The organism is Lysobacter gummosus, from assembly GCF_001442805.1.
In the GTDB taxonomy this organism is placed as follows: Bacteria; Pseudomonadota; Gammaproteobacteria; order Xanthomonadales; family Xanthomonadaceae; genus Lysobacter; species Lysobacter gummosus.
In genome coordinates this window covers 5,670,927-5,728,597 of sequence record NZ_CP011131.1, presented here as the reverse complement: position 1 = coordinate 5,728,597, position 57,671 = coordinate 5,670,927, and the positions used below count along the sequence as shown (strand labels likewise).

The 57,671-nt window shown below is 68.4% G+C and carries 43 protein-coding genes (1 of these 43 only partly in view); 23 read left to right on the top strand and 20 right to left on the bottom strand.

What is annotated here, in order from left to right:
• Together LG3211_RS23215 and LG3211_RS23210 are read left to right on the top strand one after the other, a co-directional pair.
• Nucleotides 1-293: the 3' end of an ABC transporter permease gene (locus LG3211_RS23215; RefSeq protein ID WP_057944918.1), read on the top strand. Its footprint begins 568 nt before the window's first position; the window shows 293 of its 861 coding nt (coding positions 569-861); the start codon falls outside the window, past its left edge; it ends in the stop codon at nt 291-293.
• Nucleotides 290-1,867 carry a dipeptide ABC transporter ATP-binding protein gene (locus tag LG3211_RS23210; RefSeq protein WP_057944917.1) on the top strand — a complete coding sequence of 526 codons (1,578 nt, stop codon included), beginning with the start codon at nt 290-292 and terminating at the stop codon, nt 1,865-1,867. The genes LG3211_RS23215 and LG3211_RS23210 overlap by 4 nt, the downstream gene beginning before the upstream one ends.
• 88 nt (nt 1,868-1,955) lie before the next feature.
• Here LG3211_RS23210 and LG3211_RS23205 read toward each other — a convergent pair whose 3' ends face one another.
• The 3 genes from LG3211_RS23205 to LG3211_RS23195 all read right to left on the bottom strand — a co-directional run bounded on the left by LG3211_RS23205 (nt 1,956) and on the right by LG3211_RS23195 (nt 4,509).
• Nucleotides 1,956-2,204 (bottom strand): hypothetical protein, encoded by a 249-nt coding sequence (locus tag LG3211_RS23205; protein WP_057944916.1) that lies wholly within the window; start codon nt 2,202-2,204, stop codon nt 1,956-1,958.
• Between the two features lie 228 nt (nt 2,205-2,432).
• The gene (locus LG3211_RS23200; protein WP_057944915.1) at nt 2,433-4,094 is read right to left on the bottom strand and encodes a PA domain-containing protein; all 1,662 of its coding nucleotides are present in this window, start codon (nt 4,092-4,094) and stop codon (nt 2,433-2,435) included.
• Nucleotides 4,087-4,509, bottom strand: a complete 423-nt coding sequence (locus LG3211_RS23195; RefSeq protein WP_425479923.1) for a post-PEP-CTERM-1 domain-containing protein — start codon at nt 4,507-4,509, stop codon at nt 4,087-4,089. Before LG3211_RS23195 ends, LG3211_RS23200 begins: the two co-directional genes overlap by 8 nt.
• Nucleotides 4,510-4,889: 380 nt before the next feature.
• On the opposite strand from LG3211_RS23195, the gene LG3211_RS23190 reads away from it, so the two are divergent.
• Entirely contained in the window at nt 4,890-9,248 is a 4,359-nt protein-coding gene (locus LG3211_RS23190) for a beta strand repeat-containing protein (protein ID WP_057944914.1), read from the top strand.
• Between the two features lie 173 nt (nt 9,249-9,421).
• Here the strand turns inward: LG3211_RS23190 and LG3211_RS23185 are convergent, their stop codons facing one another.
• Together LG3211_RS23185 and LG3211_RS23180 are read right to left on the bottom strand one after the other, a co-directional pair.
• On the bottom strand, nt 9,422-10,420 hold the full coding sequence (locus LG3211_RS23185; protein ID WP_057944913.1) for a chorismate transformation FkbO/Hyg5 family protein: 999 nt from the start codon (nt 10,418-10,420) through the stop codon (nt 9,422-9,424).
• A gap of 14 nt (nt 10,421-10,434) precedes the next feature.
• The gene (locus tag LG3211_RS23180; RefSeq protein WP_057944912.1) at nt 10,435-11,745 is read right to left on the bottom strand and encodes an NAD(P)/FAD-dependent oxidoreductase; all 1,311 of its coding nucleotides are present in this window, start codon (nt 11,743-11,745) and stop codon (nt 10,435-10,437) included.
• A gap of 300 nt (nt 11,746-12,045) precedes the next feature.
• Here LG3211_RS23180 and LG3211_RS23175 point away from each other — a divergent pair, with 300 nt between their 5' ends.
• The 11 genes from LG3211_RS23175 (at nt 12,046) to LG3211_RS23125 (ending at nt 21,100) form a co-directional block, all read left to right on the top strand.
• Complete coding sequence (locus tag LG3211_RS23175) at nt 12,046-12,315, top strand: phosphopantetheine-binding protein (protein ID WP_057944911.1); 270 nt, start codon at nt 12,046-12,048, stop codon at nt 12,313-12,315.
• 90 nt (nt 12,316-12,405) lie between these two features.
• Complete coding sequence (locus tag LG3211_RS23170) at nt 12,406-13,113, top strand: COG4648 family protein (protein ID WP_057944910.1); 708 nt, start codon at nt 12,406-12,408, stop codon at nt 13,111-13,113.
• A 165-nt stretch (nt 13,114-13,278) separates the two neighbouring features.
• Nucleotides 13,279-13,599: a 3-hydroxyacyl-ACP dehydratase FabZ family protein gene (locus LG3211_RS23165; protein ID WP_057945694.1), complete on the top strand. Its 321-nt coding sequence runs from the start codon at nt 13,279-13,281 to the stop codon at nt 13,597-13,599.
• On the top strand, nt 13,596-14,570 hold the full coding sequence (locus tag LG3211_RS23160; protein WP_057944909.1) for a lysophospholipid acyltransferase family protein: 975 nt from the start codon (nt 13,596-13,598) through the stop codon (nt 14,568-14,570). The genes LG3211_RS23165 and LG3211_RS23160 overlap by 4 nt, the downstream gene beginning before the upstream one ends.
• On the top strand, nt 14,488-15,213 hold the full coding sequence (locus LG3211_RS23155; RefSeq protein WP_057944908.1) for a LolA-related protein: 726 nt from the start codon (nt 14,488-14,490) through the stop codon (nt 15,211-15,213). Before LG3211_RS23160 ends, LG3211_RS23155 begins: the two co-directional genes overlap by 83 nt.
• Nucleotides 15,213-17,564 carry an MMPL family transporter gene (locus tag LG3211_RS23150; RefSeq protein ID WP_057945693.1) on the top strand — a complete coding sequence of 784 codons (2,352 nt, stop codon included), beginning with the start codon at nt 15,213-15,215 and terminating at the stop codon, nt 17,562-17,564. Before LG3211_RS23155 ends, LG3211_RS23150 begins: the two co-directional genes overlap by 1 nt.
• Nucleotides 17,551-17,982, top strand: a complete 432-nt coding sequence (locus LG3211_RS23145; protein WP_057944907.1) for a hotdog family protein — start codon at nt 17,551-17,553, stop codon at nt 17,980-17,982. The genes LG3211_RS23150 and LG3211_RS23145 overlap by 14 nt, the downstream gene beginning before the upstream one ends.
• 82 nt (nt 17,983-18,064) lie before the next feature.
• Nucleotides 18,065-18,571, top strand: coding sequence for a hypothetical protein (locus tag LG3211_RS23140; RefSeq protein ID WP_148649116.1), 507 nt, complete (start codon nt 18,065-18,067; stop codon nt 18,569-18,571).
• A 259-nt stretch (nt 18,572-18,830) separates the two neighbouring features.
• Nucleotides 18,831-19,571 (top strand): 3-oxoacyl-ACP reductase FabG, encoded by a 741-nt coding sequence (gene fabG, locus LG3211_RS23135; RefSeq protein WP_057944905.1) that lies wholly within the window; start codon nt 18,831-18,833, stop codon nt 19,569-19,571.
• Nucleotides 19,572-19,757: 186 nt separating this feature from the next.
• On the top strand, nt 19,758-20,375 hold the full coding sequence (locus tag LG3211_RS23130) for a hypothetical protein (RefSeq protein ID WP_057944904.1): 618 nt from the start codon (nt 19,758-19,760) through the stop codon (nt 20,373-20,375).
• A 236-nt stretch (nt 20,376-20,611) separates the two neighbouring features.
• Nucleotides 20,612-21,100, top strand: coding sequence for a DUF4156 domain-containing protein (locus LG3211_RS23125; RefSeq protein ID WP_148649115.1), 489 nt, complete (start codon nt 20,612-20,614; stop codon nt 21,098-21,100).
• Between the two features lie 439 nt (nt 21,101-21,539).
• Here the strand turns inward: LG3211_RS23125 and LG3211_RS23120 are convergent, their stop codons facing one another.
• Genes LG3211_RS23120 through LG3211_RS23110 form a run of 3 tightly spaced genes read right to left on the bottom strand, consistent with a single transcriptional unit; the run spans nt 21,540 to nt 24,440 of the window.
• Nucleotides 21,540-22,373, bottom strand: a complete 834-nt coding sequence (locus LG3211_RS23120) for a glycosyltransferase family 2 protein (RefSeq protein ID WP_057945692.1) — start codon at nt 22,371-22,373, stop codon at nt 21,540-21,542.
• A 52-nt stretch (nt 22,374-22,425) separates the two neighbouring features.
• A complete protein-coding gene (locus tag LG3211_RS23115) occupies nt 22,426-23,208 on the bottom strand; it encodes a beta-ketoacyl synthase chain length factor (protein ID WP_057945691.1) in 783 nt (260 codons plus the stop codon).
• Nucleotides 23,209-23,234: 26 nt separating this feature from the next.
• Nucleotides 23,235-24,440 carry a beta-ketoacyl-[acyl-carrier-protein] synthase family protein gene (locus LG3211_RS23110; protein WP_057944902.1) on the bottom strand — a complete coding sequence of 402 codons (1,206 nt, stop codon included), beginning with the start codon at nt 24,438-24,440 and terminating at the stop codon, nt 23,235-23,237.
• A gap of 243 nt (nt 24,441-24,683) precedes the next feature.
• Here LG3211_RS23110 and LG3211_RS23105 point away from each other — a divergent pair, with 243 nt between their 5' ends.
• From LG3211_RS23105 to LG3211_RS23095, 3 genes are all read left to right on the top strand, one after another.
• Nucleotides 24,684-25,100: a hypothetical protein gene (locus LG3211_RS23105; RefSeq protein ID WP_057944901.1), complete on the top strand. Its 417-nt coding sequence runs from the start codon at nt 24,684-24,686 to the stop codon at nt 25,098-25,100.
• A gap of 177 nt (nt 25,101-25,277) precedes the next feature.
• On the top strand, nt 25,278-25,961 hold the full coding sequence (locus LG3211_RS23100; RefSeq protein ID WP_057944900.1) for a YdcF family protein: 684 nt from the start codon (nt 25,278-25,280) through the stop codon (nt 25,959-25,961).
• Between the two features lie 114 nt (nt 25,962-26,075).
• Nucleotides 26,076-27,047 (top strand): heparin lyase I family protein, encoded by a 972-nt coding sequence (locus tag LG3211_RS23095; RefSeq protein ID WP_187313086.1) that lies wholly within the window; start codon nt 26,076-26,078, stop codon nt 27,045-27,047.
• A 271-nt stretch (nt 27,048-27,318) separates the two neighbouring features.
• Here the strand turns inward: LG3211_RS23095 and LG3211_RS23090 are convergent, their stop codons facing one another.
• The 3 genes from LG3211_RS23090 to LG3211_RS23080 form a co-directional block, all read right to left on the bottom strand.
• Nucleotides 27,319-28,029, bottom strand: coding sequence for a helix-turn-helix domain-containing protein (locus tag LG3211_RS23090; RefSeq protein WP_083512780.1), 711 nt, complete (start codon nt 28,027-28,029; stop codon nt 27,319-27,321).
• Nucleotides 28,030-28,165: 136 nt separating this feature from the next.
• A complete protein-coding gene (locus LG3211_RS23085; RefSeq protein WP_057944898.1) occupies nt 28,166-29,479 on the bottom strand; it encodes a hypothetical protein in 1,314 nt (437 codons plus the stop codon).
• Nucleotides 29,480-29,503: 24 nt separating this feature from the next.
• Nucleotides 29,504-30,004 carry a hypothetical protein gene (locus LG3211_RS23080; protein ID WP_057944897.1) on the bottom strand — a complete coding sequence of 167 codons (501 nt, stop codon included), beginning with the start codon at nt 30,002-30,004 and terminating at the stop codon, nt 29,504-29,506.
• A gap of 49 nt (nt 30,005-30,053) precedes the next feature.
• On the opposite strand from LG3211_RS23080, the gene LG3211_RS23075 reads away from it, so the two are divergent.
• Nucleotides 30,054-32,105 (top strand): serine hydrolase domain-containing protein, encoded by a 2,052-nt coding sequence (locus LG3211_RS23075; RefSeq protein WP_148649114.1) that lies wholly within the window; start codon nt 30,054-30,056, stop codon nt 32,103-32,105.
• Nucleotides 32,106-32,205: 100 nt separating this feature from the next.
• Complete coding sequence (locus LG3211_RS23070; RefSeq protein ID WP_057944895.1) at nt 32,206-38,244, top strand: alpha-2-macroglobulin family protein; 6,039 nt, start codon at nt 32,206-32,208, stop codon at nt 38,242-38,244.
• Between the two features lie 89 nt (nt 38,245-38,333).
• Here LG3211_RS23070 and LG3211_RS23065 read toward each other — a convergent pair whose 3' ends face one another.
• The 4 genes from LG3211_RS23065 to LG3211_RS23050 form a co-directional block, all read right to left on the bottom strand.
• Nucleotides 38,334-40,199, bottom strand: a complete 1,866-nt coding sequence (locus LG3211_RS23065) for a DUF885 domain-containing protein (RefSeq protein WP_057944894.1) — start codon at nt 40,197-40,199, stop codon at nt 38,334-38,336.
• Nucleotides 40,200-40,302: 103 nt separating this feature from the next.
• On the bottom strand, nt 40,303-40,731 hold the full coding sequence (locus LG3211_RS23060) for a cytochrome c oxidase assembly factor Coa1 family protein (protein ID WP_057944893.1): 429 nt from the start codon (nt 40,729-40,731) through the stop codon (nt 40,303-40,305).
• A gap of 40 nt (nt 40,732-40,771) precedes the next feature.
• Complete coding sequence (locus tag LG3211_RS23055; RefSeq protein ID WP_057945689.1) at nt 40,772-43,036, bottom strand: S9 family peptidase; 2,265 nt, start codon at nt 43,034-43,036, stop codon at nt 40,772-40,774.
• 94 nt (nt 43,037-43,130) lie between these two features.
• On the bottom strand, nt 43,131-43,841 hold the full coding sequence (locus LG3211_RS23050; protein WP_057944892.1) for a glutathione binding-like protein: 711 nt from the start codon (nt 43,839-43,841) through the stop codon (nt 43,131-43,133).
• Nucleotides 43,842-44,113: 272 nt separating this feature from the next.
• Between LG3211_RS23050 and LG3211_RS23045 the strand changes: the two genes are divergently transcribed.
• Entirely contained in the window at nt 44,114-44,782 is a 669-nt protein-coding gene (locus tag LG3211_RS23045; protein WP_057944891.1) for a TIGR00645 family protein, read from the top strand.
• Nucleotides 44,783-44,850: 68 nt separating this feature from the next.
• On the opposite strand, the gene LG3211_RS23040 is transcribed toward LG3211_RS23045, so the two are convergent.
• Nucleotides 44,851-45,873 (bottom strand): M61 family metallopeptidase, encoded by a 1,023-nt coding sequence (locus LG3211_RS23040; protein ID WP_057944890.1) that lies wholly within the window; start codon nt 45,871-45,873, stop codon nt 44,851-44,853.
• A gap of 62 nt (nt 45,874-45,935) precedes the next feature.
• Between LG3211_RS23040 and uvrD the strand changes: the two genes are divergently transcribed.
• Entirely contained in the window at nt 45,936-48,113 is a 2,178-nt protein-coding gene (gene uvrD / locus LG3211_RS23035; RefSeq protein ID WP_057944889.1) for a DNA helicase II, read from the top strand.
• A gap of 376 nt (nt 48,114-48,489) precedes the next feature.
• Here uvrD and LG3211_RS23030 read toward each other — a convergent pair whose 3' ends face one another.
• The gene (locus tag LG3211_RS23030; protein WP_057944888.1) at nt 48,490-50,832 is read right to left on the bottom strand and encodes a TonB-dependent receptor plug domain-containing protein; all 2,343 of its coding nucleotides are present in this window, start codon (nt 50,830-50,832) and stop codon (nt 48,490-48,492) included.
• Nucleotides 50,833-50,994: 162 nt separating this feature from the next.
• Here LG3211_RS23030 and LG3211_RS23025 point away from each other — a divergent pair, with 162 nt between their 5' ends.
• Complete coding sequence (locus LG3211_RS23025) at nt 50,995-52,212, top strand: hypothetical protein (RefSeq protein ID WP_057944887.1); 1,218 nt, start codon at nt 50,995-50,997, stop codon at nt 52,210-52,212.
• 43 nt (nt 52,213-52,255) lie between these two features.
• Here LG3211_RS23025 and LG3211_RS23020 read toward each other — a convergent pair whose 3' ends face one another.
• From LG3211_RS23020 to LG3211_RS23010, 3 genes are all read right to left on the bottom strand, one after another.
• Nucleotides 52,256-52,804, bottom strand: coding sequence for a hypothetical protein (locus LG3211_RS23020; protein ID WP_148649112.1), 549 nt, complete (start codon nt 52,802-52,804; stop codon nt 52,256-52,258).
• A 168-nt stretch (nt 52,805-52,972) separates the two neighbouring features.
• Nucleotides 52,973-53,416, bottom strand: a complete 444-nt coding sequence (locus tag LG3211_RS23015) for a GNAT family N-acetyltransferase (protein ID WP_057944885.1) — start codon at nt 53,414-53,416, stop codon at nt 52,973-52,975.
• A 79-nt stretch (nt 53,417-53,495) separates the two neighbouring features.
• Nucleotides 53,496-53,834, bottom strand: a complete 339-nt coding sequence (locus LG3211_RS23010) for a DUF2782 domain-containing protein (protein ID WP_057944884.1) — start codon at nt 53,832-53,834, stop codon at nt 53,496-53,498.
• 203 nt (nt 53,835-54,037) lie between these two features.
• Between LG3211_RS23010 and polA the strand changes: the two genes are divergently transcribed.
• A complete protein-coding gene (gene polA / locus LG3211_RS23005) occupies nt 54,038-56,821 on the top strand; it encodes a DNA polymerase I (RefSeq protein ID WP_057944883.1) in 2,784 nt (927 codons plus the stop codon).
• Nucleotides 56,822-57,671: the final 850 nt, after the last annotated feature.

Below are 57,671 nucleotides of genomic sequence, written 5' to 3'. Positions count from 1 at the left end.
TGCCGCTGGCGTTCGTCTATCTGGGATTGATATTGCCGCAGGCAATCTTGGTCGAAAGCTTCCTCGGCTTCCTCGGCCTGTCCATCGACGAGCCGTCTTCCAGTTGGGGCGGATTGCTGGCCGAAGGCGTGCAGGAACTCGACAGCGCGCCGTGGACCTTGTTGTTCCCGGCCGGCTTCCTGGTCGCGACCCTGGCCGCGTTCCAGTTCCTCGGCGACGGTCTGCGCGATTGGCTCGACGTGCGCGGCGACAATCGCCAAGACGTCGCGCCTTCAGAAGCCGCCGCCGCATGAGCGCGTGGCTGACCCTGGACGCGCTGCACGTCCAAGCGCGCACCCGCGCCGGAGCGATGCAGCGCCTGCTCGGCCCGATCGATCTGCAATTGCATGCCGGCCAGTGCCTGGGCGTGGTCGGCGAAAGCGGCAGCGGCAAGAGCCTGACCGCGTTGTCGCTGCTGGGCTTGCTGCCGGCGCCGCTGCAGGCGCGCGGGCGCTTGAGCGTGGACGGCGCCGCCATCGAACTGACCGGCACCGCGCACGCGCGGCTGCGCGGCCGCGCGCTGGCCTGGGTGCCGCAGGACCCGCTGGCGTCCTTGCATCCGCTGCGCCGGGTCGGCGCGCAGTTGCTGGAGACCCTGCGCACGGTGCGCGGTCTCAGCGCCGGCGATGCCGACAGGCAGGCGCGGGCCTTGCTGGAACGCGTGCAATTGCCCGATCCAGATGCGTTGCTGCGGCGCTATCCGCATCAGTTCTCCGGCGGCCAACGCCAACGCATCGCCATCGCCCTGGCGTTGGCGACGCAGCCGCGCGCACTGATCGCCGATGAGCCGACCTCGGCGCTGGATGCACGCATCGCCCGCGACATTCTCGATCTGCTCGATCGCCTGCGCCGCGAAGACGGGCTGAGCCTGTTGCTGATCAGTCACGATCTGCCGCTGGTCGGCGCGTATGCGCAGCAGTTGCTGGTGCTCAAACACGGCGATGTGATCGAACGCGGCGCCACCGCGCAAGTGTTCGCCGCACCGGCGCAGGCGTATACGCGCGAGTTGCTGGCGGCCGACCGGATCGCGCCGCTGCTCGAAGACGATGCCGCGCCGCGCCCGCCCGGCGCGCCCGCGCTGCTGGTCGGCGAAGGCCTGCGCATGCGTTATCCGCGCGCGCTTGCGCCGGCGCTGGACGGCGTGGACATCGAACTGCATCGCGGCGAAGGCCTGGCCCTGGTCGGCGAAAGCGGCAGCGGCAAGAGCACGCTCGGCCGCGTCTTGCTGCGTTTGTTGCGCGGCGCGCAGGGCCGGGTATATCTGGACGGCGTCGACCTGGCCAGTCTCGATGCCGCCGCGCTGCGCACGCTGCGGGCGCGCACCGGCGTGGTGTTCCAGGACCCGTATGCCTCGCTGGATCCGCGCCTGCGCGTGGCCGAGATCGTCGCCGAGTCGCTGCGCATCCATGGCGAACGCGATCCGGCGGTGCGGCGCGCGCGCGCCGGCGAGCTGTTGCGGGCGGTCGGATTGGAGCAGGCGATGCTCGATCGCTACCCGCACCAGTTCTCCGGCGGCCAACGCCAACGCATCGCGATCGCGCGCGCGCTGGCGACGCAGCCGCAACTGCTGGTGTGCGACGAAGCGGTGTCGGCGCTGGACGCGCATCATCGCGCCGCGATTCTGGCCTTGCTGGTGCGCCTGAAACGCGAGCGCGGCCTGGCGCTGCTGTTCGTGACTCACGACCTCGCCGCCGCCGCGGCGGTGGCCGAGCGCATCGCGGTGCTGGAAGCCGGCCGCATCGTCGAGAGCGGGACGACCGCGCAGGTGTTGCGCGCGCCGCAACACGCGCACACGCGCGCGCTGCTGGCGGCGCGGCCTTCGGCTTGAGTCGTCGCCGCTGCGCAGCGGCAGCGGCGTGAAGGGCGCGAGCCGGGATGCGGCTCGCGCGTTGCGTTACCGGCGCGGGTGGGCGCGATCAGATGAACCCGCCGCCGATGCTCAGGCGGACGATGCCGACCACGATCACGATGCCGTTGAGGATCAGGCCGGCCTTGGCGCGGCCGCTGTGTTCCGATCGCGTGAACAACAGGCCGATCGCGGCGATGATCGCGCCGACCGCGGCGAACGGGATCAGGAACCAGTTGCCCCAGCCCAACAAGGGAATCAGGGCCAGGATCATCCACACCAGCGCGAACATGCCCCAGAGCAGGCTGATCAATCCCATCGTTTCGTACTCCGCTGCAAGGCCGGGTTGGCCACGCTGCGAAATTAGTGGTTTGGGCGCGAAATTCAAGTGCCGGACGTTGCCGCGGCGCGTTGAGGTTATTCCGCCGTTGTGCGTGCGGCGACGGCGATGAAACGAAATATCGTTGCCGCGCGCGACTGTCGCAAACGATGACGGCGCCTTGCGGCGCCGTCATCGCTGTCGCGATCGCTCAGCGGGCGATGCCGTTTACGGGCGCACCGTCGCCGCGCACTGACGCACCTTGCCCAGCTGCGTGGTGGTGATCGCACCCTGCTGCTGCAACTGCGTGGCGTGATCGGAGATGCAGCGCAGATACAAGGCACGGCTGCCGTTGGAGTGCGCCGCGCACAGGTTGCTCTCGGCGGTGATGTTCGCGCCCACGATCAGGCCGCCGGTATCCACCGCCTTGACCGTGGTGTTGCAGGTGCCGAGCACGGCGTTGCCCGGATTGAGCGTCCAGCCGATATCGGTGAACAAGGCCGGAGTCAGATCGACGTTGAGCTGGGACTGGATCTCCGGCGTATCGAACGGTTCCATCAGCGCGTTGGGCTGCAGGTCGGTGTCGAAGTGCGAGAAGGTCGAGCCGCCGGCCACCACGGTCGGCGAATACAGACGCGTGCGGCCGTTGCGGTCGGCGCCTTGCAGGAAGCTCGGATCGACCAGCACGCTCGCCGTCGCCGGCAGGTTGGCCTTGACCAGGCCGCCTTCGGCTTGCGAGATCATCACCGTGGGAATGGTGATGTCGGTGATCGGCGGCACCGCGTTGCCCATGCCCTGCACGCCGCCGGCGTTGTTGACGATCACCACGCCGGCCGCGCCGTTGAGTTGCGCGTTCTTGGCCTTGACCGCGAAGCCGCAGGTGCCGCGATCGATCACCGCGATCTTGCCGGCCACCGCCGCCGCGTTGACGAACGGCGTCTCGCAACCGTCGCTGGTCGAAGCGGCGGCGACGCCGTCGTCGACCAGCACCAACTGGTTGGACGGGAAGCTGGTCGCGGTCGGCGCCGGGCCGAAGTCGGCGAAGCCGATCTCGTAGCTGCCCGCGGCCGCCGCCGGCGCGCTGACGTTCAACACGGTGCGGTTGTCGAGGATCAACGCCGCCTGCGTGTTGACCTGGGCGCCGTCCCACACGGTGCGTCCGGGCGTCTTCATCGCCGTCGCGCGCAGCGCGTCGGTCATCGCCGGATCGTCGAAGCGCTTGTTCTGCACGTTGTCGTAGGCGTTGGCGGTGTAGACGTCGGTCATGCCCGTGCCCAGGCCGAGCACGCCGCTGTTCTTGTTGAGGAAGCCCGACGCGCCCAGGCCGTGGCCGATCTCGTGCATGACCACGTTGAGGAAGTTGATCGTACTGTTCGGCGTCTTGCCGTCCAGGCCCAGATACCAGCCGCGGCCGGCGAGGCAGTCGGGCTTGCCGAGGTCGCCGTTGAAGGCGGAAGAAATGTCGGCCGGATCGTCCGCGTCGATCACCAGGTCTTTGCCGGCGATCGCGTCGCCCAGCGCGGAGTGGTACATCGTGTTCGGACGCGAGCCGGGAAAGTCGTTGACGACCCAGTTCGGACCGGCCTGGCCGAGCGTGGCGCTGGTGGCGGTGCAATTCAGCCGCGCGAAGGAGGCGTAGATCTTGATCTCGACGGTGCTTTGCACCACCGCGCCCCATGCGTCCATCGCGTATTGATAGGCGATGCGGCGCTGTTCGCCGACGGTGGTGCCGGGATTGCCGCCGACCGGCGCGGCCGGGGTGGGATCGTTGAGGCCGACCTGGGTGCCGTTGTCGAGATTGATCAGGGTCAGGCGCGCGGCGTGGGCGGACGGCGCGCACGACAGCGCGGCGGCGAGCGCGAGCGCGCTTGCGAGCAGGGACTTATTCACTCGGCAGCTCCTCGTGCGGGGCGTTCGCGGCGCTGGAGTCGCCGGGTTCGCTGTGCCGGATCACGAGCTTGCCGGAAGCGTCGCGGGTGGCGGTGAGCGTACTCATCATGCTCAGCGGCGCCTTGCGTGCGACCGCGCCGCTGGGCAAGCGCCGCTCGGTGGCGCGCGCGGCCGCGTCGTCGGCCGGAGCCACGCCGCGCATCGCGCTGGTTTTCGCCATGGACTTCTGCCGGCTTGCGCCGGCCTGTTCCAGCGCGCTGCTTTCTTCCGCGGTGAGCGGACGCAACTTGCCGGTGACCTGGTCGATGCCGACCTTGGAACTGGCCATGGACGTATCGGTTGCGTCGTTTTGCGTGGCGTTCGCCACGCTCAAGCTGAGCAAAAACAAACCGGGCACGAACAGCCCGGCCTTCATGCGAGTACTCATGATCAATCCCCCTAAGAATTGGCAATGGTGACTCGTTCGGACAGTACTTCGATGCGAACGATGAACGGCCACGAGTGAGGCGAACGACAGGCCGCGGCCGAGTTTGATCACGAAATGCAGCCGAACACAAGGACGCACAAATGATGCAAAACCGGACAGCATGGTATTGCTGCGTTGCAGCGCGATGAATGCGGGCTTGCACGTCCTGTCCGTATTGGTGAATTAATTCGTATGGCTTCCCCTATATAAAAGTGCACCAAAGCGCTTTATGGTTGTGCGAGCCGGTGCCGGGGAGGGCGCGGGTCAAATCCAGGCACGCGTCTTGACGGTTCCGAACCGGTTCTTGTCAGCCATTAGGGGGAAAACGAATGAATCGCAGCACCCTACTGGCGCTGGCTATTGCCAGCGTCATCGGTATCAACGTGGTCGCATCGACGCAGGCGTTCGCAGGCAACAACTGCGACCTCAACGATGGCGACACCAGCAACGAGAACAGCGGCGGCAGCACCGCCAGCGGCGCCAACGCGATCAGCTGCGGCAACGGCAACAGCGCCGACGGCGCGGAAAGCACCGCGATCGGACAAGCCAACAGCGCGGCCGGCGCGAGCGCCAGCGCCTTGGGCTTCGTCAACAGCGCGACCGGCGACGACAGCAGCGCGGTCGGCAACTTCAATCAGGCGCTCGGCGTGGGCAGCAATGCCTTCGGGCGGATCAACACCGTCACCGGCGACGGCGCGAACGGTTTTGGCAGTCTGAATACCGTCGGCGGCGCGGGGGCGGCGGCGTTCGGCGACGGCAATACCGTCGGCGGCGACGGGGCGGTGGCGCTGGGTAACGGCAACGACGCCGGTGGAGCGGGCAGCCACGCTTCCGGTAACGGCAACTTCGCGACCGGCGGCGCTTCCCTGGCGGTCGGCTCTGGCAATGTGTCTTCTGGCGAAGACAGCACTGCGGTCGGTCGCCTGAATACCGCCGCCGCGACCGCTTCCAGCGCCGTGGGCTACGTCAACTCGGCGAATAGCGAGAACGCCAGCGCGCTGGGCAATTTCAACGTCGCCAGCGGTATCGGATCGAATGCGATCGGCCGTTCCAACAGCGCGGCCGGCCTCAATGCCAATTCGCTAGGCGCGGATAACGAGGCCGATGGCGACGACGCGACCGCCGTAGGCAATGCGAACATCGCCAGCGGCGCGCGCAGCAACGCCGTCGGCAGCGGTAACGAATCAAGCGGATCCGGTGCGGTCGCTGTCGGCGCCGATAACGTCGCCGACTCCACCGACGCAAGCGCCATCGGCATCGCCAACGAGGCCCGCGCGGCCAACGCCAGCGCGCTGGGCTACGTCAATACCGCCAGCGGCATCGACAGCAGCGCGCTCGGCAACTTCAATACCGCCGTCGGCGCCGGTTCCAACGCGGTGGGTCGCGGCAATAACGTCAATGGCCTGAACGCCAATGCGGTCGGCGGAGACAATACCGCCGACGGCGATAACGCCAGCGCGGTCGGCACCAACAACGCCGCCAGCGCCAACAACAGCAACGCGTTCGGCGCTTACAACGCCGCTGTCGGCGAAGCTTCCAATGCGTTTGGCCGTAACAACACCGCGAGTGGCCTCAACAGCAATGCGATCGGCGGCGACAACACGGTCGCAGGCGACAACGCCAATGCGGTCGGCAACGCCAACGTAGCCAGCGGCGCGAATGCGACGGCGCTGGGTACGGGCAATACGGCGAGCGGCGCGAACAGCCTGGCGGCGGGATTCAACAGCCAGGCGACCGCGGCCGATTCGGTGGCTCTGGGTTCGAACTCGTTGGCGGATCGGGCCAATACGGTCTCGGTCGGCGCCGCGGGCGCGGAGCGACAGATCACCAACGTGGCCGATGGCGCGCAGGCGACCGATGCGGTGAACGTACGTCAGCTGCAAGACGCGATCAGCGTCGCCGGCGACGGTTACGTGATCCGCGGCGACCAGTCGGGCACCGACAGCGTCGCGGCAGGGGCAGGCAGCACCTCGAGCGGCGCCAACAGCAGCGCACTGGGCAGCGGCAGTCTGGCCAGCGGCACGAATGCGACAGCGGTCGGTGGCGCCAGTACCGCCAGCGGCGACGACAGCACCGCGGTAGGCGCGGCGAATACCGCGGCGGGCAATGCCTCCAGCGCGGTGGGCTTCGTCAACTCCGCCAATGCCGCGGACAGCAGCGCGTTCGGCAATTTCAATCTGGCCGGTGGAACCGGTTCGAACGCGTTCGGCCGTCTCAACACCGTGGTCGGCAACGGTTCGAATGCCTTCGGCGGCGACAATACAGTCGACGGCGAAAGGTCGAACGCGGTAGGCAACAACAACAACGTATCGGCGGCCAACGCGACGGCGATCGGCAACGACAACGTCGCCAGCGGAGCGAACACGCTGGTGGTCGGCAACAACGCTCAAGCCACCGCCGCCGATTCGCTCGCGCTGGGCAACAACTCGGTGGCCGATCGCGCCAACACGGTCTCGTTCGGCGCCGCCGGTGCCGAGCGGCAGCTGGTCAATGTCGCTGATGCGACACAGGGCACCGACGCGGTGAATCTGCGCCAGCTGCAGGGTGCGATCTCTACCGCCGGCGACGGCTATGTGATTCGCGGTACCCAGACCGGAACGGGCGGTGTCGCCGCCGGCGCCGGCAGCACGGCGAGCGGAGCGAACAGCAGCGCACTGGGCGTGAGCAGTGAAGCCAGCGGTGTCGGTTCGACCGCGGTCGGCAGCGCGAGCAAGGCGACGGGTGTAGACAGCACGGCACTGGGCGCGGCCAACACAGCGCAGGGCGCATCGTCCAGCGCGGTGGGTTACGTCAACACCGCGCTCGGCGAAAACAGCAGCGCATTCGGCAATTTCAATACGGCCAACGGTGAGGGATCGAATGCGTTCGGCCGTAACAACACCGCGACCGGTCTCAACAGCAATGCGATCGGCGGTGACAACACGGTCGGGGGCGACAACGCCAATGCGGTCGGCAACGCCAACGTAGCCAGCGGCGCGAATGCGACGGCGCTGGGCACGGGCAATACGGCCAGCGGCGCGAACAGCCTGGCGGCGGGATTCAACAGCCAGGCGACCGCGGCCGATTCGGTGGCCCTGGGCTCGAACTCGTTGGCGGATCGGGCCAATACGGTCTCGGTCGGCGCCGCGGGCGCGGAGCGACAGATCACCAACGTGGCCGATGGCGCGCAGGCGACCGATGCGGTGAACGTACGTCAGCTGCAAGGCGCGATCAGCGTCGCCGGCGACGGTTACGTAATCCGCGGCGACCAGTCGGGCACCGACAGCGTCGCGGCAGGGGCAGGCAGCACCTCGAGCGGCGCCAACAGCAGCGCACTGGGCAGCGGCAGTCTGGCCAGCGGCACGAATGCGACAGCGGTCGGTGGCGCCAGTACCGCCAGCGGCGACGACAGCACCGCGGTGGGCGCGGCGAATACCGCGGCGGGCAATGGCTCCAGCGCGGTGGGCTTCGTCAACAGCGCCAATGCCGCGGACAGCAGCGCGTTCGGCAACTTCAATCTGGCCGGTGGAATCGGTTCGAACGCGTTCGGCCGTCTCAACACCGTGGTCGGCAACGGTTCGAATGCCTTCGGCGGCGACAATACAGTCGACGGCGAAAGATCGAACGCGGTAGGCAACAACAACAACGTATCGGCGGCCAACGCGACGGCGATCGGCAACGACAACGTCGCCAGCGGTGCGAACACGCTGGTGGTCGGCAACAACGCTCAAGCCACCGCCGCCGATTCGCTCGCGCTGGGCAACAACTCGGTGGCCGATCGCGCCAACACGGTCTCGTTCGGCGCCGCCGGTGCCGAGCGGCAGCTGGTCAATGTCGCCGCGGCCACGCAGGACACCGATGCGGTGAATCTGTCGCAACTCAACACGGTGACGGGTGTGTTCGGCGGCGGTGCCAGCTTCAGCGGCGGCGTGTTCGTCGCGCCGACGTACACGATCCAGGGCAGTGCGTTCAACGATGTGGGTTCGGCGTTCGGCGCGGTCGATGGCCGGCTGACCGATCTGTACGGACGCATCGCGGCGATTCCGGCCGGGCCGCAAGGGCCTCAGGGGCCGCAAGGTCCGCAGGGACCGGGTGGTCCGCAGGGTCCGCAAGGGCCGCAGGGTCCGCAGGGGCCGGGCGGTTCGCCGTTGTCGGCCAACTACGACGATGCGTCGCGCAGCCAGCTGACGCTGGAAGGCGCCGACGGTACGCGCGTGTCGAACGTCGCCGACGGCACCGCGGCCACCGACGCGGTCAATCTGCGCCAGATGCAGGCCGGCGACACCGCCTCGGTGCAGACCGCCAACGGCTACACCAACAATCAGATCCAGCAGTCCAACGCCCGCGCCGACGCTGGCGATGCGCGCACGCTGCAATCGGCCAACACCTACACCGATCAGCGCATCAACGGCCTGAACCTGGACTTCGGCAATTTCCGCGCCGAGGTCAACGACCGCTTCGAGGATCTGGATCGCCGCATCCGCCGCAACGGCGCGATGTCGGCGGCGATGTCGCAGATGTCGGCCAACAGCGCCTATGCCAAGCCCGGTCGCGGCCGCTTGTCGGTCGGCGCCGGGTTCCAGGACGGCGAAAGCGGCGTGGCGATCGGCTACGGCCGGCGCATCAACGAAAACGTGTCGATCAGTCTGGGCGCGGCGTTCTCCGGTTCGGAAACCTCCGGCGGCATCGGCTTCGGCGTGGATTTGTAAGGGCAGGGATTCGGGATTTGGGATTCGGGATTGGTTTTGAGCGCATCCTCGCGATCCTGGCCAGCGTCAGAAACCCGGAATAAAAAAAGGGAGGCCTCGGCCTCCCTTTTTTTGTATCGGGATTCAAGCTCTTGCCGATTCCCGATTCCCGATTCCCGATTCCCGATTCCCGCCTACCCATGCACCCCGTCGATCTCAACCCGCAGCTCATACCGGCAGATCGCCGCGTGCAGCAGGATGCGCGGCACGCGGTCGCCGTAGCGGCGGTCGAGTTCGGCGGCGACGGTGGCGATGTCTTCCACGTCGCGCACGTAGACCTTCAGGCACGAACCCGGGCCGAACGCGGCCGGCAGTCCCGGGCGGTGCTGGCGCGCGACGCCGATCAGGCTGTCGAAGTTGGCCAGGGTTTCTTCCAACTGCGCTGACACCGATTCGGCGTGTTTGGATTCGTGCCCGACCACCGCCGCGGTGCCCGACAGCAGCAGCGGCATCGCCGCCGGCTGCGGCGGCAGCATGGCGCGGGCGAAGCTCGGCGACTGCGGGCCGTATTGGCGCGGATAACGATAAGCGCTGACCTGGCGCGGGTTCTCCAGCGGCGTGCCCGGCGTGCGCGAAGCCAGCCAATACACCTGCAGGCGCCGCGCGCCGTCGACGCGGCCGATCGCGGTCGCCGCCGGCAGGCGCGCGATCGGAAATTCGCCCAGTCCGGCGGCGCGGCCGACGCAGAACACGCGGTAGCGTTCTTCATCGCCGTGGCCGAGGGTGATGCCGTCGAGGTAATTCCAGATGCGCAGCAACTGCGGATAGCCGCGCTGGGCGGTGAACGCGATCATCTTGCGGTACAGATACTCGGCCGCGCGCGCGATCTCGCCGTTGGTGGGTTCATCCGGCAGCGGATCGGGTTCGTCGAATTCGATCACGCCGAACTGCAGCGAGCCGTCCTCGGACCAGGCCAGATCGCCGTCGCGGCCGCTCGATACCGGGCCGCTGGCGCGCCAGCGTTCCAGGCGGCGGTCGCCGAACGGTTCCAGGGCCACGCGCAGATAGCGCGGGTCGTCGTGGCGCGGCGCGTTTTCGCCGAAGCCGAACACCGCCAGGGTGTCGTCCTGCGCGAGCAATTGCTCGGGCGTGGCGTCGAGGTAGTCCACCTGCAAGTGCGGGCCGGCCATCATCGCGGGGGCGGCGCTCACGGGTTGCCCTGCTGCAGCGTGTCGCCGCGGAAATCCACGCCGACCTGGCGCTTGCGCCGCAGCCAGCCGCGCAGGGCCTGCGGCGCCATGCGCAGCGCGGTCATCGCGTAGATGAAACGGAACAAGCGCAGCCGGCGCAGCACCGCCTTGTTGTCGAACACGTCGCCGGCCAGCATCGAGATCACCGCCTGTTCGACCTGCCAGTAATTGCGCGGCGCGTTGAACAACTCCCGCATCACCGGCGTGGTGAAGCGGTAGATGAACCACTGGAAGTGCTTGAGCCCGCGCTTGAGCCTGACCACCATCGCGCGCTGCAGTTCGGCTTCGCGCGCCGGTTCGCGCAGCGCGCCGTCCACGACCGAAGCGGCCTGCTCGCCGCTGTTCATGCCCAGGTACACGCCGGAGGAAAAAACAGGATCGACGAAGGCATACGCATCGCCGACCATGACCCAGCCCGGCCCGGTCATGCGCGAACAGGTGTAGGAGTAGTTGCCGGTCACGTGCACGCCGCCGCAGCGCTGCGCGCCCTGCATGCGCCGCCATACCGACGGCTCGGACTCCAGCGTCTTCATCAGGAAGCCTTCGCTCTCGCCGCGGCGCTGTTTGAGGTACTCCGGGAAACATACCGCGCCCACGCTCATCACATCGCGCTGCAGCGGGATCAGCCACATCCAGCCGTGGGCGAAACGCTGCACGGTGATGTTGCCGGCGTCCTCGCCGTCGCGGCGCTGCACGCCGGTGAAATGGCTGAAGATCGCCGCCGACTGGTGCAGCGTGTTCTTCTGCTTGAGCTTGAGCTGGCTGCCCAGCAAGGTATCGCGGCCGCTGCCGTCCACCAGATAGCGCATGCGCACGCGCAGTTCGCCGCCGTCGTGGGTGCGCGCGATCGCCGCGACCGGGCGGCCGTGTTCGTTGAATTCGATCTTCTCGACCTTGACCTGCTCGCGCGCGTCCACGCCGTTGGCCTGGCTGTGGCGGAACAGCAACTGGTCGAACTCTTCGCGCTTGACCTGGAAGGCGTAGCCGAACTGCGGATTGATCGCGCGTTCGAAGCGGAAGGTGTTGTAGCGCTCGGCGTCGATCGGGAACTCGGCGCCGGGCTTGTGCGTGCCGATGGCGCGCACCTGTTCGAGCACGCCCAGGCGCTGGAGGATGGCCAGGTTCATCGGCAGCAGCGACTCGCCGATGTGGAAGCGCGGATGGCTGCCTTTCTCCAGCAGCAACACCTTCCAGCCCTTGCGCGCGAGCAAGGTCGCCGTGGTGGTGCCGGCCGGGCCGCCGCCGACGACCAGGACGTCTACGTCCAAATGCGTGACGGTGTCTGAGGAATCGGACGAAGGGTCGGCGGCCGAAGCGGCCGTCCCGGGCGCGGAAGCGGGTAAGTTCATGCGCAAATGATAGCCTGCGGCCCCGCCGGGCAGTGCGCCGGCCGCGCGGCTTCGTGCGCCGGGGCGGGCGGCCCGAAAAACGCACAAGCATTTGAAATGGCTGGTTATTGCCTGTCCGGGGTGGTCCCGCGCGGGGGCGGTCGGGCTGTGACCGGTTGCACGCTGAGCGCCGATGAAGGATCGTTGCGCCCCGCGCTTACGCCGTTACCGGATCACACGATGTCTGAACAAAGCCCTGCCGAACGCGAACTGGCGCAGCTGCTGGTCGAGAGCCTGAACCTGGAAGACGTGGCGCCGGAGCAGATCGATCCGCAGGCGGCGCTGTTCAACGACGGCCTGGGCCTGGACTCGATCGACGCGCTGGAACTGGCGCTGGCGATCACCAAGCGCTACGGCTTCCAGCTGCGTTCGGACAGCGACGAAAACCGCCGCATCTTCGCCTCGCTGCGGGCGCTGTCGAGTCACATCGAACAGCACCGCGCCGGCTGAGCCCGCGGCCGGCGCGCGGCGCCCGTCGATCGGGCCGGCACCGCCGCACCGCCCGCACCATCGCCACCGACACGCCGGATCGTCCCTCTTGTGAACGATATTTCGTCCCGCGCCAGCGCACCGGTGCGCCTGCTGCTCGCGATCGGCTATCCGTTGCTGGCGCACTGGGCCAGCCACGACGGCGGCGGCGTGCCGGCGGCGCTGGCGCTGGCCGATCTGGTGTTGTTCGTGACCATCGACGGCGTGCTGTCGCTGCGCCCGGCGCCGTGGGCGGCGACCCTGGCGCTGTTCGGCGCGCTCGCCGCGGTCACCCGCACCCCGTATGCGCAGATGCTGCTGCTGACGCCGCCGGTGCTGTTCAACGGCTGGTTGGCGTGGTGGTTCGGGCGCAGCCTGCGCGCGCCGCGCGAAGCGCTGATCACCCGCATCGTGGCCGCGCTGCACGGCTGCGAGCCGCGCGGGCTGGCGCCGGCGTTGTATCGCTACACGCGCCGCCTCACCGGCTTGTGGGCCGCGGTGCTGATCGCGCTGGCGCTGATCAACGGCGCGCTGGCGACCATCGCGGTGCCCGACGGCGTGCTGTTCCGGCTGGGCTACACGCCGGCGATCGCGATCAGCCGCGAACAATGGTCGTGGTTCGCGAACATCATCAATTACGGCGTCGTCGGCGGCATGTTCGCGGTCGAGTACCTGGTGCGGCAGCATCTGTTCAAGCAGCGGCCGGAGAAGAATTTCTTCGATTTCCTGCGCAAGATGGCCCAGCTGGGGCCGCGGTTCTGGAAGGAGCTGTTTTCCTGAACCAGTGAGCCCGATTGCGCCGCTGTGGCGCTCGGGCGGATCGGCGGCAGGCGCGTGAAGGCGCCGGATGGCCGAATCGATGTGAAAACTGCAGTTTTGGTCACGTTTTGCAGCGACCTGCTTTATCCTTCGATTTCACCGGCCGCGCAGCACAATTACCGCACCATGCAGTTCGCTATCTCCGCCGACCATCCCTGTCTGCCGGGCCATTTCCCCGGCCGTCCGCTGGTGCCCGGCGTGGTGCTGTTGGAGCGCGTGATCGAAGCGGTGCAAGCCGCGCACGGCCCGTTGGGCGCGCTGCGCCTGCCGCAGGTGAAGTTTCTGCAACCGCTGTTGCCCGAACAAGTCGCCGAAGTCGAACTGGAAACGCTCGACGCGAGGCGCTGGCGGTTTCGCGTGCGGCATTCGGGCGAGGTTTTGGCCAGCGGCGAAATCGTCGCCGAATCGCTTTCCGCTTCTTCGCCTGCCACGGACGCGCACGCATGACCTCTTCGCATTGGAAGCAACGCCCGGAAGGCGGCAGCCGTTTCGCCTTCCACCTGATCCGCTTCATCGCCAGCAAGGGCGGCCGCGCGGTCGCGCGGCTGACGCTGTTTCCGATCGTCGCTTACTTCGTGATCGTGCGCGGGCCCGAGCGCCGCGCTTCGCGCGCTTACCTGGCGCGCGTGCTCGATCGCGCCCCGGGCCTGCTCGAAGTCGCGCGGCATATCCACACCTTCGCCGCGACCATCCTCGATCGCGTCTACATGCTGCGCAGCGGCATGGACCGCTTCGATGTGAAGATCAGCGGGCTGGAGCCGATCGACCGGCAGATCGGCCGCGGCCAGGGCATGTTGCTGTTCGGCTCGCACCTGGGCAGCTTCGAAGCCTTGCGCGTGCTGGCGCGGCAACGGCCCGACGTGAAGGTGCGGGTGGTGCTCGATCGCGGCCACAACCCGCATCTGACCCAATTGCTCGACGCGCTGGATCCGGAAATCGCCCGCAACGTCATCGACGCCGGCCAGGACGGCCCGTCGATCGTGTTCGCGATCAAGCAGGCCACCGACGAAGGCGCGATCGTGGCGCTGCTGGTCGATCGCGCCGCGCCCGGCGAGCCGTCGACGATGGCGTCCTTCCTCGGCGCCAGCGCGCCGTTCCCGACCGCGCCGTGGCTGATCGCGGCGGCGTTGAAATTACCGGTGGTGCTGGCCTTCGGCCTGTATCGTGGCGGTCCGCGCTACGACCTGGTGTTCGAATCGTTCAGCGACGGTGTGGCGATCGAGCGGCATAACCGCCCGGCGATGTTGTCCGCACTGGTCCAGCGCTATGCCGAGCGCCTGCAGCATCATGCTCGCAGCGCGCCCTACAACTGGTTCAACTTCTACGATTTCTGGCATGCCGATGACGCTCAACAAGCCTTGCCTGATGCTGGCGCTGATGTTCGCCGCCGGGTCGCCGCGCGCCGCTCCGGTTACTGAAATCCTCGCCGCGCAAGCGCCGGCGGCGATCGCTCCGGCCGCGCAGGCCGCCGACGCGGCCTGGATCCTGCCGCGACTGGCCCAGCCGATCCCGGCCCGCACCGACTTCGTCGAAGTGCGCGGCTCGGCCTTGCTGAAGGCGCCGCTGCGCGTGGCCGGCGAATACCGCCGCCCCGATGCGGCCACGCTGGTGCGCGAGGTGCGCGAGCCCTACGCGGAGACCACCACCATCCGCACCGGCGACAAGCCCGGCCAGGGCGAGGTCAGCATCGCCCGCGCCGGCAAGCCGGCGAAGAAGTTCTCGCTGTCGCGCGCGCCGGAACTGGTCGCGTTGCAGGCCAGTTTCGGCGCCTTGCTCGGCGGCGATCTCGCCGCGCTGGAGGGGCACTACCGCCTCGGCGCCGAAGGCACGCGCCGGCAGTGGACGATCACGATGACGCCGAAGGACGCGAAAGTGGCCGCGCGCATTCGCGAGATCGTGCTGCTGGGCCGCGACGATGAATTGCGCTGCATCGAAACCCGGCCGGCGCGCGGCAACGAACAACAGCGCACCTTGCTCGCCAGCGCCGCGCGCGCGGCGGCGGGCGTGAGCGAAGCCAGCCAGCTCGCCGCGCTGTGCCGCGGCCACGGCGCGACGCGTTGATGACGCCGGCGCGCCGGATCGGCTTGGCCCTGCTGTGGCTGGCCGTACTCGCCCTCGCCGGTTGGGCGATCGGCGCGAATCTGAAACTCAGCGGCGATCTGCGCCGCTTCATGCCCAGCGCGCAGACGCCGGCGCAGAAGCTGCTGATCGACGAACTCGGCGAAGGCCCGGGATCGCGCCTGCTGCTGCTGGCGATCGGCGGCGACGATCCGGCCGTGCTGGCGGCGCAATCGCAGGGCCTGCGCGAACGTCTGGCCAAACAGGCGCACATCAAGCTGGTCGCCAACGGCGCCGGCCTCGGCCTGGACGCGGTGCCGGAGCGTTTGCGCCCGTATCGCTATCTGCTCTCGCCGACCTTGGACGAACAGGCGCTCGACAGCGCCTACCTGCGCGATCAACTCGATACCCGCGTGCAGGACCTGGGTTCGCCGGCGGGAGAGTTGATCGAGCCGTTGCTGCCCAGCGATCCGACCATGGAAATGCTGCGTCTGGCCGAGTCCTGGCAACCGGCGCAGGCGCCGCAGACGCTCGACGGCGTGTGGTTCGACCGCGCCGGCAAGGAGGCCCTGCTCGCGGTGGAAACGCGCGCGGCCGGTTTCGATCCCACCGGCCAGCAGGGCGCGATCGACACGATCCGCGCCGCCTACGCGCAAGTGCGCGGCGCCAGCAAGGCCGAACTCACCGTCAGCGGCCCGGGCGCGTTCTCGGTCGAAATCGGTGGACGCACGCAGCGCGAAGCCAGCCTGATCGGCAGCATCGACAGCCTGGTGTTCATCGCCTTGCTGTGGCTCGCCTATCGCAGTTGGAAGGCGCCGTTGATCGGCGGCCTGCCGCTGGCGACCGCGGGCCTGGCCGGATTGGGCGCGGTGGCCGGCGTGTTCGAAGGCGTGCACGGCATCACCGTGGCCTTCGGTTTCACCTTGATCGGCGTGGTCCAGGACTATCCGATCCATTTGTTCAGTCATCAGCGGCCGGGGCTGTCGCCGTGGGCCAGCGCGCGCAGTCTGTGGCCCACGCTGGGCACGGGCGTGGCGTCGACGTGCATCGCCTATCTGACTTTCTTCGTCTCCGGCGTGGACGGCTTGCAGCAACTGGCGGTGTTCACCATCGTCGGCCTCGCCACCGCCGCGCTGACCACGCGGTTCCTGTTGCCGGCCTTGATCGATCCGGCGCCGCGCGATGTCGCGACATCGCAGCGTCTGGCGCGGGTGTGGACGGCGCTGGCGTGCTGGCCGCGATTGGGCGTGACCGGCGTGTCGCTGATCGCGGCGCTGGCGCTGGCGGTGATCCTGTTCGTGCCCGGCGCGTTCTGGCAGAACGATCTGGCCAAGCTCACGCCGGTGCCGGACGCGGCGATGGCGCGCGACATGCATCTGCGCGGCGAACTCGGCGCGCCGGACGTGCGCTACGTCATCGCCATCGAAGGCCGCGATACCGAGGCGGCATTGCAGGCCTCCGAAGCGCTGCTGCCCGAGTTGCCGCTGCTGCGGCAACGTGGCGCCATCGCCGGCTACGACCTGGCCGCGCGTTACCTGCCCAGCGCCAAGACCCAGCGCGAACGCCAGCAGCGCCTGCCCGATCCGGCGACGCTGCGCGCCGCGCTCGACAGCGCGGTCGCGGCCACGCCGTTCCGCGGCGACGCCTTCGCGGATTTTCTCGCCGACGTCGAACGCGCGCGTCATGCGCCGCCGCTGGGCGTGCGCGATCTGGCCGGCACGCCGCTGGCGGTCAGCGTCGAAGGCCTGCTGCTGCAGCGCGGCGATCACACCACCGCGCTGGTGTCGCTGACCGGTCTGCACGACCCGGGCGCGGTGGCCGATGTGGTGCGCAAACACGGCGCGCAGTTGCTCGATCTCAAGCAGGCCTCGGAGTCGCTGGTGGCCGAATACCGCGGCCGCGTGTTGATGGCGCTGGCCCTGGCCGGCGTGTTGCTGGCCGCGGCGGTATGGATCGCGCTGCGCTCGCCGCGCCGGGTGTCGCGCGTGCTGGCGCCGATGGCGCTGACCACGCTGCTGATCCTGGCGGTGCTGCGCGGCCTGGGCGTGGAACTTAATCTGTTCCATCTGGTGTCGTTGATCCTGGCCGCCGGCCTGGGCCTGGATTACGCCTTGTTCTTCGATCACGCCGGCGACGATCGCGCCGAGCAGCTGCGCACCTTGCACGCGGTGATCGTCTGCAGCCTGACCACGCTGATGGTGTTCGCGCTGCTGGCGTTGTCGTCGATCCCGGTGTTGCGCGCCATCGGCGCCACCGTCGCGCTGGGCGTGGTGTTCAATTTCGTGCTGGCGCTGCTGATCGTGCGCGAGCCGACGGCGATGATCGAGGCGGAGGCCGGCGATGCGCACGCGTGAAGCGATCGCCGCGCTGATTCCACACCAGGGCCTGATGTGCCTGTGGGAAGAGGTCGTGGAGTGGGATGAGGAGCGCATCGTTGTGCGCAGCCGCGGCCATCGCGATCCGGCGCATCCGCTGCGCAGCGGCGACCAACTGCACGCGGTGCATCTGTGCGAATACGGCGCGCAGACCATGGCGGTGCACGGCGGGTTGCTCGCGTCTCGGCACGGCGTGACCGCCAAGCCCGGCGTACTGGTGGCGCTGCGCGGTGTGCAACTGCACCTGGCGCGTATCGACGATTTGCTCGGGCCGCTGGAAGGCGTAGCGCGCAAGCTCATCGACACCGGCGAAAGCTGGCAGTACGAATTCGAAATCCGCCATGCCGGCGAGTTGATCGCGCAGGGCCGGGCAGCGGTGATGGCGCGGCCGGATTAGCCGCGGCGCTGGCGGGCGCGTTTCACATCCGGGCGGTTGAGGCGTTTGACTCGATAGACCCGATGCGGCGCGGAGATTCGACATGCCCATGCAATTCCACTTCCACGATCACGGCCCGCATCGCGAGGACGGCCGCATCGGCAATCGCTTCAGCCTGCGCATCGTCGTCGGCGAGCGGCGCGGCGCGCAGCTGGCCTGGTTCGAACGCTGCGACCGGCCCTATGACGCGGAGATGCCGCAGGACAGCTGGGTCGACATGCATCAGGTGCTCGGCGCGCGCTCGCCGCTGTTCGGGCAATGGCTGGAGACGACCGTGGACGGCGGCCGGGTCGAGATCGATTTCGATCATTGGGCGGCCATGCGCGCCGAACCGTATGCGCAACGCACCCTGGAATGGTGCGTAGTGGTGGCGGCCGGCGAAGACGACGAGGAGGACGACGGCGAGCGCGAGTGGGCGATCTGGCGCGGCGTGCAGCATCTGGCCTGCGACGGCGAAGGCCAGGCGATCGACGAATCGCTGCGCCAGATCGCGAGCTTGCACGGCCGCAGCGACCGGCCGCCGACGCCGGACGATTTACCCCACTACTGAACGCGGCGCGGCCGCGCCGGTGGACGCTGCGGCCCAGGCCCCGAACGAGACGCAGAACTCGCGGGGTGGGCGGTCCCCGTTCCGCGCGCGATGCGATGCGACGCGGCGGCGGAGCGGGGACGCGTGCAGGCGCGGACGTACCGAAATCCGGTTGAGCTGATCGCCGCGATCGGTTGCCGGCGCGCGCAGCGCGATCGCCGTGCCGCCGCGAATCAGCCGCCGGCTCTTACAATCGGGCTTTGTCCGAGGAATCGCCCGCATGTCCCAGCCCTCCACCCCGTCGCGCCGTGCGCTGGTCACCGGCGGCAGCGGCGATCTGGGCAGCGCGATCTGCCTGCGTCTGGCCGCGCAAGGCTGGCAGGTGATCGTGCACGCCAACGGCCGGCTCGATCGCGCCGAAGCGGTAGCCGCGCAGATTCGCGAATCCGGCGGCACGGCCGAGGCGGTCGCCTTCGATGTCGCCGACGGCGACGCCGCCGAGGCCGCGTTGCAGGCGCTGCTGCAGGCCGGCCCGATTCAGGGCGTGGTCAACAACGCCGGCATCCACGACGACGCGCCGATGGCCGGCATGAGCCGAGCGCAGTGGACGCGGGTGATCGACGTGTCGCTGCACGGCTTCTTCCACGTCACCCAGCCGCTGTTGTTGCCGATGGCGCGCACGCGCTGGGGCCGGATCGTCAACGTCTCGTCGGTGGCGGCGGTGCTCGGCAATCGCGGGCAGACCAATTACGCCGCGGCCAAGGCCGCGCTGCACGGCGCGTCGAAGTCGCTGGCGCGCGAGATGGCCAGCCGCGGCATCACCGTCAACGTGGTCGCGCCGGGCGTGATCGAAGGCGGCATGGCCGCCGAAGCGTTTCCGCCCGAGGCGATCAAGCAGATGGTGCCGGCCGGCCGCGCCGGCCGCGCGGAGGAAGTGGCGGCGCTGGTGGGGTTTCTTTGCTCGGACGATGCGGCCTACATCAACGGGCAGGTGATCGGGATCAACGGCGGCATGGGCTGAGCCGATCGCGGCCGGATCGAATCGCCTGTTGAGCGGTTCGCGAATCGGGGTTCGGCGGGCGTGGACAGATATGCGCCCGACGAACTCGCCCGGAGCACGGCCGCAGCCGAGCTGTGCAGCGCGCGGGCGAACGAATACCCTATGCACCGCGCGCCGAATGGATCGGCGGCTTCAAGGGGAAAAATCATGATGTCCAAACTGCTGCGCTACGCGCTGCTGTTGTCGTTGCTGTGCTCGCCGGTCGCGTTCGCCAAGTCGGTGAAGATGGATCCGGCCGCCGACCAGAATCCCAAGCCCGAAGCGGGCAAGGCGCTGGTGGTGTTCCTGCGTTCCTCGTTCGTGGGCAGCGCCATTTCGTCCTCGGTCTACGAGGCGCCCGACAGCGAGACCCGCTTCCTGGGCGTGGTGCAGAACAAGAACAAGCTGGCCGTGCAGGTCGAGCCGGGCGATCACCGCTTCATGGTCATCGCCGAGAACGCCGACTTCCTCGACGCCAAGGTCGATGCCGGCAAGACCTACTACGTGCTGATCAGCCCGCGTCCGGGCGCTTGGAAGGCGCGCTTCTCGCTGCTGCCGATCCACAACCGTGCCGACGCCAAGTACAGCGTGCAGAGTGCGGATTTCACCAAGTGGATGGCTTCGGGCCAGTACGTGGCGATCAATGCCGAAGCGAACGAGTGGTACGAGAAGAACAAGGCCAGCGTCGCCGAGAAGAAGGCCGACTACCTGATCAAGTGGAACAAGATGGCGCCGGCCGATCGTCAGGAGCTGGTGCTGCACGCTGAAGACGGCGTCGCGAAGTAAATCGATTCCACGCGCGGAACATTGCGCGGACCTCAGGCCCGGATCGGATCGCTGCCCGCGCTCCGTCCGGGCCTTTCCTTTGGTGCCGCGTACGGGCGCCAGGCAGCGCCGCTGCGCGCGTTCATCTGCCGAAGACGACCGCCGGTTCCGCCCGACGCCTCCGGCGCCCGTGCTTCACCCCGCGCGAGGCCGGGCCGGCGTAGCATGGCCCCATGTCCGTTTCCGGGATCGCCGCCATGCGCAGACTCCTATTGCTAGCCACGCTGACCCTATTGCTGGCCGCCTGCGCCAGCTCGCACGTAATCACCGGCCAGCCGCGGCCGCCGGTGCCGGTGTCGCAGGTGCGGGTGTATTTCGCGCCGCCGCCGAGCCGTTATGAGGAAATCGCCCAGTTGCAGAGCAACAGCGGCGCGTTCACTTACGGCGAGCAGAACAAGACCAATTCGGTGCTCAACAAGCTGCGCGAGGAAGCGGCCAAGCTCGGCGCCAACGGCGTGCTGTTCCAGGGCACCGAAGACGGTTACGGCGGTACCGGCGTCAGCGTCGGCGCGGGCGGCGGCAGCTACGGCGGCGGGCGTCATTTCAGCGGTGGCGGCGTCGGCATCAGCATCAGTCCGCGGCAGAAGTTCGCGCGCGGCGTGGCGATCTATGTGCTCAATCCGCCGCCGATGAGCGATCCGGGTCCGCAGGGGCCGCCGAATCCGAATTTGCCGCCGCGGGAGTGATCGGGCTGTTGCCTCCTTTAGAAAAGGGGGCGGCGTCTGCGCAGTAGGCGCGGGGGATTTGAGCTTTTGCTTTGGGCTTTTACAGTCAAAAGCAAATCCCCCCTGGCCCCCCTTTTTCAAAGGGGGGGCTCGTCCGGTGGGTTTTTCTCAGGGCGACGGATTGCGGCGCGTCTCGGCGCAGATGCAGATGAGTGATCCGGTTTCGCAAGGGCCGCCGAATCCGAATCTGCCGGCGTGGGAGTGATCGGGCGGATGCGATGTGCGCTGTTGCCCCCTTTAGAAAAGGGGCGGCGTCTGCGCAGCGGGCGCGGGGGATTTGAGCTTTTGCTTTTGGCTTTTGGCTTTTGCGGTCAAAAGCAAATCCCCCCTGGCCCCCCCTTTTTCAAAGGGGAGAACTCATCCGGTGGGGTTTTCAAAGGGCGATTGAACGCGGCGCTTCTCAGCGCAAATTCGCATGCGCCTTCACGCCTTCGACGAACTCCCCGCTCGGATCGTCGATCAGCGGCGGGTTGGCGCGGATGCTGCGGTAGACCTCGGGCACGCCGCCGCGACGCAGGCACTGCAGGACGATGTGCGAGGTGATGCGAGTGAAATCGCGCAGCGGCTTGAAGTGGCTGGCGCGGAACTGCTGCTGCGAATCGTCGCTGTGATAGCGCGATTCGATCGGCACCGACACGCAGCGCGTACCCAGCTGCTGCGCCGCCGACATCAGGATCTGCGCTTCGAACACGAAATCCTCGCCCGGCACATCGCGCAGCGCGATCACCTCGGCCGGATACAGGCGCTGGCCGCTCTGGCTGTCGGCGACCTGGTAACCGGTGCCCCAGGCCACGCCCCAATCGCCGAAATTGTTCGCCAGGCGGCGATAGGTCGGTTGCGAGGCGCGCTTGCGCAACCGCGCGCCGATCACGATGTGGCCGGGATGGCGGTTGGCGCTGTCGATCAGGCGCGCGATGTCGTCGGCCGAATGCTGGCCGTCGCCGTCCATGGTGATCACCGCCGCCGCGCCGCGCCGTTGCGCTTCGGCGAAACCGTCGCGCAGGCTCGCGCCCTTGCCCTGGCGCTGCGGGTGGCGCAATACGGTGACCGGCAGATCGGCGATGCATTCGCCGGTGCCGTCGTCGGAACCGTCGTCGATCACGATCACCTGCGCGCATTGCGCCAACGCGCCTTCGACCACTTCGCGGATGCGCAGCGCTTCGTTGAGCGCGGGGATGACCACCACGACGTTATGTCGGTCCAGGCGCGCGCGCGCGGCGCCAGTGGCGGGCAAGGGTGCCGGCACGTGGGCGGGCGGGGCCCGGTCGCGTCCTGGCGACGAAGGATCAGTCATGGCTCAGTTCTATCCGCAGGCTGCGGCCGGCGCCCGCCGGCAACGCAACGCGATCATGGCGCCAGGCCAGGGCTTCGAACAAGGGCAGCATGGGCGCGCTGGCGTTGGCGGCCTCGCGCTCGGCCAATCGGCCCGGTGTCGCCGCGGCCGCCGAATCGTCCAGCCAGACGCGCAGGATCGGCGCGCCGGCGCGCGCGCGCGACAGCACCAGCGCCGCGCCGAGCAGGCCCCGGCTGTCCGCCACTTCCGCGAGCGGGCCGTAGGCGCCGCCGTCGTAGCCGACCAGCAGCACCGCGTCCTCGCCGGTCGCGATCTGGGTCAGCGCCTCGATCAGGCCCTGGGCGAAGCTGGCTTCCAGCGCGCTGATCGCGGTGGTCGGGCGCATCGCGCCGGCGCCGATGGTCCAGTAGCCGGCGGCGGCGTTGTGCACCGAGTTGTGGAAGCGGGTCGGCGAGATCGTGCGCGGTTCGGTGGCCAAGGTGGCGCACATGTAGTCGGTGATCTGGATATCGCCGTGACTGGAGGCGAACACCGACGACAGCGCGGCCGGATCGCGGCCGGCGGCGTGGCAGGCGGCCAGCGCCACTTCCAGCGCGACCGCGACGGTTTCCGGCGCGCGCCTGCGTTCGTTGGCGGCCAGCAATTGCGGCGACGGCCGCGCCGGCGCGGCTTCGCTGTCGGGTGCAACATCGCCGAGGGCGTAGGCGCGCGCGGCGGACCAATCGGGCAGGCCGCGGCTCCAATAGCCGATGCCTTCCACGGCGGCGCTCAACACGGGGACGGGACGCGCGCTGGAACCGCTCATGCGCGCGCGAACACCAGCGAGCAATTGTTGCCGCCGAAGCCGAAGGAATTGTTCATCGCGTACCGGATGGAGTGTTGCGCGTTGTCGAAGCGGATCTGCGGGCCGTTGCCCGGATCGGGTTCGACGCTGTTGAGCGTGCCCGGCAATTCGCCGCGTTCCAGCGCGAGCAGGGCGTAGGCCGACTCGACGATGCCGGCTGCGCCGAGCGTGTGGCCGGTCCAGCCCTTGGTCGAACTGGCGTGCAGGTGCGGCGGAAACAGCCCGGCGATCGCCAGCGCTTCGACCTGATCGTTGGCCGGCGTGGCGGTGCCGTGCAGATTGAGATAACCGACCTCGCCCGCCTCGATGCCGGCGCGCGCGAGCGCATCGACCATCGCCAGACGCGCGCCCAGGCCCTGCGGATGCGGCGAGGACATGTGGTGGGCATCGCTGGATTCGCCGTAGCCGCGCAGTTCCAGTCCTTGCGCCGCGTGTTCGTCGTCGCGCCGTTCCAGCACCGCGAAGCCGCCGGCCTCGCCCAGCGACAGGCCCACGCGCTGCGCATCGAAGGGCTTGCACGGCTCGGCCGACACCAGTTGCAGCGAGTTGAAACCGAACAGCACGCTGCCGCACAAGGTGTCCACGCCGCCGACCAGCGCCGCGTCGACGACGCCGGCGGCGATCAGGCGCGCGGCCTGGGCGAATACTTTCGCGCTCGACGAACAGGCGGTGGCGACGGTGACGCAGGGGCCGCGCAATCCGGTCGCCGCGGCGACGAACGCGCCCAGCGAATGCGGCGTGTGCAGGACCGGCGGGCCGGGGTCGGAGGCGAACCGCGGCGGCTCGCCGTGCAGATGGGTGTAGGCCGCTTCGGTCGCGCCGATGCTGGAGGTGGAGGTGCCGACGATGATCGCGACCCGCTCGGCGCCATGGCGCGCGACCGCGGCGGCGATCGCCTCGACGATTCCGTCCTGCTGCAGGCTCAGCCAGGCCAGGCGGTTGTTGCGGCAGTCCCACTGCGACAGTGCGGCCGGCAGCGGCGCGTCTTCCAGGCCTTCGACCCGGCCGATCCAGCAGTCCAGCGGCGCCTCGCCCGGCGCCAGCGGGACGAAATCGTTGCGGCGCAGGCCGCTGCGGCGCTCGCGCAGGGCCCGGGCCTGGGCCTCCAGGCCGCGGCCCAGGGCGGTGGTCGCGGTGTAGGCGCGGATCGTCAGCGGCGGCATCGGCGAAGCGGTGGATGTCACTAGACAGGTACGACGCTGCGTGCGGAATAAGCCGAAAGTATAGCCACCCGGGGCCCCAAGACCGGCCGCAGTGTGACGCGTATCATGGCCGGCGCTGCGGGCCGGTTCATCGGACGCGCGGGCCTCCGCGGTCGATCGCGGCGGACGCGCGCCATCGCCAGACCCGGCGCAGCCTTGTCCAACGGGGATCCACGGAGGGTCCCTATCACTCAGGGGAAAATCATGCGTTTGATGCAACTGGTGTTGGCGGTGCTGTGCGTGGCCGCGTTCGCGGCGCTTCCCGGTCAGGTTCAGGCGCGCTCGGCGCCGCTGGTCGATCCCGATCCGGTCGCCATCCCGGCCGGCATGGACTCGGCCAAGGTGGTCAAGGACATCAAGCGCGCGCTGCTGGGCCGCGGTTGGGCAGTGACCGGCGAGCAGCCGGGCCAGATCGATTCGACCTTGAACCTGCGCACCCACGTCGCCCGCATCCGCGTTACCTACACCGACAAGCAAGTGCGTTTCGCCTACGTGGACAGCACCGACCTGGACTACAAGCTCAAGGGCGGCAAGCCGTACATCCACAAGAACTATCTGGGCTGGATGGCGTACCTGACTTCGGACCTGTCCACCAACCTGCAATTGTCCAGCCAGGACTGAACCGTCCCGGCCGGCGACGGCGCGGCGCGGTCCAGACTCGATCTCATCGGATCCGATCCGGATGCATTCGCGCCGCCGCGCCCGGATGCATCCGGGGAACCTGCCCGCCGGCGCGCAGTCTGACTGCGTTCCGGCGACCGCCATCGCCGCCCGCCGACCGATTCCGTTCCGTCTCCCGTGACCAGCCGCATCGCTCACCGCATCGCTTTGTTCGGCGACCGCGACATCCTGCATGTCGCGGCGGTCGCATCGACCGCGTGCGTGCTCAGCGCGGGCCTGGTGTACGTGGGCTACTTCATCCATGTGCTGCGCATCGCCCGCAACGCGCCGTGCCGGCCCGAACGCGGCGAATGCGTGCTGCTGTTCGGCAAGCACGCGCCGGGCGGGCGCATGGACCCGGACTTCGAAGCGCGGCTGGACCGGGCGATGGCGTTGTGGAGCGATCGGCCGCCGCACAGCGTGGTGCTGCTCGGCGGCGGTCCGGCCAACGAGCTCAGCGAAGCCGAACTCGCGCGCCGCGGCCTGCTCGCGCGCGGCATCGCCGGCGACGCGCCGTTGCGCCTGGAATCGGAATCGCGCGACACCCTGCAGAACCTGCGCAATGCGCGCGCACTGCTCGGCGAGGGCATGCGTTCGCGCGTGACCTTGCTCAGCAGCCGCTATCACCTCGCGCGCTGCGCCTGGTTCGCGCGGCAACTGGGCTACGACTGGGAACTGTGCGCGGCCGAAGCGCGCTTGAGCCTGGGCCCGCGCATGCTGTGGCGCATCGCCGGCGAAGCGGCGTACGTGGGCATGAGCGACATCGGCGCGCGTTGGGCGCGGCTGATCGGCAACCAGCGCATGCTGTCGCGATTGAGTTGATGCCAGGCGGATACGCCGGCAACCGCGAGTCATCGGCGATCGAGTCGCTGGCAAACACGATCGCGATCGATTGCGATGTGATCGCTGGATCTTAATATGCGGATCTTTTGCGCAATGGTTGTGCGAACTACTGCGCAGCTTGGACGAGAAGTACGTAACCTGCGTTTTTCTCGGGAAAAACGGCTGGACGCGCCGGTTTTCGCGCCGCATAGTTGCGTGCAAATCGATAGGGGAAGAGCGCATATGTCATCTGTCCGCCGGCAAGCAACGAGTGTTCGTCCGATACGCTTGGCGCTTATCGTCGCGCTGCTGACGCCGCTGATGGCGGGCGCTGAGGTTGCGTCGTCGTTACTGCTCGATCTCGATTTCGAAACGGGCACGATCAATTCCGGCAACCCGCGAGTCTACAAGCCGGGAGCTTCGGCCGCGGATGCCGCGACCATCACGGCCGATCGCGTTCGTTATGGAAACTACGCGGTCGCGCACAAGACGGTAGTGGGCGATCCTGCCTACATATATTCGGGCCTGCGTTCGGAATCCTCGACCAGCCTGGGATCGCCTAACGACGCCACCGTTCCTGCCTTCCGCAGCTATCAGTTCAGCTTCTCGTTGCGCGACTGGCAGGACTGGGACGGCAGCTACAGCGATCAGATCCGCGATGTGATCTGGCAGTTCAAGCGTGATCAAGGCAGCCCCGCGGAAGGCTATTTCTCCGTGCGCGGCAATCACCTGGATTTCGATCAACCCAACGTCGGACGCAAGACGGTAGTCGCCGATCTGCGCGACTACGACAACGAGTGGATCGACGTGCGCATCGACGTCAACTGGGCGGCGGACGCCACCGGCCGGTACGTGGTCGGCGTGCGCCTGCCAGGTGAAGCCGATTACGCCACTGTCGTGGACAAGAGCGGCATCGTCACGTGGCGCTCGGGGGCGGGCGGTGGCCCGAACGGCAAGGTGCAATGGGGCGACTTCCGCCCTAACTCCACCGTCGAGAACAGAGCGCCGACGACCCGGATCGTTCTGCACGACAACATCCGCATTTCGACTGAGCGCTTGCCGCCTCCGACGATGCAAGCGCGTTAGTTCGTCGCGGTTCGCCGGCGCTCATGCTGCGCCGGCGATACCAAGGCGTGAGTGCGTAAGTGTCGTCACCGCTGTTATCAGCGTGGCAGCGCCCGTAGCGCGAACGCAAACGCTTCGGCGCCGCGAGGCGGTGTCGAGAAAGTATTTTCCCGAAACGAAAATCTCACGTCGTGATCGCCGTTTGCCGGTCTTGTGACCGCAATCCGCCGCGCTGGGCTTAAGGCGCTTGCACACGGTGGTCCACCGCGCACAGTTTTATGGCAAGCGCGACTCAATCGTCGGACAGGCGTCGGGTGCGGGCGCCGCGCAGGCCGCCGGGGCGCGACGCTTCGGCGCCGTTCTGGCGTTGCATTACTTCGCGCAGATGCGACTCGCTGCCCGAGCACACCGCCAGCACCCGGCATGGCCCGGGCGCTGCGGCGATGTAGGCGTGGCCCATGGCGCTGTCGAAGTAGATCGAGTCGCCGACTTCCAGCCGCGTCGGCGCGTACAGCTCGCTGTGCAGTTCGATCGCCCCTTCCAGCACGATCGCGAATTCCTCGCCGGTGTGGCGGATGAGTTCGCCGAATTCCTCCAGCGTGCGCGCGTGGACGTCGGCGATGATCGGCACCAGGCGCTTGTTGAGCAGTTCCGAGGCCGGATACAGGTGATCGTAATTCTCCGTGCGCACCGCGTAGCCCTCGCCGGCGCGGCTGATGCTGCGTCGGCCGCTGAAGCCGTCGTTGCCGGTCGCCGGCTGCGAGGAGAACAACTCGCCGATATCCACCTCCAGCCCCTGCGCGATGCGGGTGAGCTTGTCGAAGCTCAGCGACATCTTGCCGTTTTCGATTTTGGACAAGGTCGAGATCGGCAGGCCGGTGCGGGCGCCGATTTCGGCCAGGGTCCAGCCGCGCTGGCGGCGCAGGGCGCGCAACGCGACGCCGGGATTGTGAGCGGCGGCGGGCGCGGCGACGGTGACGATCTTGCTGCGCTTGGCGGGCATGGAGTCGTCCGAGGGGGTTCACGACGACTCTAGGCGGGCATCCTGGCCTTGCCAAGCGAGCGGGGCGAGGCATTATTCGATTTGAGCAATCGAGTTGGCAATTTGGAAAACAGGGGCTCTGATGGCCATGCGGCGGTTAGGGCCGGGCTTGCCGGGGTGCTGAAGGATCGGCTCGGCGGCCGGGACGGTGGCGACCGCCGTGAGCGTTCTCGCAGCCGGACACGAGAGAGCGAATCGCCGGGCTCGGTGCGGTGCCCGCGCCGGCCGCTGTTGTGCTGCGTTCGTATGCACGCGCAAGGCATGTGCGTTGCGTCCGCCGCCGCGAACCGTCGCGTCGCCGCGGCTGCGGCCATCGGCGAGCGCGTACACTGCCGGCCGATGATCCGGGCCGGTGCGTCCAGTGGCGCGTCGCGTGGCGATCGAATCCCGGCGTCGATGCAACGCCGGCCGGACCGACAGGGGTGGTGGGGACGATGATGTTCAAGCTTTCGATGCGCGCCTGGCGCGCGAGCGTGACAGCGGGCCTGCTGTTGACCGCGACGCTGTCGGCGCAGGCGCAACCCGCGCCCGTGCCGCAATCCGCGCCGCCTGAGCAGGCCGCCGCGCCGGCCCCGTCGCCGCCGGAGAACGTCCTGCCCCCGCCGGCTCCGCCGCCGTCGCGAACCTCGCCGGTCCCGCCGCGGCCGACGACGCCCGTGTTTCCCGCCACCCCCACCGCCGTGCCGGTGTGGACGCCGCCGCCGGTATTTCCCGCCACCACTACCGCCGTGCCGGCGCGGACGCCGCCGCCCGCATTTCCAGCGACCACCACCGCCGTGCCCTTGCGGCCCGCGTCTGCTCCGGTGGTGACGCCGCCCGCCGCGGCCGCGCCAACGGCTGCGCCGAAATCGACCGAACCGGCGTCGGTCGAACCGAAACCGGTCGAGCCGAAACCGGTCGAGCCGAAACCGGTCGAACCGAAACCTGCCGCGCCCAGGCCCGCCGCTCCCGCCGCGGCCGGCACCGCAGCGAAACCGATCGCTCCGGCTGTCCCCGTCGCGGCGCCGAAACCGATCGCTCCGGCCGCACCCGCCGCCGCGCCGAAATCCACGGCCACGACGGCTCCCGCCGCCGCGCAGAAACCCGCGCCCGGCGGCCTGCCGGTACGCCCGCCGCCGCCGCCGGAACGCGAATCGCCGGCCGAGGCGATCGCACGCGCCGCCGCCACGCCATTGGTGACCCGTCCGCAGGGCGGCGCCACGCCGGCGGCAACGGTTACGCCGCAACCGGTGCCGGCGCCGGCCGCAGCCAAGCCGATCGCCGTGCCGCCGGCCGCCCGCAGCGCTCCGGCCCCGCGTCCCACCGCCACGCTCGCGCCGTCGCAGTCGGAGCCGAAGCCGCTCGCCCCCACCGCGCCGCCGGTTCGCTCATCGCCGCCGGCCGCGTCCGCGCCGCAACCCGCGGCGGCCAAGCCGGCCGGCAGCGCCGCCGCGACCTACGCACCACCGACCGTGCGCGGCACTTCGGCCCAGCGCCCTGCCGCCTCGTTGCCGCCGAACGCGAGGCCGCTGAGCAGCGCCGCGCCGCCGGTCAACTTGTCGCCGGCCGCCGTGCCGGCGCCGCAACCTGCCGCATCTAAGCCGGCCGCACCCAGGCCGGCCGCCAGCGCCGCCGCGACCCAGGCGTCGCCGACCGTGCGCAGCACTTCGGCCCCGCGCCCTGCCGCCTCGTTGCCGCCGAATGCGAGACCGCTCAGCCGCGCCGCGCCGCCGGTCAATTTGTCGCCGGCCACCGTGCCGGCGCCGCAACCCGCCGCGCCGAAGCCGGCCGCCAGCGCCGCCGCTACCCAGGCACCGCCGGCCGCACGCAGCGCCCCGCGTCCCGCCGCGTCGTTGCCGCCGAACGCCAGACCGCTCAGCAGCACCGCGCCGCCGGTCAACTTGTCGCCGGCCGCCGTGCCGCCGCCGCGTCCGGCACCGGCGAGCCGTCCCGCCACGACCGCGCCCGGCGCTGCGCCCTACATCGCGCCGCTGGCCGGCGGCGTGGTGAAACGGGCCTCGCCGATCACCGACGGCGCCGGCGAAACCGCGCCGAAAGATCCGCTGGCCGCGCCCGCACCCGAGGCCGCGCCGATCGAACTGCGGCCGCTGCCGGCGCCGCCGCCGGTCGCGTCGGCGCCCATCGCGCCGCTGCCGATGGAACCGGGCGACACCGGCCTGGGCGAAATCCTGGTGGCCCCGACCGGGCCCGCGCCGACTCCGCCGGTCAGTTCGCCGGACGCGGAGGCCTACATCGACGGCCTGGTGCCCACGGCGCTGGCGCGCGGCGGCCTGACCGGCGCGGTGGTGGTGTTGGTCAAGGACGGACAGGTGCTGCTGGCGAAGGGCTACGGCTACGCCGACCGCGAACAGGGCAAGCCGATGAACGCCGCGCGCACCCTGGTGCGGCCGGGCTCGATCTCCAAGCTGTTCACCTGGACCGCGGTGATGCAATTGGTCGAACGCGGCAAGCTCGACCTCGATGCCGACATCAACACCTATCTGGATTTCCGCATCCGCGACGAGTACGGCCAGGCGATCACGCTGCGCCATCTGATGACGCACAGCGCCGGTTTCGAGGAATCGAGCAAGCACCTGTTCGCCGCGCAACCCTCGCAGCTGATGGCGCTGGGCGACTACGTGAAGGCGGTGCAGCCGCAGCGCATCTATCCGCCCGGACAAGTGCCGGGTTACTCCAACTACGGCGTGGCGCTGGCCGGCTACATCGTCCAGCGCGTCGCCCGCGAGCCGTTCGACGATTACATCGAAGAACACATCTTCGCGCCGCTGGGCATGCGTCATTCCAGCTTCCGCCAACCCTTGCCCAAGGGCCTGGCCGCGGACATGGCGAAAAGCTATGTCGCGCCCGGCGCGCCGCCGATTCCGTTCGAACTGGTCAACGCCGCGCCGGCCGGCAGTCTGTCGACCACCGGCGAGGACATGGCGCGTTTCATGATCGCCCACCTCGATCAGGGGCGTTACCGCAACGACACGATCCTGCAGACCTACACCGCGCAGGCGATGCAGAACACGCTGGTGCGTCCGATCCCCGGACTGGATGCGATGACCTTGGGTTTCTTCCGTCACGACAGCTACGGCCCGATCACCCTCGGCCACGGCGGCGCGACCGAAGCCTTCCAGAGCGATCTGGTGCTGCTGCCCGAACACAAGCTGGGCGTGTTCGTGTCGGCCTCCGGACCGGCGCGCGCCGGGCGTGCCCTGCATCGCGATCTGATCGACGGCTTGCTGCGGCGTTACTACCCCGCGCGCGAACCGCCGCCGCCGACCCTGGTCACCGCGTACCTGCACGGCCGCCAGATCGAAGGGCGCTACGAAAGCAGCCGACAGTCTTCGGGCAATTTCCTCGCCATCGGGCGCTTGTTCGCCACCTCCGTCATCGAGTTGAACAGCGACGAGACCGTATCGGTGTCGTCGCTGCGCAAGCCCGACGGGCGGGTCAAGCGCTGGCGCGAGATCGGCCCGTACCTGTGGCGCGAAGTCGATGGCGACAGCCGCCTCGCCGCCAAGGTGATCGACAACGAAGTGATCGCGGTCAGCAGCGACGACGTGCCCGCGGCGATGTGGCTGCAGCCGGTGCCGGCGTGGCGCTCGCCGGGGTGGATCGTGCCGCTGCTGTACCTGGCAGCGATCGTGCATGTGCTGGCGCTGGCGCTGTGGCCGGTCGCCGCGCTGGTGCGCCATCGCACCCAGCGCCCGCTGCTGCTGGACAGCCGCGAACGCGATCTGCGCCTGCTCACCTTCATCGGCCTGAGCGGCAACGTGCTGCTGGCGCTGTTGTGGGTCTGGATATTGAGCCGCGCGGAAGTATCGGTGCGCTCGCTGGACGGCAGCCTCGACCCGCTGATCCGGATCGCGCAACTGCTGGGCCTGTTGAGCATCGCCACCGCGGTGATTGCCGCGCTCAACCTGCGCGCCGCCTGGAGCATGCCGGTGCGGCGGCTGCGCCGCGCTTGCGCGGTGGCGATCGCCGTGGCCTGCATCGCGGTGGTGTGGCTGGTGTTCGCGCTGAAAACGATGCAGTGGTCGCTGGTGTACTGAGTCTGTCCTTGCGGCGGTGAATCGATGCGGCGCTTGGCAGCGCCGCGTCGGCCGGCGCACTATGCCCGGCAACGGACCGGGGATGGATGGAACCATGCGGATGAAGCCTTTAAGCGCGCGCCTGGGCTGGCTGCGCGCCCTCGTCGTCGCGACGATGTTCTGGCAGGGATGCGCGACTGCGGCGCCGCCGCCGCCGGCAACCGCCGCCGCGCCGACCGTCGGCGCCCGCTTCGACAACAGCGAACTCACGCTCACCTTCGCCGAGCCCATGCGGATATGGGGCAACCGCGTCGAGCCCGGCAGCGTGCGACTGGCCCCGTCGATCGGCGACGCCGCGGCGATGCAATGCCACTGGCAGGGCGATACCTCGATGTTCTGCACCTTCGGCGCCGCCGAGCCCGCGGACGCCACCGAGTACCGCATCCAGATCGCGGACGGACTGCTCACCCAGCAAGGCGCCGTCTTGCCCGCGCAAACGCTCAGCGTGAGCACCGATCGCCCCAGCGTGAACAGCACGATGGTGTGGGAAGACGGGCAGCCGGTGATCAGCCTGTTCGTCCGGCAGAAAATACGCATGAACGACCTGGCCCGCGTATTGCGCCTGGACATCGGCGGCCAGCCCGCGCCGGTGCGGCTCAAGCCGATCGATGACGACGGCGATAGCTATCGATTGGAATTGCCGGCGAAGATCGCGCCGCAAACGCGCCTGGAGCTGTCGATCGTGCCCGGCCTGCGCAGCAGCGCGGGTCCGTTGCCCGGCGTGCAGAACGCGGTCTTGCAGCGTGCGTTGGTCAACGAGCCGTTCCGGGTGATCGGCGCAGCCTGCGCGCAACCGCACAGCGCGCCCGGCCGCACGCCGGTGGACGGCCGTATCGACTTGCAATGCATGCCCGACGAAGCCGTGCAGCTGGTGTTCTCGCAGCCGCTCAGCGAAGCCTCGCGCCAGGCCTGGATCGCGTCCTGGCCGAAGGGCGTGACGCTGTACACGCGGCGCTCGTGGAATGAAGGCTACGGATCCAGGATCGCGCGCGAAGCCGGCGAAGCGATCTCCTTCGGCCGCGACGCCGCGCGCAGCCGGTTCGATATGCGCCTGGAGGGGCTGCGTTCGCAGCGCGGCGATCCGATCCAGCCGCTGACCCTGAGCGTGAACACGCTGGACTATCGGTCGATGCTGCGTGGGCCGCATGCACGCGCGCTGATCGCCGACGGACGCAAGCCGCCGCTCCTGCTGCAGACCGTCAACGCGCAGGCGGGCTCGTGGCCGTTGCGCGGACTCGACGGCAAGTGGCTGCAGGGCCTGCAGGCCGGCCCGGCCCGGCGCCATGCCGAACCCGAGCGGCTGCCGTCGCCGAGCGCCGAGGCGGTGCTGGCGCGCGGCGGTTGGGTCGGGTGGTACGCCAATGACGCCGTCGCGAACGGTGCGCATCCCAACGCCCTGGTCGAAGCCAGCGCGCCGGCTTTCGATCTGTTCGCGACGGCGACCGCGGGCGAGGTGCTGGTGTGGGCGCAGGCTTGGGACGATGGCGGCGCGATCGCCGGGGCCGAAGTCGAACTGCTGTTGCAGGTCAACGGCGGCGTGCCGGCGCGGATCGCGCGCGGCCGCACCGATGGCAACGGCTTGGCGCGGCTGGAACTGCCGGCGGCTTTGCGCGAGAGCGCAAAAGCCAGCGATCAGCGCCTGATTCTGCGCGCCACCCAGGGCCAGGGCGCGGCCGTGCGTCGCGCCGTGCTGCCGGCCGAGCGATGGTTCTCGCTGCAGGCTCTGCAGCGCAATGACGCGACGCAGATCTGGGGCGTGGCGGATAAACCGCTGTACCGTGCCGGCGAAACCGTGCGCTACAGACTCTGGCTGCGGCAAATCGTCGGCGAGCGGCTGCTGCGTCCGGCCGCCAGCGAAAACATCGAACTGAGCCTGAGCCGCGAGGATGAGGAAGAAGCCATCCTGACCTGGTCGGAACGTTTCGATGCGGGCGGTTCGCTGAGCGCCGAGCGCGGTCTGCCTTCGCAACTCACCGACGGCCGTTATTGCATCCACGACGATGCAGTTTACAGCGCGCAGGGCGTGTGCTTCTTCGTCGGCAGCTACCGCGCCCAGGACCTGTGGGCGCAGGCCAGGACCGAGGATCGGGTCTTGCACGACGGCGATCGCTTTGCCTTCGATCTCCAGGCCGGTTACTACTCCGGCGGCGCGGCGGTGGACATCGGCGTGGAGCGGGTGACCGCGATACTGTCGCCGCTGCGGTTGCAAGAGGCGTATCCGCGATTCGCCGATTACAGCTTCATCGACGTGGGCGGGCACGGCTCGCATGCGCTGATCGGCGCGAAGGAGCTCAGGCTGCGCACCGATGCGCAGGGCCGCGCGCACGGCGAGCTGAAGACGCGGTTCGACGACCGGCCCAGCGACGGAAAATCCTCGCTGCCGGCGTTCGGCCGCATCCAGGTGGTCGGCGAAGTGCGGCTGGCCGATCGCGAAGGTACCGCCTCCAATGCCGCGCCAGCGCGTTACAGCCGCTATCGGCGTTTTGTCGGCCTGCGCAGCGATCCGTCCTGGTTCTCGGCGCGTTCGCCGGTCCGCCTGGAGGCGGTGGTGATCGACGACAACGGCATCGCCGTCCCGGATGCGCCGGTCGAGATCGAAGTGCGCTGGTTGCGCGGTTACGACCAACGCGAGGACGACGCGAAAGCGCCGGTGTTGCACCGCTGCAGCCTGCGCGCGCAGCAGCCGGCGGCCTGCGATTTCCCGCGCGAGAAAACCGGGCGCTACCGGATCACCGCGCGCAGCGGCGAGGCCGCGCCGGCCGAGCTGTCGCGCTACGTGTGGGTCGGCAGCGACTACGGCGACGACAACGCCAAGGCCGGCGAGCCGGCGCTGGAGTTGATCCGCGCCGCCAGCGCGCAGGATCGCAGCGTCGAGGTGCTGCTGCGCCAGCCCTATGCCAAGGCGCAGGTGCTGTTCGTGTTCGAGGACGGCCGCCATCTGATGGGCGAGCGGGTCGAGACGGTCGAGGGCCAGGAACAGCGTTATCGCATCGTCGTGCCGCAGACGCGCTCGCACAGCTACAGCTTGCTCGCGTACGTGCGCGAGGCGGTGCCGTCGAAAATCGATGAACACGGATTGCGCACGCCGCCGCGGCGCGGCAGCGCCGACTTGAGTCTGGTGGCGCCGCCGCTGCCGGCGCCGGCGCCGTTGTCGCTGTCGTTCGCCAGCGCCGCCGCGCGGCCGGGCGAGCGGGTGCGGCTACGCGTGCGCAACGACAGCGCGCAGCCGCGCGAGGTCGCCATCAGCGTGATGGACGATGCGCTGCGTAGCCTGGCCGGCGAGAATTGGGAAGAGTTCGACCCGGCCAACGCCAACTGGCTCGGCGGGCTCAAGAGTCACTACACTTCGTTGAGCAGCCAGTCGTTCACGCGATTCGACGGCGGTGCCTGGAAGCTGGCGCTGGCGCGCTCGGACGCGAAGACAAGCAAGCCGTCATGGCCGGGGGTGATGTTCGAGCTGGACAAGGCGATGCCGAGCGGCACGCCGTTCGACTTCGCCGCTGACGAGGATTCGCAGGACCCGTCCAAGCAGAAAGCCTCCGCCGAGGCCAACGCGCTTGCCGCCTATATCGCCGACGCCGACGCCGACGCCGATATCGCCGACGCCGCGGCGTCGCCGGCGGATCCCGAAAGCGATCATCTGGATCGATGCCCGTCCTGCAGCGTCGTCGCGATCGGCGACTATCGCCAGGCATCGAAACCGGTGGAATCGCCGAAGCCCAGTCGAGGCCGGGGCGGCGGCTATTCTTATTCGTATGTAGCCCCGGCGGCCGAAGTCGGCAGCGGCACAGGGGCGATAGCTCCGTCGGATCGCGATGGCGACTACGCTTCGACTGTGCTGGATAGCATCCAAGTCACCGGTTCGCGCATTGGACTCAAGCAAGCGCTCCGGGCCGGCAGCGGCAAGGTCGAGGGAGTGCGGCCACGCGAGCAGACGACCGATGCCGCGGCGATGGTGAGCGCGGCCGCGCGCGTGCGCACCCGCTTCGTCGACACCGTGCACTGGCTGCCGCAACTGCGCTTGGCGCCCGGCGAAAGCCGCGAGATCGAACTGACCCTGCCCGACAATCTGACCCGTTGGCGCGCGGTGGCCTGGAGCAACGACGCCGACGACGACTTCACCTTGACCGAAACCACGCTGGACGTCGGACTGCCGCTGGAAGCGCGCCTGCAGACGCCGGTGCGGTTGTATCCGGGCGACCGTTCGCGTCTGGCCGCGAACGCGCGCCACAGCGGCGACAGCGCGGCGCAGGTCGCTACGCAACTGCGCGTGACCGATGCAACGGGCGAAGGCGAGGCGCTGGCGCAGTCGCGGGACACGCTGCAGCTGGCGCCGCAGGGGCAGGGCAGCTTCGCGGTGGAGATCGCGCCACGACAAGTCGGTGCCTTGCTCGCCACCGCCAGCGTCGAGGCCGGCGGCGAACGCGACGCGGTCGCCGCGCCGATCGAAATCGCCACGCCCTTGATCGCCGGGCGTCTCAGCCAGGCCGGTTGGCTGGGCGCGCAGCCGCTGTCGCTGGCGCTGCCCGAGCTTCCGGCCGGCGCGATGCAGCCGCAGTTGCAGGTGAGCCTGTTGCGCGGCAGCGCAGCCTTGGTCGATCGCTGGACCGAGGATCTGCACGCGTATCCGCATCGCTGCTGGGAGCAGATTCTCAGCCGCGGCCTGGTCGCGGCGCTGTCGTTGCAACGCGGCCCCAGCTCGCCGTGGCCGCAGGACGATGCGCGCGCCGCAGTGCGCGAGGCTGTGGAGAACGCGGCCGTGTTCCAGAACGAAGCCGGCGATTTCCGTTACTTCACCCGCGCGCCGGAGCAGTACGAGGCCTATCGGCGCTACGACCTGACGGAAACACCCGAAGTGGCGCTGACCGCGTACAGCCTGCGCGCGCTGCGGCTGTTGAAGCAGCTCGGTTATCCGGTGCAGGGCCATGTGCTCGAAGCGGCGGAGGATTTCGTCGGCGACCAACAGGCACCGGCCGCGCTCGATCCGCAGGCGCAGGTCGCCGGCGATCAGGTCGCGATCAATCAGGCCGCGATCGCGGTCGGCGCCGAGGACGAACCGTCGTCGGACAAGCTCGATCGCCTGTGGTCGCACTGGTCGCGTTTGCAGTTACCAGCGCAGATTGAACTGACTCGCGCGCTGGCGCGTGCCAGGCACGCGTCCGCCGCCGCGGCGCTGGCGCGCGTGGTCGCGCAGACCAGGCGCAATGGCGCAGCGCGGGCGTTCGACGCGGACGTCCGTCTGGATCGCTGGATGAGCTCGGACCTGCGCGAGCAGTGCGCAGTGATCGGTCTGCTGCGCGACTATCCCAGGCTGGGCGACAGCGAACTGCGCCTCAGCCTGATCTCCGGCCTCAGCGATCTGTACGCCGGCGGCAGCGGCGCGATCGATACCCAGGCCGGCGCCTACTGCGTGTGGGCGCTCAACGACGACGTACGCGCCGACGCGCGTCGATCGGCGTCGGCGTCGGTCGCGTTCGGCGAGCAGCGCGCGCTGCTCGAATTGGCGCCGGGCGAGGCGCGCGGCGAGTGGAAAGCCCCGGCGGCCCAGGCCCGCGCCTTGCAGCTGGCGAGGAAGACCCAGGGCGACACGCCGCTGAGCTTCGTGGCCACGCTGGACTATGTCGAGGACGCGAACCACGCCGTGGCCAACGCCGCCGGGCTCGCGGTCGAGCGCCGCTTCGAGGTGTTGCGCGATGGCGAATGGAAGCCGCTGACGGGAGCGAAGCTGCGCGAGAACGACTGGGTGCGCATCACCCTGATCGTGAGCAACGGCGCCGAACGCCATTTCGTCGCCATCACCGACAACGCGCCCGGCGGCCTGTTCCCGACCGACCTGAGTCTGTCCGGCGTCGGCGGGCTGGACCTGAGCAAGGTCTCCGACACCGGCAGTTGGTGGTTCCGTACACGCAAGCTGGACCCGCGCAAACCGCGGTTCTATGCCGAAGAACTGCCGGCCGGCCGCCACGAGGTGCGTTACTTCGCCCGCGCCGGCAACGCCGGCGACTATCTGGCCGCGCCGGCGCAGGTCGAGTTGATGTACGGCGGCGCCACGCAGGCGCGGACGGCGGCGGAGCGGGTGACGGTGCTGCCGCCGGACTGAAGCCGGGCGTCGCTGCCGATCGCAAACGACAAGGCCGCGGCAATCGCCGCGGCCTTGTCGTTGCGCGAACCGGATAACGCGGCGCGCGGTTACTTGTTCTTGCTCTTGGACTTGCTCTTGCCTTTGCCTTTGCCCTTTTCCGCGCCCTTGAGCTTGGGCACGTAATCCTCGCGCACCGCCTTGCCCAGCAGCGCCGGCGGCAGCAGGCCCTGGTCGAGCAGGAAGTTGTTGAAGCTCAGGCGGTCGAAGCGATCGCCCAGCGCCAGCTCGGTGTCCATGCGCAGCTCCAGGATGCGGCTGTAGCCGTAGAAATAGCTGCCGGCCTGACCCGGCGCGTTGAACATGTAGCGGTCCAGTTCCTGCTTGGTCATCGCCTCGGAGAAACCGACCTGCTCGGTCAGCACCTTGCCGGCGCTGGCGCGGTCGGTGAGGCCGAGATTGAGCATCGGATCGAGGATCGCCCGCGCCGCGCGCAACAGGCGGAACTGCAGCGCGATCAGCTGACCGTCCAGTGGCTCGTAGGGAACCATCTCGGCTTCGGCGTACAGCGCCCAGCCTTCGACGTTGACCGAGTTGAAGGCGAACATCGAGCGCGCCAGCGAGATGCCGCGCTCGACCATGGCGGTGAACTGCAGTTCGTGGCCCGGACGGCCCTCGTGCGCCGACAGCGTCCACGCCGCCGATTCGTAGTTGAAGTCGTCGTAGTGCAGGGCCTTGCCGCCGGCGTTGGGCACCGCCACCGGCAGCACGAACTGGCCCTGCTGCCCGGTGTTGCCGACCAGCGGCGCCGGCAGGAAGTGCGGCGCCGGCTGCGCCGCCGATTCGGCGTCGCTGCCCAGGCGCATCACCAGCGGCCGCTGCGGCACGTCGACGATGCGCTCGGCGCGGATGATCGGATCGATCGCGTCGATGACCTTGCGATAGCGCGATTCGAGCTGATCGTTGGCGATGGTGTCGCGCTTGAGCGCGCGGATCACCGCGACGTAGTCGTGCGGATCGGCGACCTTCAGGCCCTTTGCCTGCGCGACCTGCGGCGCCAGCTGGCGCATCGCCGCGCGGGTTTCCATGAACTCGACCTGGGCGCGGCGGATCAGCAGCTGCGGATCGACGTCGATGCCGAACTGCTTGAGCTGATAGGCATACAACTCGGGCGGCAGGCGCGCATCGGTGCGCGCCTTGGGCAGGACCTTGGCGCGGGTCCACTTGCCGTAATCGGTCAGCTGGGTCTGCATCGCCTTGAGCGCCGGCTCGGCGCCCTGGATGTCGTACTTCTTGAACAGCTTGCGGATGCCTTCGACGTAGGTGCCGACGTTCGCCAGCGCCTGCTCCACTTCCAGTTTGGTCGGCTGCAGCAGGGCGCGATCGCTAAGGCGTTCTTCGTAGCGCTCGCGCGCGAGCTGGGTCAGCGGCGTGCTGCCCGGGGCCTGGCCGACATAAGCCTGCAGACGCGCCAGCGCCAGCGCGCGGCGTTCGGGCGGGGTCTGGTCCGAGAGCAGGCCGTTGAGGCCGGAGAACACCGTCTGCGGCGCATCGAACCACGGCAGCATCAGTTTCTCGTTGAGCTCGCTGCCTTCGACGGTGTTGTCGATCGAGCCGATCAGGATCTGCAGATCCTGGCGTACGTCGGCGTCGCGCTCGCTCGCCAGCTTGTCCTGCAGTTCGGTCTTGGCCTTCGCCATCGCCGCGCGGAAGCGCTGACCGACTTCGGGCTTGAGGTCGGTGACCTTGTCGTCGTAGCCGGGAATGCCGAAGAAGGAGAAGCCTTCCGGCGCGAAGTCGGCCTGCGCCTTGATCAGGATGCGGGTGTATTCGTCGCTCTTGGCGACCCAGGCCGGCACCGCCTTGGCGGCGGCGGGCTTGGCGGCGGGAGCGGTTTGCGCGGCCGCGGCGGGCGCGTAGGCGAGCAGGGCGGGCGCTGACAGCGCCAGGGCGACGGCGAGAACGAGCGGCTTCATGTGCGATGACCCGATGGACTGAAGCGGCCAGCATCGGCCCGGCGCGCGCGCCGGCCAAGCCCCGAAGGTCATGCGCAGGCGGGCACACGCCGCCCGCGGCGGCTCAGCGCGCGGCCGGGTCGGCTTCGCGCAGATCGATGAATCGGTTGCTGTGCTCGGGCTTGGCGCGCAGGGTTCTAAACGTCCACACGCCGTCGTGCAGGTCGGCGTCGACATGCACGTCGGCCTTGCCCTTGGGGCCGTGCACGGGGATGACGAAGAAGGCATGGCCCTCGCCTTCCTGTTGCCGGCTGGCGCCGACCATCCACTGCGGTTCCTCGATCGGCCGGCCCAGCGCCGCGGCCAGCTCGGTGCTGGCGCGGGCCTTGTCCATCGCTTCGATGTAGACCGGCGAGCCTTTCAGCGCCGTCATCAGCGAGTACACGGTGATCACGCCCAGGCCGATCATCAGCGCCGTCATCACGCCGGCGGCCAACACCAGCAGCAAAATCCAATGGCGCTGCACCCAGGGCTTGCTGTATTCGCTGTTCATCGCAGTGGCTTCCTTTCGCCGGGATGGGATGGTTCGCGCGTCAGTGCTTCAGGCAGCGCTCGAAGAAATCCTCGGTCAGGCGCAGACGGTGCAGATTGTCGCGGCCGCGCAGGCCGTGCTTGGCGCCCGGGTAGGTCATCAGTTCGAACGGCTGGCCGCGCTGCTGCAGGGCGCTCATCAGCACGGTGGAATTGGTGAACAGCACGTTGTCGTCGGCCATGCCGTGGATCAGCAGAAGCTTCGACTTCAGCCCGTCCAGGTGTTCGAGCACGCGGCCTTCGCGATAACCGTCGGGATTGGTTTTCGGCAGGCCCATGTAGCGTTCGGTGTAGTGGCTGTCGTACAGACCCCAGTCGGTGACCGGCGCGCCGGCGACGCCGCAGGCGTACTGGTCGCTGGCCTTGGCCAGCAGCATCAAGGTCATGTAGCCGCCGTTCGACCAACCGAAGACGCCGATGCGCCTGCCGTCAACCCAAGAATGCGACTTCAACCATTCAACGCCTTTAAGCTGATCTTCAACCTCAACCGTGCCCTGCTTGCGATACAGCGCGCCGCCGAAGGCCGCGCCGCGACGCGGCGTGCCGCGGTTGTCGATGGAGAACACCACGTAGCCGCGCTGGGCCAGATACTGATTGAAGTCCGGTGCCCACGCCCGCTTCACCGTCTGCGAGGCCGGGCCGCCGTAGACGTTCACCACCACCGGGTAGCGCTTGTCCGGGTCGAAGTCGCTGGGCTTGATCAGGCTGTAGTGCAGGGTGGTCTTGCCGTCGGCGGCCTTGATCGTGCCGAACTCGATCGGGCGCTGCGCCTGCAGGTACGGCGCGTAGGGATGCTTGGGATCGGCCAGATCGTTTTCGACCAGCGCGGCGATGCGGCTGCCGTCGTTGCGGAACAACTCCAACTGCGGCGGCGTCTGCGGATTCGACCAAGCATCGACGTAGACGCTGGCGTTCTTGGCGAAGCTGGCCGCGTGCATGCCGTCGGTCTTGGACAGGCGTTCGATCGCGCCGCCGGCGAGCGGCACGCGATACACCTGCGCGTCGGTCGGGGTGTCCTTGCCGGCGGCGAAATACACCTGACCGGCGTCTTCATCGACCGCGAGCACGCTGTCCACCGGCCATTCGCCCGAGGTCAGCGGCGTGGCTTTGCGGCCGTCGGCCGACAGCAGGTACAGATGCTCGAAACCGCTGCGCTCGCTGCTCCACAGGATGCGGCCGTCCTTGAGGAAGTGCAGGTCGTTGTGCAGCGGGACCCAGGTCTGGGAGCGCTCGGTGGCGAGCACGCGTTGCTTGTCGCCGTCCAGATCGGCTTCGATCAGTTCCAGCACGTGTTGGTCGCGCGATTGGCGCTGGAACGTCAGATGCTTCGGGTCGCGCCAATCGACGCGGGCGAGGTAGATGTCCTGTTCCTTGCCCAGGTCGATGTCCTTGACCAAATAAAGCTGGGCGCGTTGCAAGCGACCGTTCAATTCGACGTCGCCCTCGACGTTCAAACTGACTACATGCAGCGACACGCGCACGTTCGGATCGCCAGCTGCCGGATAGCGCTGCTGGACCACGTCGGTGCGATCGGGATAGACCTCGTAGCGCTTTTGCACCGGCACCGGCGTTTCGTCGATGCGGGCGAAGGCGATCGCCGAATCGTCCGGCGCCCACCAGTAGCCGGTGTGGCGGTCCATCTCCTCGTCGGCGACGAATTCGGCCACGCCATTGCCGATGGTGTCGCTGCCGTCGCGGGTCAACTGCGTGGCCTTGCCGTCGGCCAGGTCGATCACCCACAGATTGCGGTCGCGCACGAAGCTGACGAAGCCGCCTTCGGGCGAGAGCTTGGGATCGGTGGCGAAGCCTTCGCCGTGAGTGAGCTTGCGCACCGCGGCCTTGCCGGTTTTCTGCAGGTCGTACAGGTACAGCTCGCCGCCGAGCGGGAACAGCAGGCGTTTGCCGTCGGGCGACCACTGGTAATCGACGATGCCCGACAGCGCGGCGATGCGTTGGCGCTCGCGCCGCGCCTTCTCCGCGTCGCTGAGCACTTCCGCGCCCGGCAGCACGTCGTCGGAATCGACCAGCAGCGTGGTCTTGCCGCTGGCGATGTCGTAGGCCCACAGGTCCAGGCGATTGCGGTCGCGCTGCTTGCCGCGCAGGAAGCCGACCCGGCTGCCGTCCGGCGCGATCTTGGGCTTGACCAGGCTCGGCCCCGACAGCGGCGCGTCGCCGGTCAGAGCGTCCAGGGTCAGCTTGCCGGCGGCCGGCGCGGCCGCTGTGGCGGAGGAGGAAGCGGCGAGGGCGGAAGTGGCGGTCAGCGTCATGGCGAGCAGGCAAACGGCGAGACGGCGGGAATGATTCATGCGGGCGATGGGTCCGTTGCTGCCGCCGGAACGCGGTCCGGCGGCGGGTGCTGGATCAGGGTCGAGGCGCCGGCGTACCGAACAGATTGCGGCGCATCTCGTCGGTCATGGTCTTGTCGGCGCGGTATACCTTGCCTATTTCGTAGCTGCGCTGGAAGGCCGGGCGCGCGCTCAGCGCATCGTGCCAGCGCTGCACGTTCGGATGGGCGGCCAGATCGACGTGGTGCCATTCGTGTTCGCGGGTCCAGGGGTAGCAGGCGAAATCGGCGATGCTGAGTGTATCGGCCGCGATGAAGTCGCGCCCGGCCAGGCGCCGGTCGAGCACGCCGTACAGGCGCTCGGTCTCGCGCTGATAGCGGTCGATCGCGTAGGGCACCTTTTCCGGGGCGTAGCGGTTGAAGTGGTGGTTCTGGCCCAGCATCGGGCCGTAGCCGCCGACCTGCCAGAACAGCCATTCGTCGACCGCGACCCGGCCGCGCAGGTCGGCCGGCACAAACAGGCCGGTCTTTTCCGCCAGATACTGCAAGATCGCGCCGGACTCGAACACGCTGACGGGCGCGCCGCCGTCCGCCGGCGCATGGTCCACGATCGCCGGCATGCGGTTGTTGGGCGAGATCGCGAGGAAATCGGGCTTGAACTGATCGCCCGCGCCGATATCCACCGGCTTGATCGAATACGCCAGCGCGGCGCCGGCCTGGACGGCTTCTTCCAGGAACAAAGTGATCTTGTGGCCGTTCGGCGTGGGCCAATAGTGCAGGTCGATCATGGGCTGAGGACTCGGCAGGGGAAAGCCGGCAGTGTAAGCACGGCCCCGCGCGCGCCTGGGCCGTACCGATGGAATGGCGTGTGCCGCAGGAAGCCGCGCGCGCTGGCGAAGCGGGCTCGCGGCGGGGCGGACTGGCGGCGAAAGCGGCGACCGCGCGCGCATTAACTGAATCCGCGCCGCGCCCCGACATGGCGATGTCGCCCCGGCCCGGCTACTCTTGGACCCCCGCCTCGCGGGAATCGCCTTCCCATTCAACGAGTTCCGAGTTCCGCATGACCGATCCCAAGATCACCCGACTCAATCCCCTGCCGGCCCTGATCTTCAGCTCGCGCTGGCTGCAGCTGCCGCTGTACCTGGGCCTGATCGTCGCCCAGGGCGTGTACGTGTTCCAGTTCGTCAAGGAACTGATCCACCTGGTGCACGACGCGGCGACCCTGACCGAGCAGGGCATCATGCTGATCGTGCTGGGCCTGATCGACGTGGTGATGATCTCCAACCTGTTGGTGATGGTCATCGTCGGCGGCTACGAGACCTTCGTCTCGCGCATGCGCCTGGAAGGGCATCCGGACCAGCCCGAGTGGCTGAGCCACGTCAACGCCAGCGTGCTCAAGGTCAAGCTGGCGATGGCGATCATCGGCATCTCTTCGATCCATCTGCTCAAGACCTTCATCGGCGCCGGCAACCTGGGCCTGCCGCTGTGCGGCACGCCGGAGGCTTATGAAGCCGCGCGCGCCATCGCCGCGATGACCGCCAACGGCGTGGCGACGGCCGCCAACAGCGTCGCCGAAACGGCCAAGCTGGCGCGCTGCAGCGAGGTGACCTCCGAAGGCGTGATGTGGCAGTCCATCATCCACTTCCTGTTCATCGTCTCGGCGCTGGGCATCGCGATGACCGACAAGCTGATGAGCGGCCCGCACAAGGCGTCGGCCAAGGCGCACTGACAGCGGGACGCTTCGGGTTCTTTTGTGGGAGAGGCTCAGTCCCTCCCACAAAAGCAGCGGCGAAGCGCTTACTCGCTTTTCGCTGGCGCAGTATCCGCTGGTCGCGCGCCCATGATCGCCCGGCGCAGGCGCACCGCGTCGGCATCGTCGTCGGAAAAACGCAGCGTGTCCTTGTCGCTTTCGCTGATGCCCAGGGCGCGATACGGCGCGTCCTGCGACGGAAATTCGGTCATCGCCGCATAACGCCGGTACAAGCGCGCGAACACGCCGCGGCCGCCGGCGCGATCAAGCGCGGCGATGAATTCCTGCGGCTCCAGGCGCGAGCCGCTGTCCAGGCAGCATTGCGAATAACGCCCCAGCACCCGATCCAGGTCGGTGCCGTGTTCGCGCCGCAGTTGCACGTCCGCGTCCAGCCAGAACGCCGCGCCGGCCCAGTAGATGCGCATGGTGCTGCCGCGGCTCCAGCCGACCTGATCCATGCGCGCGCCGGGCCCGACCCGGCGGCCGCGCTGGAATCCGCCGTCGAGCCGGCGCCAGGCTTCGTCCGCGTCGAGCAGGCCGGCGCGGGCGCGCAGCACGTTCTGGTAATAACTGGCCAGGCCTTCGGCGAGCCAGCGGCCGTCGTCGCCCAGATACGGATGGAACAGGTGTGACAGCTCGTGCACCGCGGTCCAGTCGCCGCGCAGCTCGGCCATGCCGGCGTCTTCGCGCACGTACAGCAGCACCGACACGCCGTCTTCGCGCACGGTCTGGCCCCACGGCACCGGGCTGGAATCGCGGCCGCGGCGCGGCACCAGGCGGATGCGCACCTGCGCGTCGTGCAAGGGGAAGCGGCCGAACGCGGTCAGCGCGGCGCTGGCGCATTCGGCCAGCCAGCGCTGCAGTTCGTCGGCGCGCAGCCGGCTCGGAGCGTTTTCCACGATCACGTGCAGGCGGGTGTCGCCGGCGCGGATGACGCGTTCATCGCTGCTCGCAGGGACCCCGGCGTTTTCGTCCGCGGCCGATGGCGGCTGCGCGCGCGCAGGGCCGGCGCTGGCCGCGAGCGCGGCGCAAACGAGCAAAGTCGGCAACGACAGGGCGCGAACGGTCATGGTCGTGATTGGAACCCGTCACGGCGGGAAGGTTCCCGCATCCGGGCCGGTACAATAACCCGATGGACGTATCGCACCTGCTCGACGCACTCAATCCGGCCCAGCGCGAGGCCGTTTCGGCCCCCGCCGGCCACTATCTGGTCCTCGCCGGCGCCGGCAGCGGCAAAACCCGCGTGCTGACCCATCGCATCGCCTGGCTCAACGAAGTCTACGGCGTGCCGACCCACGGCATTCTCGCGGTGACCTTCACCAACAAGGCCGCCGGCGAAATGCGCACGCGCGTGGACGCGCAGCTGGCGCGCGGCGCGCGCGGCATGTGGATCGGCACCTTCCACGGCCTGGCTCACCGCCTGCTGCGCCTGCACTGGCAGGAGGCCAAGCTGCCGGAAGGCTTCCAGGTGCTCGACAGCGACGACCAGCTGCGACTGGTCAAGCGCGTGGTGCAGGCGCTGGAACTCGACGAAACCCGCTTTCCGCCGCGCCAGATCACCTGGTGGATCAACGCGCAGAAGGACGAAGGCCGGCGCCCGCGCAACATCCAGCCGGCCGGCGACGACTGGGCCGATGTGATGCTGCGCTGCTACGAGGCCTATCAGGAGCGCTGCGAACGCGCCGGCCTGGTCGATTTCGCCGAACTGCTGCTGCGCGCGCACGAACTGCTGCGCGACAACGCCGCCCTGCTGACCCATTACCGCACGCGCTTTCGCGAAATCCTGGTGGACGAATTCCAGGACACCAACGCCATCCAGTACGCCTTCGTGCGCGTGCTGGCCGGCGACAGCGGCCACGTGTTCGTGGTCGGCGACGACGATCAGGCCATCTACGGCTGGCGCGGCGCCAAGGTCGAGAACGTGCAGCGCTTCCTGCGCGATTTCCCCGGCGCGCAGACCATCCGCCTGGAACAGAACTACCGCTCCAGCGCGAATATCCTCGACGCCGCCAACGCCGTCATCGCGCACAACCCCGACCGCCTGGGCAAGAAGCTGTGGACCGATACCGGCCACGGCGAGCCGATCGACCTGTACGCGGCCTACAACGAAATGGACGAGGCGCGCTTCGTGGTCGAGCGCCTGCGCCAGTGGGTGCGCGACGGCGGCAGTCACGGCGATGTGGCGATTCTCTACCGCAGCAACGCGCAATCGCGCGCCTACGAAGAAGCATTGCTGTCCGAACAGGTGCCGTACCGCGTCTACGGCGGCCAGCGCTTCTTCGAACGCGCCGAAATCAAGGACACCCTGGCCTATCTGCGCCTGATTGCCAACCGCGCCGACGACGCCGCGTTCGAACGCGCGGTCAACACGCCCACGCGCGGCATCGGCGAGCGCACCCTGGACGAAGTGCGCAAGCGCGCGCGCGCCGACGCAGTGCCGCTGTGGGAAGGCGCGCGCCGGGTATCGCAGGAATCGGTGCTGGCCGCGCGCGCGCGCAACGCCCTGGCCGGCTTCGCGACCCTGGTCGATACGCTGGAAAGCGACGTGACGGAAATGCCGCTGCAGGAGAAGATCGACCACGTCCTGCAGCGCTCGGGCTTGCGCGAGCATTACGCCAACGAATCGCGCGGCCAGCTCGACTCGCGCACGGAGAACCTCGACGAACTGGTGTCGGTGGCCTCGCGCTTCACCCGCAGCGACGAAGACGATGCCGCGGCGATGCCGGAGCTGATCGCGTTCCTGAGCTACGCTGCGCTGGAAGCCGGCGAAGGCCAGGCCCAGGCCGGCGAAGACGGCGTGCAGCTGATGACCCTGCACAGCGCCAAGGGCCTGGAATTTCCGCTGGTGTTCCTGGGCGGGCTGGAAGAGGGATTGTTCCCGAGCTCGCGCTCGACGGAAGAATCCGGACGCCTGGAAGAAGAACGTCGTCTGGCTTATGTGGGCATCACCCGAGCGCGCGAGAAGCTGGTGCTGAGCTACGCCGAGACCCGGCGCATCCACGGCATGGACATGTTCGGCACGCCGTCGCGGTTCCTGCGCGAGATTCCGACCTCGCTGCTCAACGAAGTGCGGCCGAAGGTGCAGGTATCGCGGCCGATGTTCAACAGCGCGCCGCGCCGCGACATGGGCCACGCCTCGATCGAGGCGCCGCCGGTCAAACTGGGCTCGCAGGTGCGCCACCCCACCTTCGGCAGCGGCACCGTCACCGATTACGAAGGCAGCGGCGCGCATGCGCGCGTGCAGGTGAATTTCGATGATGCCGGCAGTAAGTGGCTGGTGTTGGCTTATGCGAATTTGCAGACGATGTGATTCGGGATTCGGGATTCGGGATTCGGGATTCGGGATTCGGGAATCGGGAATCGGGAATCGGGAATCGGGAATCGGGAATCGGGATTCGGGATTCGGGAATCGAGAATCGAGAATCGAGAATCGGTAACAGCGCTCCCACCTACCGTCATTCCCGCGAACGCGGGAATCCAGTGCCTTTCGTGCGAGAACCTTTGAAGTCTCTGGATTCCCGCCTTCGCGGGAATGACGGGCTGGAAGGATGACGCTGAAGCCTCTGGATGTTCGGCTACGCCGAGGTAAAGCAGAGCCCGCCTTCGCGGGAATGACGGCCTGGAGGGACGGCGCTGAAGCCTGTGATCGCTAGATGATCAGGTCGCCAGGCACCTATCCCCAACCGTCAAAACGCATACCGCACCACCAACTGATACACCGGCCCCGCCTTCTCCCGCTCGCGCTCGTACTCATCGAACTGCCGATCCAGCTGCTCGCCCAGCGTATTGAACTTGTTGAAGTTCTCATCCTTCGACGCGTTGAGCAGATTCGATCCGGTCAACCGCACCGCCACCCGCGAGCCGAAGCGCTTTTCGACGAAGGCCTCCAGATCCGCGCCGTAATGCGTCGTCACCTCCTCGCCCAGCACGCGCGAGTAGGCATCGCCCTGGCGCCGGTAACTCGCGCCGAACGACATGCCCAGCGTCGGCAGATCCTGGATGAAGCCGACGTTGAGCACCGAGCGCGGCTGGTTGTTGAAACGGCGCTGGCCGAAGTCGTCGTCCACCTCGCTGTCCAGCCACGAATAGTTGAGGAACACGCCGGTGTCGGCCAGGCCCAGCGCGGTCAGCGGCGTGGACAGATCGAATTCGGCGCCGTAGACGCGGCCGTCGCCGACGTTGGCGGCGGTGAATACGAAGCTGTCCGGGTCCAGCACCGGATAACCGGGGGCGCCCGGGCCGGCGCCGGGATGCTCGTCCAGGAACTCCTCGATCGCGTCCTCATGATCGTCCAGCGCGGTCGCGCTGGGCCGGCCAGTACCGACGATCTCGATCAGGTCGCGCACTTTGCGATAGAACAGATTCAAGCCGACCACACCGCGCTGGCCCAAACGATGCTCGTAGCCCAGATCCAGGCCCCAGGCGGTTTCCGGACGTAACTCCGGATTGCCCAGGAAATCGTTGTCGCCGTACTCCTCTTCCAGCGTCATCGGCAACAGCTGATTGAAATCGGGGCGGCGCACGGTGCGCGCGATCGAAGCGCTGAGGCGGTCGTGCTCGGTCAGGTTGAAACGCAGGTGCGCCGACGGCAGCAGCAGGCCGTAATCCTTCTCGTTGCGCAGCGCGTCCTCGCCTTCCTCGGCGATGCTGCGGATCTTCGAACGGGTAGTTTCGTAACGCAGGCCGGTCTCCCAATCGACGCGGCCGCGCTTACCGGAGAACATCAGGTACGGATCGAGCCGGCGCTCTTCGATGCGGCTGGCCTGACGGGCGAAATCGGCGTAGGGCGGCAACGGCTCGCCTTCGTCATCGGCTTCGACTTCGCTGGTGCGCAGCGCGCTGGTGCGGCGCTTGTCCAGGCCGTCGATGCCGAATTCCACCTTGGCCGCGCCCAGCGCGCGGCTGTGGGCGAGCTTGAGGCTGAATTCGCTGTCGCGGGTGTCGCCCAGGATGCGCGTGCCTTCGAATCCGTCGAACGACGGCGGGCTGTCTTCGTCGTCGTAGCCGACTTCCTGCTCGGTGTCGTGGCGACGGTCTTCGAAGCGGGCGTAGCCCAGGTCGATTTCGCTGCGGCCGCCGGCCATGTCGAACACATAGCGCGCGTTGAGGCTGGCGTTGTCCTGCTTGATATCGACTTTCTGCTCGTTGAGCGACAACAGGCGCGCGCGGTCGCGGCTGGCCGGATCGTTGTACTCGCGCGAATTCTCGGTCTCGGTACGATCGGTGTGGACGTAGAAGCCGTCCAGGCTCAGCCGGCCGGTGCCGATGTCGCGGGTGTAGGACAGGTTGCCGGAGTAGTCGGTGCCGTCGCGCACGTCGCTTTGATCTTCGCGATCGACGAAGTCGCCGTCGGGCGAGTCGAAGCGATCGCTGCGCTTGCGCTTGGGATTGTGCCGGCCCTGTACGTTGACGCCGCCGAGCAGGCGCCCGCCGCCGACTTCGCCGCTGCCGACCGCGCCGAACACCGGCTTGATCTTGCCGTCGTCGAAATGCAGCGCGCCGGCGCGCAGATAGCCGCCGTCGAATTCGTACGCGTCGCGCAGCACGATGTTGAGCGCGCCGGCCACCGCGTCGCCGGAGCGGTTCGCGCTGGGGCTGCGGATGATCTCGATGCGTTCGACCAGTTCGGCCGGGATGCGGTCGACGTAGAACGAGCGGTCGCCGCCGGCGCCGGGCACTTTGCGGCCGTTGATCAGGATCTGGGTGTAGCCCGGGTCCAGGCCGCGCAGACGCGCGCCATCGTATTCGAGCACGTCGGAGACGAAGCCCACGCTGGGTACGCGCTTGAGCATGTCGCCCACGGTCAGCGGTTCGAAGCGCTGGAAATAATCCAGGCCGTAGCTCAGGGTCGGCGCGGTGGCTTCGCTGCGGTCGCGGTAGGCGATCTGGCCGGTGACGGTGACGCGATCGAGTTCGGTCGCCGAATCGGTCTCCGCCACTTGCGCATTCACGGTCGGGACCGCGAGCGCGCTCAACAAAGCGGCGCTGAGCGCGTGATGACGGAACTTCGAACGTCGCGGGCTGCGCATGGGGTTCGCCGGTGAACAAGTGGCGAACGTTGTAAGTCCGGGCGATGGCAGGACGATGACTGTGTGCGTGATTTCTCGCTCCGACGCGGCGGCCTTGTCATGAAAGCGGCACGTGACGGTTCTATAACAGCGTTCGGGGAATTACCTTTTTTGAATCCAGGCATGCCGATGCGTCCGACCCTGATGCTGTCCCTCGCTTTCGTCCTGGCGGGCTGCGCGACTTCCGATTCGCAGCGCGGCATGCCCGCGCCTGCGCACAGCGCGCAACGCGAGCCCGACGAGCGCGGCGCGGCCGATGCCGATCCGTTGCTGGCCCGGGCCGGCGTGGACTATCGGCGGGTCGATGAGGCCTTCGTGACCGCGGCCACGCCGCAGGACAACATCGATTCGCCCGCCGTCTGGCGCGCGCCGAACGGGCGTTTGTGGTTGTTGGCCACGGCCAAACAGGGCGACGGGCTGGTGATCTACGACGGCGACCAGGGCGCCAGCGTCGCGCGCTATGGCCGCGAAGGCGGCGAACTGGGCGAGTTCCGCCGTCCCAACGGCATCGCCGTGTTCGGCGATCTGGCCTTCGTGGTCGAACGCGACAACCACCGCGTGCAGGTGCTGTCGCTGTCGTTGCCGTCGGCGCCGCTCAATGCGCCGGGCATCGCCGATACGCGCACGCCGCGATTGCGCGCGCTGGCCAGCTTCGGCCAGGAACAACTGCGGCAGCCCTACGGCCTGTGGGTGCGCGGCATCAGCGCGGACGAACTGGAAGTGATCGTCACCGACGCCTACATGGCCGGCAAGGACGCCAAGGGCGACGAGATTCCGCCGCCGCTGGAACAACTGGGCCGGCGCATGCAGCGTTACCGCATCGGCCTGCGCGGCGGTGAACCGGTCGCGCGCCACCTCGGCGCGTTCGGCGATACCGGCGCGGCCGGCGCGATCCGCGTGCCCGAATCGATCTGGGGCGACCCCGCCCACGACCGCCTACTGATCGCCGAAGAAGACCTCGCCACCGGCACCGCGATCCGCGACTACACGCTCGACGGCCGCTACCGCGGCCAGACCATCGGCCTGGGCCTGTTCAAGGCGCAGGCCGAAGGCATCGCCCTGTGGCAGTGCGACGACGGCAGCGGTTACTGGATCGCCACCGACCAGTACAAGGACCGCAGCCTGTTCCATGTGTTCGATCGCGCCAGCCTGCGCCATCTGGGCGCGTTCGCTGGCGGCACGGTCGGCAACACCGACGGCGTGTGGCTGCAGCAGAGTGGCTCGGTGCGTTTTCCCGACGGCGTGTTCTACGCCGTGCACGACGATCAGGCGGTCGGTGCGTTCGACTGGCGCGACATCGCCCGCGCCTTGAATCTGCGCAGCCGCTGCCAGGGCGGTTGAACGCGTCGCCGCGGCGCCGACACGCATGTCGGCGCCGCGGATTTCAGCGGTCGGTGAGCTTGAACGACTTCACCAGCAGATCCAGCCCCGGCCGAGTCTGCGCCAGGTCTTCGTCGGCGCTCTGGGTGATCAGGAACGCGGTGCGATGCGCGCCGGTGATCTTGCGGTACTCGCGCAAGTGCGGAACCTTCACCCCGCCCAGGCTGACGATGTAGTGCTCGCGGATCGTGCCTTCGGCGAACGCGGACAGGTCGAAGCGGCTGTCGTGGCCAAGCACGGCCGGCGTCTGCTTGTCGGCCTCGGCGGAAAAGCTGCGCGCGAATTCTTCCAGTTCGCGATTGCGGTCGGTCTGCACCATCGCGATGAACACCGCCGAGCCGGGACTCTCCACGGTCAGGTAATGCACGCTGGCGATGCGTTCGTCGTCGCTGAGTTTCCAGTTGCCTGGAATCTGCATGTGCACGCCGAGACGATTGTAAGGCTTGGGCTCGGCCACGTTCGCGGCCGGTTCGCCGCAGGCGCCGAGCAGCGCGGCCAACGCGACGGCCAGACAGCCGGCGGCGAAACCGCGCGAACGCTGAGAGCGAGTCATCGACTTCATCCTTGTGTCGCCACCCCTGTGGACCCAAGGGCACCCTAGCAGCCCTCGCGGCCGCGCGCGTGTGCCTGATGGGACAGTCGCGGCGAGCGCCGCGGCCGTGCGGCCGCCGATGCGTATTCGCGGCGTGGGTTTTGTGCGGCCGACGTGCCCCGCGCCGGGTTACGTCAGTTCGACACCGAAGTGGAAGGCCTCGATGCGCAGCCGTTCGCGCATGTAGAAGGCATGCGCGTGCGGGCGATGGGTGCCCGAATCCAGTTGCAGGCGCACGCAGCCCAGCCGCTTGGCCTCGGCCTTGAGCCAGTCCAGCATCGCCTTGCCGTAGCCCTGGCTGCGCACGGATTGATCCGTGATCAGATCGTCCACGTACACGTGCAGGCCGACCGCGAGCATCTCCATCACCCGCCAGCAGGCGAACGCGCGCGGCACGCCTTGCGCATCGAAGGCGACGGTGGCGCGGCAGCCTTCGGCGATCTGGCGATGCATCTGCGCGAGGAAACGCGCTTCGTCGAATTCGGGCCGCAGCTGCGACACCAGCGGCCACGCGGCGCGCAGTTCGGCATCGCCGACGATGGTGCGGATTTCGGGAAGGGAATCGGCGGACATGGGATCGGGACGATGGAGGAAACGGGCGGGCGTCGATCGGGCCGGCGAGGTGGCCGGCCGCTCACGGGACAGGCCCGGCTTACCAGCTGAACAGCTTGAAATACACCGGCGAGACGGTGCCTTCGCCCTTGCTGGTGTCTAGCCGGCCGTCGCCGTTTTCATCGACCAGGTAATAGACCGGGCCGCGCGCCGGCGTGATCTTGACCGCGCGCAGTTGCCCGGCGACGCGGTATTCCTCGATCGTGTCGCCGTTCTCGACCGTGCGGGTGCGGATTTCGGCGTTGCTGAGCGCGGCAGTGGGATCGTCCGCGGCGGCGGTGGTGGCGCAGCCGCTCAGCGCGAGAGCGAGCGACAGGGCTGCGAGCACGATGCCGAACCGGGTGGCGAAGGGGGGCGGCGACGCGTGGGGGGCGCGCATGGCGGATCTCCGTTTTTCAAGCCGACAGCATACGCCGGGGGCGCGTTAAGCGTGCGCATCGGTGGGTGCGGGCTCGGCTTCGCGGCTCGCGTCGTTGTTGCGGCTGCGTGTCGGGGCTTCAGCCCCGACTCGAACCTACCCGCCCCCGTGCCGGCCGCCCGCGATTCGCAGCCCCGGCGACCGGTCGGCGTAGAATCGGGCCCATGAAAAGACTCGTCCTCATCGATGGTTCCAGCTACCTCTACCGCGCCTTCCACGCGTTGCCGCCGCTGAGCAACGACGCCGGCGAGCCCACCGGCGCGCTGTTCGGCGTGGTCAACATGCTGCGCGCGACCTTGAACGAACGCCCCGATTACGTGGCCTTCGTCGTCGACGCGCCGGGCAAGACCTTCCGCGACGATCTCGACCCGCAGTACAAGGCCCATCGCCCGCCGATGCCCGACGACCTGCGTGCGCAGGTGCTGCCGATGTGCGAGATCGTGGAAGCGCTGGGCATCCCGATCCTGCGCATCGACGGCGTCGAGGCCGACGACGTGATCGGCACCCTGGCCCTGCGCGCCAACGCCTTCGCCGGCGAGGAGGCGATCGACGTCACCATCTCCACCGGCGACAAGGACTTCGCCCAGCTGGTGCGCCCGGGCGTGGCCCTGGTCAACACCATGAGCGGCAGCCGCATGGATTCCGACGAGGCGGTGTTCGCCAAGTTCGGGGTCAATCCCAACCAGGTGATCGACCTGCTGTCGCTGATGGGCGACAGCGTGGACAACATCCCCGGCGTGGAGAAATGCGGGCCCAAGACCGCGGCCAAGTGGCTGGGCGAGTACGGCACCCTGGACGGGGTGATCGATCACGCCGGACAGATCAAGGGCAAGATCGGTGACAATCTGCGCGCCGCGCTGGGCCGGCTGCCGTTGAACCGCCAGCTGGCGACGATCAAGACCGATGTCGAACTGGACCGCGGCCCGCAGGATCTGGCGCTGCGCGAGCGCGATGTCGAATCGCTGCGCACGCTGTACGCGCGCTACGGCTTCAAGCAGGCGCTGCGAGAACTGGAAGGCAGCGGCAACGCCACCGCGAACGAGATCGCCGCCGATCGCGCCGGCCTGCGCGCGACCGCCGCCGGTCACGCCCGTTCCAGCGCCGCCGCGGATACGCCGGACGCCGCGCTGGCGGTCAAGGGCGAGTACGAGGCGATCACCACGCAGGCGCAACTCGATGCGCTGGTCGCGGCCTTGCAGGCCAGCGATGAATTCGCCTTCGACAGCGAAACCGATTCGCTCGACCCGATGATGGCCAATCTGGTCGGCCTGAGCTTCGCCACCGAAGCCGGGCGCGCGGTGTATATCCCGCTCGGCCACGATTATCCCGGCGCGCCGGCGCAGCTGGATCGCGAGCGGGTGCTGGCGGCGCTGCGTCCGGTATTCGCCGATCCGGCGCGGCGCAAGCTCGGCCAGCACGGCAAGTACGACCTGCACGTCCTGCGCCGCCACGGCGTGGAAGTCGCCGGTTACGCCGACGACACCATGCTGGAAAGTTTCGTCTACAACGCCACCGGCAGCCGTCACGACATGGACTCGCTGGCCAAGCGCTACCTGGGCTACGACACGATCAAGTACTCCGACGTGGCCGGCAAGGGCGCCAAGCAGATACTGTTCTCGCAGGTCGCCATCGACGACGCCACGCGTTACGCCGCCGAAGACGCCGACGTGACCTTGCGTCTGCACCGCGTGCTCGGCGCGCGCCTGGCCGCCGAGCCGGAACTCGAACGCGTGTACCGCGACATCGAAATGCCGCTGGTGACGGTGCTGGAGCACATCGAAGCCAACGGCGTGATGATCGACGGCGACGAACTGCGCCGGCAGTCGCAGGACCTGGGCAAGCGCATGCTCGAAGCGCAGATCAAGGCGACCGAACTGGCCGGGCGCACCTTCAATCTGGATTCGCCCAAGCAGTTGCAGGCGCTGTTGTTCGACGAGCTGAAATTGCCGGTGCTGGTGAAGACGCCCACCGGTCAGCCCAGCACCAACGAAGAAGCGCTGGAAGCGATCGCCGATCAGCACGAACTGCCGCGGGTGATCCTGGAATACCGCGGCCTGGCCAAGCTGCGCAGCACCTACACCGACAAGCTGTCGGAGATGGTCAATCCGCATACCGGCCGCGTGCACACCAGCTATCACCAGGCCGGTGCGGCGACCGGGCGCCTGGCCTCCAGCGATCCGAACCTGCAGAACATCCCGATCCGCACCGAAGACGGCCGCCGCATCCGCCGCGCCTTCGTCGCGCCCGCGGGCCGGCGTCTGGTGGCCTGCGATTATTCGCAGATCGAGTTGCGGATCATGGCGCACTTGTCGGAAGACCCGGGCCTGGTGCGCGCGTTCGAATCCGGCGCCGACGTGCATCGCGCGACCGCGGCGGAAGTGTTCGGCAAACAATCGCTGGAAGAGGTCAGCGGCAACGAACGACGCGCGGCCAAGGCGATCAACTTCGGCTTGATGTACGGCATGAGCGCGTTCGGTCTGGCGCGTCAGCTCGGCATCGGCCGCGGCGAGGCGCAGGACTACATCGCCCTGTATTTCAGCCGTTATCCGGGCGTGCGCGACTTCATGGAACGCACGCGCCAGGATGCGCGCGAGAAGGGCTATGTCGAAACCGTGTTCGGCCGGCGCCTGTACCTTGAGAACATCAAGGCCTCCAACCAGGGCCTGCGCGCGGGCGCCGAACGCGCCGCGATCAACGCACCGATGCAGGGCACCGCGGCCGACATCATCAAGCGCGCGATGATCGACATCGATGCATGGCTTGTCGCACACAACGATCGTGCCAAGATGATTCTTCAGGTGCACGACGAACTGGTGTTTGAAGTGGAAGATGGATTCGTCGAAGAATTGGTGACGCAGGCCTCGCAACGCATGTCCGCGGCGGCCACGCTGCGTGTGCCGCTTGTCGTTGATACCGGCGTCGGTATTAATTGGGACGAAGCGCATTGATTATCTGGAAGCCATTGATTTTGCTGGACTTGGTTTAATGAATCGGTCCTGAATCCAACAATTTATTAACTCTGATCTTCACGAACTATCCATGTGCCGGGTGGTCATATAGGTCGCGACAGATGCAACGTCTGTCGCCGATCTCTCCCTCCCCTGGAGTGATCCCCCGGAGCGAACGACCCCTCCCCAGGTCACGCTCCACCAGCCCCGCCGGCCCCCCCTGCCTGCGGGGCTTTTTATTTGTAGCGCCGAAAGCCGCCTTGCGATGCAGGGCGGCTTTTTTCTTGCTCGTCGCGGCGATACGCGAGGTGTTCTTTCACCACGGGCCGCGTGGGTATATCGGCGCGTTCGAAATCACTCGCAGGGTAAAGTCCGATTCGTTGTCGGCGCGGGTAAACAAAACCCGCGCATATGAAATCGCGCGGGTTCGTCGTTTGTCTGGATTTGGAAATAATTAGAATCAATGAGGCGCCGCTGACGGCAGCGGCTGCGGAGCGAGATCGGCGATATCTCCGCGCGATCCGGGTCGAGGTCCGTGCGATTGCCTTGGTCGAGGTAGAACCGCGGCGACGGCGGCTTCCACAGCGCGCCGCGCTCGACTCAAGCCGGCGACGGCTCGGATCGCCCTGCCGGACGAAGCCGGCTCGCCATTGCCCGCGGCGCGGCTGACCCGCAGCGATCGATCCGAGCGGCTCCGACGGGGCGCATGCATTCGCAGGCGTCGCCCCGGCGGCGGCAGACGTGTTGTAACGACGACTCGCCACGATGCGCCGCACCGTCCCGACCCTGTGCCCGCAACGGGGCAGGCCTTGCCCCCGCGCCGCTGACGCAGCCGCGGCCGCGCCGCCGC

What these genes read in the sequence shown, in the direction of transcription:
- LG3211_RS23210 (WP_057944917.1), top strand. Translation starts at nt 290, where the DNA reads ATGAGCGCGTGGCTGACCCTGGACGCGCTGCACGTCCAAGCGCGCACC.
- LG3211_RS23205 (WP_057944916.1), bottom strand. Translation starts at nt 2,204, where the DNA reads ATGGGATTGATCAGCCTGCTCTGGGGCATGTTCGCGCTGGTGTGGATG.
- LG3211_RS23195 (WP_425479923.1), bottom strand. Translation starts at nt 4,509, where the DNA reads ATGAAGGCCGGGCTGTTCGTGCCCGGTTTGTTTTTGCTCAGCTTGAGC.
- LG3211_RS23190 (WP_057944914.1), top strand. Translation starts at nt 4,890, where the DNA reads ATGAATCGCAGCACCCTACTGGCGCTGGCTATTGCCAGCGTCATCGGT.
- LG3211_RS23185 (WP_057944913.1), bottom strand. Translation starts at nt 10,420, where the DNA reads ATGATGGCCGGCCCGCACTTGCAGGTGGACTACCTCGACGCCACGCCC.
- LG3211_RS23175 (WP_057944911.1), top strand. Translation starts at nt 12,046, where the DNA reads ATGTCTGAACAAAGCCCTGCCGAACGCGAACTGGCGCAGCTGCTGGTC.
- LG3211_RS23165 (WP_057945694.1), top strand. Translation starts at nt 13,279, where the DNA reads ATGCAGTTCGCTATCTCCGCCGACCATCCCTGTCTGCCGGGCCATTTC.
- LG3211_RS23160 (WP_057944909.1), top strand. Translation starts at nt 13,596, where the DNA reads ATGACCTCTTCGCATTGGAAGCAACGCCCGGAAGGCGGCAGCCGTTTC.
- LG3211_RS23155 (WP_057944908.1), top strand. Translation starts at nt 14,488, where the DNA reads ATGCCGATGACGCTCAACAAGCCTTGCCTGATGCTGGCGCTGATGTTC.
- LG3211_RS23150 (WP_057945693.1), top strand. Translation starts at nt 15,213, where the DNA reads ATGACGCCGGCGCGCCGGATCGGCTTGGCCCTGCTGTGGCTGGCCGTA.
- LG3211_RS23145 (WP_057944907.1), top strand. Translation starts at nt 17,551, where the DNA reads ATGCGCACGCGTGAAGCGATCGCCGCGCTGATTCCACACCAGGGCCTG.
- LG3211_RS23140 (WP_148649116.1), top strand. Translation starts at nt 18,065, where the DNA reads ATGCCCATGCAATTCCACTTCCACGATCACGGCCCGCATCGCGAGGAC.
- fabG (WP_057944905.1), top strand. Translation starts at nt 18,831, where the DNA reads ATGTCCCAGCCCTCCACCCCGTCGCGCCGTGCGCTGGTCACCGGCGGC.
- LG3211_RS23130 (WP_057944904.1), top strand. Translation starts at nt 19,758, where the DNA reads ATGATGTCCAAACTGCTGCGCTACGCGCTGCTGTTGTCGTTGCTGTGC.
- LG3211_RS23125 (WP_148649115.1), top strand. Translation starts at nt 20,612, where the DNA reads ATGCGCAGACTCCTATTGCTAGCCACGCTGACCCTATTGCTGGCCGCC.
- LG3211_RS23110 (WP_057944902.1), bottom strand. Translation starts at nt 24,440, where the DNA reads ATGCCGCCGCTGACGATCCGCGCCTACACCGCGACCACCGCCCTGGGC.
- LG3211_RS23105 (WP_057944901.1), top strand. Translation starts at nt 24,684, where the DNA reads ATGCGTTTGATGCAACTGGTGTTGGCGGTGCTGTGCGTGGCCGCGTTC.
- LG3211_RS23095 (WP_187313086.1), top strand. Translation starts at nt 26,076, where the DNA reads ATGGTTGTGCGAACTACTGCGCAGCTTGGACGAGAAGTACGTAACCTG.
- LG3211_RS23090 (WP_083512780.1), bottom strand. Translation starts at nt 28,029, where the DNA reads ATGCCCGCCAAGCGCAGCAAGATCGTCACCGTCGCCGCGCCCGCCGCC.
- LG3211_RS23070 (WP_057944895.1), top strand. Translation starts at nt 32,206, where the DNA reads ATGAAGCCTTTAAGCGCGCGCCTGGGCTGGCTGCGCGCCCTCGTCGTC.
- LG3211_RS23065 (WP_057944894.1), bottom strand. Translation starts at nt 40,199, where the DNA reads ATGAAGCCGCTCGTTCTCGCCGTCGCCCTGGCGCTGTCAGCGCCCGCC.
- LG3211_RS23060 (WP_057944893.1), bottom strand. Translation starts at nt 40,731, where the DNA reads ATGAACAGCGAATACAGCAAGCCCTGGGTGCAGCGCCATTGGATTTTG.
- LG3211_RS23055 (WP_057945689.1), bottom strand. Translation starts at nt 43,036, where the DNA reads ATGACGCTGACCGCCACTTCCGCCCTCGCCGCTTCCTCCTCCGCCACA.
- LG3211_RS23050 (WP_057944892.1), bottom strand. Translation starts at nt 43,841, where the DNA reads ATGATCGACCTGCACTATTGGCCCACGCCGAACGGCCACAAGATCACT.
- LG3211_RS23045 (WP_057944891.1), top strand. Translation starts at nt 44,114, where the DNA reads ATGACCGATCCCAAGATCACCCGACTCAATCCCCTGCCGGCCCTGATC.
- LG3211_RS23040 (WP_057944890.1), bottom strand. Translation starts at nt 45,873, where the DNA reads ATGACCGTTCGCGCCCTGTCGTTGCCGACTTTGCTCGTTTGCGCCGCG.
- uvrD (WP_057944889.1), top strand. Translation starts at nt 45,936, where the DNA reads ATGGACGTATCGCACCTGCTCGACGCACTCAATCCGGCCCAGCGCGAG.
- LG3211_RS23030 (WP_057944888.1), bottom strand. Translation starts at nt 50,832, where the DNA reads ATGCGCAGCCCGCGACGTTCGAAGTTCCGTCATCACGCGCTCAGCGCC.
- LG3211_RS23025 (WP_057944887.1), top strand. Translation starts at nt 50,995, where the DNA reads ATGCCGATGCGTCCGACCCTGATGCTGTCCCTCGCTTTCGTCCTGGCG.
- LG3211_RS23020 (WP_148649112.1), bottom strand. Translation starts at nt 52,804, where the DNA reads ATGACTCGCTCTCAGCGTTCGCGCGGTTTCGCCGCCGGCTGTCTGGCC.
- LG3211_RS23015 (WP_057944885.1), bottom strand. Translation starts at nt 53,416, where the DNA reads ATGTCCGCCGATTCCCTTCCCGAAATCCGCACCATCGTCGGCGATGCC.
- LG3211_RS23010 (WP_057944884.1), bottom strand. Translation starts at nt 53,834, where the DNA reads ATGCGCGCCCCCCACGCGTCGCCGCCCCCCTTCGCCACCCGGTTCGGC.
- polA (WP_057944883.1), top strand. Translation starts at nt 54,038, where the DNA reads ATGAAAAGACTCGTCCTCATCGATGGTTCCAGCTACCTCTACCGCGCC.